Origin of the sequence: Streptomyces sp. DSM 41931 (genome assembly GCF_050271085.1) — a bacterium.
GTDB classification, from domain to species: domain Bacteria; phylum Actinomycetota; class Actinomycetes; order Streptomycetales; family Streptomycetaceae; genus Streptomyces; species Streptomyces albogriseolus.
Window position 1 is genome coordinate 3799123 of record NZ_CP189902.1, and the last position, 55275, is coordinate 3854397.

General features: G+C 73.3%; 55 protein-coding genes and 1 tRNA gene (2 of these 56 cut by a window edge). 37 read left to right on the forward strand and 19 right to left on the reverse strand.

From position 1 onward, the window contains the following. The 4 genes from tmk to ACP7TJ_RS17690 form a co-directional block, all read left to right on the forward strand. Positions 1–221, forward strand: the end of a protein-coding gene (tmk, locus tag ACP7TJ_RS17675) for a dTMP kinase (RefSeq protein WP_367461979.1). The gene continues 2947 nt to the left of window position 1, outside the view; only the last 221 of its 3168 coding nucleotides appear in the window; the start codon falls outside the window, past its left edge; it ends in the stop codon at positions 219–221. A gap of 172 nt (positions 222–393) precedes the next feature. Beyond that, positions 394–1599, forward strand: a complete 1206-nt coding sequence (locus ACP7TJ_RS17680) for a DNA polymerase III subunit delta' (RefSeq protein WP_167741161.1) — start codon at positions 394–396, stop codon at positions 1597–1599. Between the two features lie 91 nt (positions 1600–1690). Further along, entirely contained in the window at positions 1691–3277 is a 1587-nt protein-coding gene (locus ACP7TJ_RS17685; RefSeq protein WP_380864605.1) for an alpha/beta hydrolase, read from the forward strand. A 120-nt stretch (positions 3278–3397) separates the two neighbouring features. Beyond that, positions 3398–3474 (forward strand) — tRNA-Thr (locus tag ACP7TJ_RS17690). A 92-nt stretch (positions 3475–3566) separates the two neighbouring features. On the opposite strand, the gene ACP7TJ_RS17695 is transcribed toward ACP7TJ_RS17690, so the two are convergent. Next, positions 3567–4268 (reverse strand): response regulator transcription factor, encoded by a 702-nt coding sequence (locus ACP7TJ_RS17695; protein WP_167741159.1) that lies wholly within the window; start codon positions 4266–4268, stop codon positions 3567–3569. Positions 4269–4757: 489 nt separating this feature from the next. On the opposite strand from ACP7TJ_RS17695, the gene ACP7TJ_RS17700 reads away from it, so the two are divergent. From ACP7TJ_RS17700 to ACP7TJ_RS17760, 13 genes are all read left to right on the forward strand, one after another. Next, on the forward strand, positions 4758–5891 hold the full coding sequence (locus ACP7TJ_RS17700) for a sensor histidine kinase (RefSeq protein ID WP_093764550.1): 1134 nt from the start codon (positions 4758–4760) through the stop codon (positions 5889–5891). A 146-nt stretch (positions 5892–6037) separates the two neighbouring features. Then, positions 6038–6940, forward strand: coding sequence for an ABC transporter ATP-binding protein (locus tag ACP7TJ_RS17705; RefSeq protein WP_427763802.1), 903 nt, complete (start codon positions 6038–6040; stop codon positions 6938–6940). Continuing rightward, complete coding sequence (locus tag ACP7TJ_RS17710) at positions 6933–7685, forward strand: ABC transporter permease (RefSeq protein WP_367491775.1); 753 nt, start codon at positions 6933–6935, stop codon at positions 7683–7685. Before ACP7TJ_RS17705 ends, ACP7TJ_RS17710 begins: the two co-directional genes overlap by 8 nt. Positions 7686–7801: 116 nt before the next feature. Then, positions 7802–7930, forward strand: a complete 129-nt coding sequence (locus ACP7TJ_RS17715; RefSeq protein ID WP_107308646.1) for an aborycin family tricyclic lasso peptide — start codon at positions 7802–7804, stop codon at positions 7928–7930. A 61-nt stretch (positions 7931–7991) separates the two neighbouring features. Further along, the gene (locus ACP7TJ_RS17720; RefSeq protein WP_427763806.1) at positions 7992–9803 is read left to right on the forward strand and encodes a lasso peptide isopeptide bond-forming cyclase; all 1812 of its coding nucleotides are present in this window, start codon (positions 7992–7994) and stop codon (positions 9801–9803) included. Next, positions 9800–10063, forward strand: a complete 264-nt coding sequence (locus ACP7TJ_RS17725) for a lasso peptide biosynthesis PqqD family chaperone (protein ID WP_093764554.1) — start codon at positions 9800–9802, stop codon at positions 10061–10063. The genes ACP7TJ_RS17720 and ACP7TJ_RS17725 overlap by 4 nt, the downstream gene beginning before the upstream one ends. Then, positions 10060–10485 (forward strand): lasso peptide biosynthesis B2 protein, encoded by a 426-nt coding sequence (locus ACP7TJ_RS17730; protein ID WP_093764555.1) that lies wholly within the window; start codon positions 10060–10062, stop codon positions 10483–10485. The genes ACP7TJ_RS17725 and ACP7TJ_RS17730 overlap by 4 nt, the downstream gene beginning before the upstream one ends. After that, positions 10482–11447: an ATP-binding cassette domain-containing protein gene (locus tag ACP7TJ_RS17735; protein WP_093764556.1), complete on the forward strand. Its 966-nt coding sequence runs from the start codon at positions 10482–10484 to the stop codon at positions 11445–11447. The genes ACP7TJ_RS17730 and ACP7TJ_RS17735 overlap by 4 nt, the downstream gene beginning before the upstream one ends. Beyond that, positions 11444–12313, forward strand: coding sequence for an ABC transporter permease (locus tag ACP7TJ_RS17740; RefSeq protein ID WP_167741153.1), 870 nt, complete (start codon positions 11444–11446; stop codon positions 12311–12313). The genes ACP7TJ_RS17735 and ACP7TJ_RS17740 overlap by 4 nt, the downstream gene beginning before the upstream one ends. Before the next feature lie 13 nt (positions 12314–12326). Then, entirely contained in the window at positions 12327–12800 is a 474-nt protein-coding gene (locus ACP7TJ_RS17745) for a MauE/DoxX family redox-associated membrane protein (RefSeq protein WP_093764558.1), read from the forward strand. A 2-nt stretch (positions 12801–12802) separates the two neighbouring features. Continuing rightward, positions 12803–13528 carry a DsbA family protein gene (locus ACP7TJ_RS17750; protein ID WP_167741152.1) on the forward strand — a complete coding sequence of 242 codons (726 nt, stop codon included), beginning with the start codon at positions 12803–12805 and terminating at the stop codon, positions 13526–13528. Beyond that, positions 13525–14871, forward strand: coding sequence for a lasso peptide C-terminal Trp epimerase (mslH, locus tag ACP7TJ_RS17755; RefSeq protein WP_167741151.1), 1347 nt, complete (start codon positions 13525–13527; stop codon positions 14869–14871). Before ACP7TJ_RS17750 ends, mslH begins: the two co-directional genes overlap by 4 nt. Before the next feature lie 76 nt (positions 14872–14947). Next, on the forward strand, positions 14948–15625 hold the full coding sequence (locus ACP7TJ_RS17760; protein ID WP_093764561.1) for a response regulator: 678 nt from the start codon (positions 14948–14950) through the stop codon (positions 15623–15625). Positions 15626–15647: 22 nt separating this feature from the next. On the opposite strand, the gene ACP7TJ_RS17765 is transcribed toward ACP7TJ_RS17760, so the two are convergent. Further along, positions 15648–17342 (reverse strand): bifunctional 3'-5' exonuclease/DNA polymerase, encoded by a 1695-nt coding sequence (locus tag ACP7TJ_RS17765; protein ID WP_266399396.1) that lies wholly within the window; start codon positions 17340–17342, stop codon positions 15648–15650. Between the two features lie 63 nt (positions 17343–17405). Then, entirely contained in the window at positions 17406–18155 is a 750-nt protein-coding gene (locus ACP7TJ_RS17770; protein ID WP_093764563.1) for a Clp protease N-terminal domain-containing protein, read from the reverse strand. Between the two features lie 87 nt (positions 18156–18242). Between ACP7TJ_RS17770 and ACP7TJ_RS17775 the strand changes: the two genes are divergently transcribed. Next, positions 18243–19379 (forward strand): DUF2786 domain-containing protein, encoded by a 1137-nt coding sequence (locus tag ACP7TJ_RS17775; RefSeq protein ID WP_427763815.1) that lies wholly within the window; start codon positions 18243–18245, stop codon positions 19377–19379. 99 nt (positions 19380–19478) lie between these two features. Here the strand turns inward: ACP7TJ_RS17775 and ACP7TJ_RS17780 are convergent, their stop codons facing one another. After that, the gene (locus ACP7TJ_RS17780; RefSeq protein ID WP_427767390.1) at positions 19479–19994 is read right to left on the reverse strand and encodes a hypothetical protein; all 516 of its coding nucleotides are present in this window, start codon (positions 19992–19994) and stop codon (positions 19479–19481) included. A gap of 405 nt (positions 19995–20399) precedes the next feature. On the opposite strand from ACP7TJ_RS17780, the gene ACP7TJ_RS17785 reads away from it, so the two are divergent. Next, positions 20400–20684 carry a DUF397 domain-containing protein gene (locus ACP7TJ_RS17785; RefSeq protein ID WP_093764565.1) on the forward strand — a complete coding sequence of 95 codons (285 nt, stop codon included), beginning with the start codon at positions 20400–20402 and terminating at the stop codon, positions 20682–20684. A 108-nt stretch (positions 20685–20792) separates the two neighbouring features. Here ACP7TJ_RS17785 and ACP7TJ_RS17790 read toward each other — a convergent pair whose 3' ends face one another. Next, positions 20793–21278 carry an ATP-binding protein gene (locus ACP7TJ_RS17790; RefSeq protein ID WP_427763819.1) on the reverse strand — a complete coding sequence of 162 codons (486 nt, stop codon included), beginning with the start codon at positions 21276–21278 and terminating at the stop codon, positions 20793–20795. Positions 21279–21665: 387 nt separating this feature from the next. Here ACP7TJ_RS17790 and ACP7TJ_RS17795 point away from each other — a divergent pair, with 387 nt between their 5' ends. The 5 genes from ACP7TJ_RS17795 to ACP7TJ_RS17815 all read left to right on the forward strand — a co-directional run bounded on the left by ACP7TJ_RS17795 (position 21666) and on the right by ACP7TJ_RS17815 (position 26593). Then, positions 21666–22490 carry a helix-turn-helix domain-containing protein gene (locus ACP7TJ_RS17795; RefSeq protein WP_093764668.1) on the forward strand — a complete coding sequence of 275 codons (825 nt, stop codon included), beginning with the start codon at positions 21666–21668 and terminating at the stop codon, positions 22488–22490. A gap of 124 nt (positions 22491–22614) precedes the next feature. Continuing rightward, positions 22615–24075: an aldehyde dehydrogenase family protein gene (locus ACP7TJ_RS17800; protein WP_427763822.1), complete on the forward strand. Its 1461-nt coding sequence runs from the start codon at positions 22615–22617 to the stop codon at positions 24073–24075. A 64-nt stretch (positions 24076–24139) separates the two neighbouring features. Beyond that, positions 24140–24781 carry a PadR family transcriptional regulator gene (locus tag ACP7TJ_RS17805; protein ID WP_189911068.1) on the forward strand — a complete coding sequence of 214 codons (642 nt, stop codon included), beginning with the start codon at positions 24140–24142 and terminating at the stop codon, positions 24779–24781. Positions 24782–24857: 76 nt separating this feature from the next. Further along, positions 24858–25829, forward strand: a complete 972-nt coding sequence (locus ACP7TJ_RS17810) for an ATP-binding cassette domain-containing protein (protein ID WP_176710661.1) — start codon at positions 24858–24860, stop codon at positions 25827–25829. After that, positions 25826–26593 carry an ABC transporter permease gene (locus tag ACP7TJ_RS17815; protein WP_093764570.1) on the forward strand — a complete coding sequence of 256 codons (768 nt, stop codon included), beginning with the start codon at positions 25826–25828 and terminating at the stop codon, positions 26591–26593. The genes ACP7TJ_RS17810 and ACP7TJ_RS17815 overlap by 4 nt, the downstream gene beginning before the upstream one ends. A gap of 66 nt (positions 26594–26659) precedes the next feature. Here the strand turns inward: ACP7TJ_RS17815 and ACP7TJ_RS17820 are convergent, their stop codons facing one another. After that, positions 26660–28069 (reverse strand): glutamate decarboxylase, encoded by a 1410-nt coding sequence (locus ACP7TJ_RS17820; RefSeq protein WP_093764571.1) that lies wholly within the window; start codon positions 28067–28069, stop codon positions 26660–26662. 52 nt (positions 28070–28121) lie between these two features. Beyond that, a complete protein-coding gene (locus ACP7TJ_RS17825; RefSeq protein ID WP_093764572.1) occupies positions 28122–29408 on the reverse strand; it encodes an ion channel protein in 1287 nt (428 codons plus the stop codon). Between the two features lie 100 nt (positions 29409–29508). On the opposite strand from ACP7TJ_RS17825, the gene ACP7TJ_RS17830 reads away from it, so the two are divergent. Together ACP7TJ_RS17830 and ACP7TJ_RS17835 are read left to right on the forward strand one after the other, a co-directional pair. Continuing rightward, complete coding sequence (locus tag ACP7TJ_RS17830) at positions 29509–30270, forward strand: MerR family transcriptional regulator (RefSeq protein WP_093764573.1); 762 nt, start codon at positions 29509–29511, stop codon at positions 30268–30270. Positions 30271–30460: 190 nt separating this feature from the next. Further along, positions 30461–31411 carry a DedA family protein gene (locus ACP7TJ_RS17835; protein WP_093764574.1) on the forward strand — a complete coding sequence of 317 codons (951 nt, stop codon included), beginning with the start codon at positions 30461–30463 and terminating at the stop codon, positions 31409–31411. 39 nt (positions 31412–31450) lie between these two features. Here ACP7TJ_RS17835 and ACP7TJ_RS17840 read toward each other — a convergent pair whose 3' ends face one another. Then, a complete protein-coding gene (locus ACP7TJ_RS17840; RefSeq protein ID WP_093764575.1) occupies positions 31451–33145 on the reverse strand; it encodes a threonine/serine ThrE exporter family protein in 1695 nt (564 codons plus the stop codon). A 130-nt stretch (positions 33146–33275) separates the two neighbouring features. Next, entirely contained in the window at positions 33276–33767 is a 492-nt protein-coding gene (locus tag ACP7TJ_RS17845) for an inorganic diphosphatase (protein WP_006132604.1), read from the reverse strand. A gap of 79 nt (positions 33768–33846) precedes the next feature. Between ACP7TJ_RS17845 and dacB the strand changes: the two genes are divergently transcribed. The 6 genes from dacB (at position 33847) to folE (ending at position 41642) form a co-directional block, all read left to right on the forward strand. After that, entirely contained in the window at positions 33847–35445 is a 1599-nt protein-coding gene (gene dacB / locus ACP7TJ_RS17850) for a D-alanyl-D-alanine carboxypeptidase/D-alanyl-D-alanine endopeptidase (RefSeq protein ID WP_427763830.1), read from the forward strand. A 189-nt stretch (positions 35446–35634) separates the two neighbouring features. Continuing rightward, the gene (locus ACP7TJ_RS17855; RefSeq protein WP_093764577.1) at positions 35635–36768 is read left to right on the forward strand and encodes a zinc-dependent metalloprotease; all 1134 of its coding nucleotides are present in this window, start codon (positions 35635–35637) and stop codon (positions 36766–36768) included. 195 nt (positions 36769–36963) lie between these two features. Beyond that, entirely contained in the window at positions 36964–38040 is a 1077-nt protein-coding gene (tilS, locus tag ACP7TJ_RS17860) for a tRNA lysidine(34) synthetase TilS (protein ID WP_367544454.1), read from the forward strand. Between the two features lie 66 nt (positions 38041–38106). After that, positions 38107–38667 carry a hypoxanthine phosphoribosyltransferase gene (gene hpt / locus ACP7TJ_RS17865; RefSeq protein ID WP_037723004.1) on the forward strand — a complete coding sequence of 187 codons (561 nt, stop codon included), beginning with the start codon at positions 38107–38109 and terminating at the stop codon, positions 38665–38667. Positions 38668–38855: 188 nt separating this feature from the next. Next, complete coding sequence (gene ftsH / locus ACP7TJ_RS17870; protein ID WP_093764579.1) at positions 38856–40895, forward strand: ATP-dependent zinc metalloprotease FtsH; 2040 nt, start codon at positions 38856–38858, stop codon at positions 40893–40895. A gap of 141 nt (positions 40896–41036) precedes the next feature. Continuing rightward, entirely contained in the window at positions 41037–41642 is a 606-nt protein-coding gene (folE, locus tag ACP7TJ_RS17875) for a GTP cyclohydrolase I FolE (protein ID WP_048459526.1), read from the forward strand. A gap of 67 nt (positions 41643–41709) precedes the next feature. On the opposite strand, the gene ACP7TJ_RS17880 is transcribed toward folE, so the two are convergent. The 5 genes from ACP7TJ_RS17880 to folP form a co-directional block, all read right to left on the reverse strand. Continuing rightward, positions 41710–42198, reverse strand: a complete 489-nt coding sequence (locus tag ACP7TJ_RS17880; RefSeq protein ID WP_093764580.1) for a DUF3180 domain-containing protein — start codon at positions 42196–42198, stop codon at positions 41710–41712. 61 nt (positions 42199–42259) lie between these two features. Beyond that, the gene (gene folK, locus ACP7TJ_RS17885; RefSeq protein WP_093764581.1) at positions 42260–42871 is read right to left on the reverse strand and encodes a 2-amino-4-hydroxy-6-hydroxymethyldihydropteridine diphosphokinase; all 612 of its coding nucleotides are present in this window, start codon (positions 42869–42871) and stop codon (positions 42260–42262) included. Beyond that, positions 42868–43227, reverse strand: a complete 360-nt coding sequence (gene folB / locus ACP7TJ_RS17890; protein ID WP_093764582.1) for a dihydroneopterin aldolase — start codon at positions 43225–43227, stop codon at positions 42868–42870. The genes folK and folB overlap by 4 nt, the downstream gene beginning before the upstream one ends. Positions 43228–43402: 175 nt before the next feature. Beyond that, positions 43403–43912, reverse strand: a complete 510-nt coding sequence (locus ACP7TJ_RS17895) for a nuclear transport factor 2 family protein (RefSeq protein WP_093764583.1) — start codon at positions 43910–43912, stop codon at positions 43403–43405. Next, complete coding sequence (gene folP / locus ACP7TJ_RS17900; RefSeq protein ID WP_193457692.1) at positions 43909–44817, reverse strand: dihydropteroate synthase; 909 nt, start codon at positions 44815–44817, stop codon at positions 43909–43911. The genes ACP7TJ_RS17895 and folP overlap by 4 nt, the downstream gene beginning before the upstream one ends. 519 nt (positions 44818–45336) lie before the next feature. On the opposite strand from folP, the gene ACP7TJ_RS17905 reads away from it, so the two are divergent. Continuing rightward, positions 45337–46629: a hypothetical protein gene (locus ACP7TJ_RS17905; protein ID WP_189911051.1), complete on the forward strand. Its 1293-nt coding sequence runs from the start codon at positions 45337–45339 to the stop codon at positions 46627–46629. Positions 46630–46693: 64 nt separating this feature from the next. Here ACP7TJ_RS17905 and ACP7TJ_RS17910 read toward each other — a convergent pair whose 3' ends face one another. Together ACP7TJ_RS17910 and ACP7TJ_RS17915 are read right to left on the reverse strand one after the other, a co-directional pair. Then, positions 46694–48028, reverse strand: a complete 1335-nt coding sequence (locus ACP7TJ_RS17910) for a PH domain-containing protein (protein ID WP_401541910.1) — start codon at positions 48026–48028, stop codon at positions 46694–46696. Beyond that, positions 48025–48558, reverse strand: coding sequence for a PH domain-containing protein (locus tag ACP7TJ_RS17915; protein ID WP_093764587.1), 534 nt, complete (start codon positions 48556–48558; stop codon positions 48025–48027). Before ACP7TJ_RS17915 ends, ACP7TJ_RS17910 begins: the two co-directional genes overlap by 4 nt. Before the next feature lie 31 nt (positions 48559–48589). Here ACP7TJ_RS17915 and ACP7TJ_RS17920 point away from each other — a divergent pair, with 31 nt between their 5' ends. Beyond that, positions 48590–49741, forward strand: coding sequence for an NADH-quinone oxidoreductase subunit D (locus tag ACP7TJ_RS17920; protein ID WP_093764588.1), 1152 nt, complete (start codon positions 48590–48592; stop codon positions 49739–49741). A gap of 3 nt (positions 49742–49744) precedes the next feature. Here the strand turns inward: ACP7TJ_RS17920 and ACP7TJ_RS17925 are convergent, their stop codons facing one another. Beyond that, the gene (locus ACP7TJ_RS17925) at positions 49745–50764 is read right to left on the reverse strand and encodes an SAM-dependent methyltransferase (RefSeq protein ID WP_427763842.1); all 1020 of its coding nucleotides are present in this window, start codon (positions 50762–50764) and stop codon (positions 49745–49747) included. Between the two features lie 150 nt (positions 50765–50914). Between ACP7TJ_RS17925 and ACP7TJ_RS17930 the strand changes: the two genes are divergently transcribed. From ACP7TJ_RS17930 to ACP7TJ_RS17940, 3 genes are all read left to right on the forward strand, one after another. Then, positions 50915–52117 carry a sensor histidine kinase gene (locus ACP7TJ_RS17930; protein WP_193457687.1) on the forward strand — a complete coding sequence of 401 codons (1203 nt, stop codon included), beginning with the start codon at positions 50915–50917 and terminating at the stop codon, positions 52115–52117. An 80-nt stretch (positions 52118–52197) separates the two neighbouring features. Next, a complete protein-coding gene (locus ACP7TJ_RS17935; protein WP_093764591.1) occupies positions 52198–52869 on the forward strand; it encodes a response regulator transcription factor in 672 nt (223 codons plus the stop codon). Positions 52870–52901: 32 nt separating this feature from the next. Continuing rightward, the gene (locus ACP7TJ_RS17940; RefSeq protein WP_167741131.1) at positions 52902–53516 is read left to right on the forward strand and encodes an AAA family ATPase; all 615 of its coding nucleotides are present in this window, start codon (positions 52902–52904) and stop codon (positions 53514–53516) included. 42 nt (positions 53517–53558) lie between these two features. Here the strand turns inward: ACP7TJ_RS17940 and ACP7TJ_RS17945 are convergent, their stop codons facing one another. Continuing rightward, a complete protein-coding gene (locus ACP7TJ_RS17945; protein WP_167741130.1) occupies positions 53559–54665 on the reverse strand; it encodes a DUF5937 family protein in 1107 nt (368 codons plus the stop codon). Positions 54666–54737: 72 nt separating this feature from the next. After that, positions 54738–55275, reverse strand: partial view of a threonine aldolase family protein gene (locus ACP7TJ_RS17950; RefSeq protein ID WP_370163990.1) — the 3' end only. Its footprint extends 656 nt past the window's final position; only the last 538 of its 1194 coding nucleotides appear in the window; the start codon falls outside the window, past its right edge; the stop codon is at positions 54738–54740.

Below are 55275 nucleotides of genomic sequence, written 5' to 3' on the forward strand. Positions count from 1 at the left end.
CCGGTCCCGCGGGCAGTCCGGAGGAGCCCGAGGACCGTACGCGTGAGCTGCCGCAGATCGACGCCGAGAGCGCGCCCCGCCGCCGGGAGCGTCCCGACTGGGCGGAGGAGACCCCGCTGGACGACCTGCCGTCGCTGGCCGACGAACTGCTCGGCCCGCACGAGGACGACCACGGCGACGACGACGAGGGCCGCGGCGGCGGACGGTGGCGTCGGCGCTGAGGTGCCGCTGTGCCGTGCCGGGCGTGCCTTCGGGCGCGCCCGGCACTGCTTCTGCCGACGGCCGTGACCGGTCCGTGCCGGGCGGCCGTGCTGGGCGGGGACGGGGATGTCGGTGCGGACCCGCACAATGGACCCGGCACAGCACGAAGGCGACGGAAGGGCGGGCTGACCCATGACCGTGTGGGACGACCTGGTCGGGCAGGAGCGGGTGAGCGAGCAGCTCGCCGCCGCCGCCCGGGACGCCGACGCGTTCGTCACCGCGGCGGCGAGCGACGTGCCCCCGCCCGAGGCGTCCCGCATGACGCACGCGTGGCTGTTCACGGGCCCGCCCGGCGCGGGCCGCAACCAGGCGGCGCGCGCCTTCGCCGCCGCCCTCCAGTGCGTCAGCCCCGACCGGGCCCTCGGCGGCGCCCCCGGCTGCGGCTTCTGCGACGGCTGCCACACCGCGCTCGTCGGCACCCACGCCGACGTCTCCACGGTGGCCGCCGTCGGCTCGCAGATCCTCGTCGAGGCCATGCGCGACACCGTCCGCAAGTCCTTCACCGCGCCGGCGAACGGCCGCTGGCAGGTGATCCTCGTCGAGGACGCCGAGCGGCTCAACGAGAAGTCCGCCAACGCCGTGCTCAAAGCCGTCGAGGAGCCGGCCCCGCGGACGGTGTGGCTGCTGTGCGCCCCGTCCGTCGAGGACGTCCTGCCGACGATCCGCTCCCGCTGCCGCCACCTCGTCCTGAGCACCCCGTCGGTGGAGGCCGTCGCCGACATGCTCGTCCGCCGCGAGGGCATCGAGCCGGACGTGGCCGCCGCCGTCGCCCGCGCCACCCAGGGCCACGTCGACCGGGCGCGCCGCCTCGCCACCGACCCGGCAGCGCGCGCCCGCCGCGCCGCCGTGCTGAAGCTGCCGCTGCGCGTCGAGGACGTCGGCGGCGCGCTGAGGGCCGCTCAGGAGCTGGTCGACGCGGCCGCCGAAGACGCCAAGCAGCTCGCCGAGGAGAGGGACGGCAAGGAGACCGAGGACCTGAAGGCGGCGCTGGGCGCGGCCCAGGGCGGCCGCCTCCCGCGCGGCACGGCGGGTGCGGTCAAGGACCTGGAGGAGATGCAGAAGCGGCGCAGGACGCGCACCCAGCGCGACAGCCTCGACGTCGCCCTGGCCGACCTCACCAGCTTCTACCGCGACGTCCTCGCCCTGCAGCTCGGCTCCCGCATCGCCCTCGCCAACACCGACGCCGAGGACGCGCTGGAGCGTCTGGCCCGCAGCAGCACCCCCGAGTCCACGCTGCGCCGCATCGAGGCGATCGCGGCCTGCGGCGAGGCGCTGGACCGCAACGTGGCGCCGCTGCTGGCGGTGGAGGCGATGACGATGGCGCTCAGGGCGGGCTGAGCGGGGCTCGCCGGCGAGGCGGCCGTAACTCGTCCGGGGCACGGCGTGTGCGCAGAGCGTCCGTCCGGTAGCCCAGCGTTACGCTCGCGGTATGCACACACGGCGCACCCCACGCAGGACCCGTACCGCAGCAGCCCTGTTCACCACGGCCGCGCTGTTGCTGGCGGGCTGCTCCTCCGGGACCTCGACCAGCAGGGCCGGTTCGCCGGTGGCGGAAGCGGCCGCCGCCCTCGCCCCGCTGCCCGGCTCGACCCCCGCGGCCCTCGGTGAGTACTACGAACAGAAGCCGGCGTGGCGCGACTGCGGCGTCCCCGGGTTCCGGTGCGCCACGGTCAAGGCCCCGCTCGACTACGCCGAACCGTCCGCCGGGGACGTCCGCCTCGCCGTCGCCCGCAAGAAGGCCACCGGCCCCGGCAAGCGGCTGGGCTCCCTGCTGGTCAACCCCGGCGGCCCGGGCGGCTCCGCGGTCGCCTACCTCCAGATGTACGCGGGCATCGGCTACCCGGCCGAGGTGCGCGCCCGCTACGACATGGTGGCCGTCGACCCGCGCGGCGTCGCCCGCAGCGAGCCCGTCGAGTGCCTGGACGGGCGCGCGATGGACGCGTACACCCGCACGGACACCACGCCGGACGACAAGAAGGAGACCGAGGCGCTGGTCTCCGCGTACCGCGCGTTCGCCGAGGGGTGCGGGGCGAAGGCGCCGAAGCTGCTGCGCCATGTGTCGACCGTCGAGGCGGCCCGGGACATGGACATCGTGCGCGCGGTGCTCGGCGACGAGAAGCTGAGTTACGTCGGCGCCTCGTACGGCACGCTGCTGGGCGCGACGTACGCGGGGCTGTTCCCGGAGCGGACGGGCCGGCTGGTGCTGGACGGGGCGATGGACCCGTCGCTGGGCGCGCGCCGGCTCAATCTGGAGCAGACGGAGGGCTTCGACACGGCGTTCACGGCGTTCGCGAAGGACTGCGTGCGGCGGAGCGACTGCCCGCTGGGCGGCAAGGGCACGACCCCGGAGAAGATCGGCGAGAACCTGAAGGCGTTCTTCGGGAAGCTCGACGCCCGCCCGCTGCCCGCCGGCGACGCCGAGGGCCGCGAGCTGACCGAGTCGCTGGCGACGATGGGCGTGATCGCCGCGATGTACGACGAGGCGGCCTGGCAGCGGCTGCGCGAGGCGCTGACGTCCGCGATGAAGGAGGGCGACGGCGCGGGGCTGCTCGTCCTCTCCGACAGCTACTACGAGCGGGACGCGGGCGGCGCGTACAGCAATCTGATGTCCGCCAACGCGGCCGTCAACTGCCTCGACCTGCCGCCCGCCTTCGAGACCCCGGAGCAGGTGCGGGAGGCGCTCCCCGACTTCGAGAAGGCGTCCCCGGTGTTCGGCGAGGGCCTCGCCTGGGCCGCCCTGAACTGCGCGTACTGGCCGGTGCGGGCCACCGGCGAGGCGCAGCGCATCGAGGCGGCGGGCGCGGCGCCGATCGTGGTCGTCGGCACCACCCGGGACCCGGCGACCCCGTACCGCTGGGCGAAGGGCCTGGCCGGCCAGCTCTCCTCGGCCCGCCTCCTCACCTACGACGGCGACGGCCACACCGCGTACGGCCGCGGCAGCTCCTGCATCGACTCGGCGATCAACACGTACCTGATCGACGGCACCCCTCCGGCGGACGGAAAACGCTGCTCGTAGCCGGTACGGCCACCCCCGGAGGCGACGGCCCCGCCCCGCCTCCGGGGGCGGTACGAAGCACCCTCGGAAACTGTGTAGACTTACCGACGTCGCTGATCGCACCATAGGTGCACACGGCACGCCGCCTTAGCTCAGATGGCCAGAGCAACGCACTCGTAATGCGTAGGTCTCGGGTTCGAATCCCGAAGGCGGCTCCACTGAAGCCCAGGTCTCGTAGCGTGCGACCTGGGCTTTTCGTATGAAGCCGGGCTGACGCCGGCGCCGTGCGCGTTGTCCGGGACCGGTGTGCTCACGCGGTGTTCGGGACCAGTTCCCCCGCGGGCTCGCCGATGCCCGCGTCGCGGGCCATCACCACCGCCGTCGCCCGGTCGTGCACCTCGAGTTTGGCGAAGATGCGTGAGACGTAGTTGCGGACGGTCTTCTCGGCCAGGAAGAGCCGGCGGGCGATCTGCCGGTTGCCCATGCCGCCGGCGAGGAGTTCCAGTATCTCCAGCTCGCGGCTGGTGAGACCCGGGAACCCGGCGCTGTCGTGCAGGCCCCGCATGGCGGAGAAGTAACGGCTCATGCGGGCCGCGACGCTGGGGCAGAAGGCGGCTCCGCCCTGGGCGACGACCTTGAGGGAACGGAGCAGTTCGTCGGCCGAACCGAGGCGTGAGAGGTAGCCGTTGACGCCGGCGCGGAGGGCCGAGACGATCATCTCGTCGTCGTCGTTCTGCGCCACCACGATCGTGTGCGGCCGGGACGCCTCGTCGGGGAAGGCGGAGGCGATGTGCCGGACGCGTGCGCGGACGGTTCTTCTGGAGGACGGCTCGCTCAGGACGACGACGTCGGGGTGGAGGGCGGTGCCGGCCAGCGCCGACAGACATCGGAGGTCGTCGGAGTCGTCCGTGGCGCGTCCGACGAGAGCGCACTCCTCATCCTGGTCGACAATCGCTTCCAGCCCGGCGAGGGACACCGGGTTGTCGCTGACCACGAACAGGTTGACGGTCATCTCGTACATCCCCCAGAAATGCGTCGGCGTGGTGCGGACGGCGGCGGATGGTCCCCGGGGGCACACCCGACGAAGGGCCGGTCCGTATGCGGCCGACTGCGGGCATGACGTACTCGGTTGTGGTTGTTCCGTGCCCCCGTGGTCCATGGCCTGTCTGCGCAGGCATGGTGGTGTGCCGGAGCGTGCAGGGCGCTCCTGTTGCCGAGTATGTGGACGCGCTTGAGGGGAACGCAAGTTCGTCTCCGAAGTGAACAAAGCTATTCCGTCTGAGGGGTGAGTATCGGCCGGAGCCCGCCGAACGCCGCTTTTCCGGCGTCGCTGGTGGTGGGGGCGGCTCCGGGCGCGCGGCCCGTGGGACGGCACTCCCGTGACGGCCGTGGTGCGCGGCGGACGACCCTGACCGAAACGGTCACCACGCGGCGCGACACACGGACCTTCGGCGCACCGCCCGTTGGACGGGCCGCGGAGCGACCGCCTACGTTCGAGGGCATGGGTGAGGGGTCCCGGAGACGTGCGATCGTGCTGGACGGGGCGGCGGCCTGCGCCTTCACGCTCCTGCCGCAGGTGTCGCTGCTGCGGCCGGTTGTCGACGGAGGGACGGGCGGCGGCACACTGTGGCTGCTGTCCCTGTGCGCCGGACTCCCGCTCGCCGTACGGCGGTTGTGGCCGGTCCCGGTCTTCGTCCTCGTCCTGGCCGCGGCGTGCGGGGCGCTGGCCGCCGGTCTCGGCCCCGCCCCGTTCCTGGCCGCCTCCTACGCCGTCTACACGGTGGCCACCACACGGCGGCGCGACCCCGGGGTGTCGGCCGTCGCCGTCGCCGGGCTGTGCGCCGCGGTCGCCGCCCTGCTCACGCTGTCGGGCGGGCAGTCCTACCAGGGCGGCAGCACCGCCGTGCAGGCCGTGTTCGGCCTCCTCGTGCTCGGCGCGACCTGGGCGGCGGGCTCGGCGGTCAGGGAGCGCGGACTCAGTACCCGGCGCGCCATCGAGCACGCCGCCGAGCAGGCCAAGACCGAGGAACGCCTGCGCATCGCCCGCGACATCCACGACGTCGTCACCCACAGCGTGGGACTCATCGCCGTCAAGGCCTCCATCGCCAACCACGTCGTGGCCACCCGCCCGGAGGAGGCGAAGGAGGCCCTGGCGGTCATCGAGGACGTCAGCCGCCGGGCGCTGCGCGACATGCGCGCGACCCTGACCGTGCTCCGCGGCCAGGACCGGAGCGAGGCCGGGGACCTGCGGCCCGCCCGCGGCCTGGCGGACCTGCCCGCGCTGCTCGGGACCGCCGAGGCGGCAGGCGTCCGGGCCGAACTGCGCACCCGGTACGACCAGGAGCCGCCGGAGGGCGTCGCGCTGGCGGCGTTCCGCATCGTCCAGGAGGCGCTCACCAACGTGGTCAAGCACGCCGCGCCGACCGGCTGCCGGGTGGACGTCACGGCGCGGGACGGCGTGCTGACCGTGGACGTGACCGACGACGGCCCCGGCCCCGGACGCCGGGCCACGCTGCCCGGCGGCGGGATGGGGCTGGTCGGCATGAAGGAGCGGACCGCCGCGCACGGCGGCACCCTCAGCGCGGGCCCCCGGCCCGGCGGCGGCTTCCGGGTGACGGCCACCCTGCCGTTCTAGGGCCTGAGGGCAGCCGCCCTGCCGTTCCAGGGCCTGACAGCCCCGGCTCATCCTCGGGTATGAGGGACGCCCGCGCGGCGCCGCGTCCCGTTCCCGACCGCGGACCGATGCGGCCCCGGGGTGCGCCCCGCGAGACTCGACCCGTGATGCTTGCCGAGAGACTGACCAAGCGGTACGGGCACAACACCGTCGTCGACGACCTCTCCTTCACGGTGCGGCCGGGGGGCGTCACCGGCTTCCTCGGGCCCAACGGCGCCGGGAAGTCCACGACGATGCGGATGATGCTCGGCCTGACCCGCCCCGACAGCGGCGTGGCCACCGTCGGCGGACGCGCCTACCACGACCTGACGTACCCCCTCCGGCACGTCGGCGCGCTCCTGGAGACGTCGGCCCCGCACCGGGGCATGACCGCCGTCGGCCACCTGTCGTGGCTGGCGCGCAGCAACCGGATCCCCCGCCGGCGGGTGGACGAGGTGCTCGACGCGGTCGGTCTCACGGTAGCCGCCCGCAAACGGGTCGGCACATTCTCCCTGGGCATGGGACAGCGGCTCGGCCTGGCGGCCGCCCTGCTCGGCGACCCCCCGGTCCTGGTGCTCGACGAGCCGGTCAACGGGCTCGACGCCGAGGGCATCCGGTGGCTGCGCGAGCTGCTGCGCGCGCAGGCCGCCGAGGGCCGCACCGTCCTCGTCTCCAGCCACCTGATGGCCGAGATGGCGCAGGTCGCCGACGAACTGATCGTGATCAGCCGGGGCCGGCTGCTCGCCGAGACCAGCGTGCGGGAGTTCATCGGACGCCACGGCCGGACGTTCGTGCGGGTCCGGACCCCCGAACCGCTGCGTGCGGCACAGGAGTTCCAGGCGAAGGGTGCCACAGCGGTGCGGCGGGCCGCGGACGGCGGCCTGGAGGTGGACGGCCTGCCCGCGGGCGAGGTGAACCGGATCGCCGCGGCGGCGGGCGTCCCGGTCGAGGAACTGAGCACCCACACGGGCTCGCTGGAGGAGACCTTCCTCAAGCTCGTCGACGACGGAGGAGATCCCACGCATGTCTGAGACCCTCGCGGCCGTGCGGGCGGAGTTCACCAAACTGCGGGCGGTGCGCGCCACGTGCGCCGCGCTGCTGCTCTTCGTCCTCGTCAGCGTGTTCGTCGCCGCGCTCGGCGGCTGGTCCGCCAAGGGCGCGATCGAGTCCGGCAACCCCGGGCTGCGCTCCGACTTCACGCCCGAGCAGGCCGGTCTGGACGGCATCCTCTACGGCCAGCTCGCCCTGATCGTGTTCGGGGTGCTGACGATGTCCGGCGAGTACACCTCGGGCATGATGCGGGTCTCGCTGCTCGCGGTGCCCCGGCGCGGCCGGTTCTACCTGGCCAAGGCGGCCGTCACCGCCGCCGCGGCCCTGGCCGTCGCCCTGCCGGTCACGGTCGTGTCGTACCTGGTCACGCAACTCGCCCTGGGCTCCCACGGGTCGGCGCTCGACGCCGACGGCGTCCCGCGTGCCCTGGCCGGCGCGGTCGCGTACCTGACCCTCATGAGCCTGCTCGCCGTCGGGGTGGCGGCCGCCGCCCGCAGTGCCGTCCTCCCGCTGGCCGTGCTGCTGCCGCTGGTGCTGGTCGGCTCCCAGGTCCTGTCCGTCATCGGGGCGACGAAGGAGGTGGCGCGCTGGTTCCCCGACCGGGCCGGGGCCCAGATGCTCACCGTCGACTCCGGCGACGCCCTCACCGGCCTGGTCGTGCTGCTCGCGTGGACCGCGGCCGCCCTGACCGCCGGCTACCTCCGGCACCGCTCGTGGGACGGGTGACGGGACGCACCTGGGTCCTGTGCCCCATGCCCGTGGGACATGACCGCTCGTAGGTTCCCGGACAGGTCACGGCGCCGAAAAGGTCGGCCCGGGCCGTTCGACCCACGGGAGGAACCATGACCGCGATCTACGAGCCGCCCGCCCTGCAGGAGATCGGCGACTTCGACGAGCTCACCAAGTGCCTCGGCATCGGGAGCTGCAACGACTTCGCCGGCTGCGGTTACGCCATCGTCTGCTTCTGGTGACCGCACCGGTGCCGGTGTGCCCCCGCGGCACACCGGCACCGCCCGGGGGGAGTGAGGCGACATGGAATTCACAGTGCTTCCGGACTGTCCCGCCGGTGCCGCGCTGGCGGACCGGGTGGGGGCGGCGAAGCGGATCGACCACGCGTCGGGACGGCCCTGGATCGTGGGGGACTGGGCCGAGGACGAGGCGACGGTGACCGAGGCCGGCACCCGCCGCATGGCGGTGTTCGGACACACCCGGCCCCACGACACGGGAACGGCGTCCGCGCTCGGCCGGATGCGCTCGCTGCACGACGTCGACCGGGTCGCGTCCCGGCTGCCCGGGGTCTTCCACCTCGCGGCCTCCCTGGACGGCGCGGTCCGCCTCCAGGGCTCCGTGGCCGGGGTACGGCAGGTCTTCACCGCCCGGGTCGGCGGGGTGACGGTCGCCGCGAGCGCCGTGGACCCGTTGCTGCGCCTCACCGGGGCGGGCCTCGACGAGACCCTGCTGGCCGCCCGGCTGCTGGCGCCCGGCGGTGCCCCCTGGCCGCTCTCGCTGCGCCCGGTACGCCGCGGCGTGGACGCGCTGCCCACCGGCCACTGGCTGGAACTCGGCACCGACGGCCGGGCCCGCAGCGTCCGGTGGTGGGAACTGCCCGAGGCGGCCCTTTCGCTGGAGGAGGGGGCCGGGGCCGTCCGCTCCGCCCTCACCGACGCCCTCGCGACCCGCGTGGACCCGCACGGCACGATCAGCGCGGACCTCTCCGGCGGGCTCGACTCCACCACCCTGTGCTTCCTCGCCGACGCGGCCGGCGCCGACCTGGTCACCTATCACGTCATGCCGCTGGACGAGGCCAACGAGGACTCCGCGTGGGCCCGCAAGGCCGCCGCGCATCTTCCGCACGCCCGCCACCACATGCTCGCCGCGGACCGCGCCGCCAACCTGTTCGACATCGGGTACACCGCCGACACCGTCAACGCGGCTCCCGAGGGCCCCTCGACATGGGCCTCCGGCCTCGCACACATCCGGGACCTCGCCGGGCGGGCCACCGCCGAGGGCGCGGCCCTGCACCTGTCCGGGTTCGGCGGGGACGAACTCTTCGGCCGGATGCCCGCCTGTGCCTGGTCCCTCGCCCGGATCCGCCCGGCCGACGGCCTGCGGCTGGTGAACCGCTACCGGCTGGCCAACCGCTGGCCCTGGCGGAGCACCCTGCGGCAGCTCGCGGACCGTTCGTCGTTCGCCCGGAACCTGACCGAGGTCGCCGGGCGGATCACCGACCCGCCCCCGCCGGTCAACGAGCCGGACTTCGGCTGGGTGTTCGCGCCGCGCATGCCCGCCTGGGCCACCCCGGACGCGGTGGCTGCCGTGCGGGACCTGCTGACCACGGCGGCCGAACGGACCCCGGAACCGCTGGACGCCGACCGGGCCCGGCACCAGGCGCTGTCCTCCCTCGTGTTCGAGGGGAACACCGTCCGGCAGGTCAACACCGCCGTGGCCGGCACCGGCCTGGTCTGGGAGGCACCGTTCCTCGACGACCGGGTCCTCGAGGCGGCCCTCGCCACCCGGATCGACGAGCGCCTGGCCGCCGGACGGTTCAAGCCGCTGCTGACCACCGCCGTGCGGGGCGTGGTGCCCGACGACTTCCTCGCCCGCCGCGACAAAGGCGAGTTCAGCGCCGAGACGTTCCGGGGCATCGAACGCAACCGGGACCGGATCTTGGACCTCTGCGAGGACTCGCTCCTGGCCCGGCTCGGCCTCGTCGACCCGGACGCCTTCCGGTCCGCGGTGCTCAACCCCGGGCCGATGTCCCATCACCTCCAGCCGATCCAGACCACGGTGGCGTGCGAGAGCTGGCTGCGGGCGCACCCCCAGGACACCGGAGAGAGCCGATGAAACTGAGTCTTGCCCGCGACGTCACCCTGACGCCCGTCGATTCCGGGGCGGTCCTGCTCGACGGCCGCCGCGGCCGCTACTACCAGCTGAACGCCTCCGGCTCCGCGATCCTGCGCAAGCTGCTCGACGGCGACACCCCCGCCACGGCCGCCGCGAGCCTGTCGGAGTCCGCCCCGGTCAGCGAGGAGCGGGTGCACCAGGACGTGCTGGCCCTCGTCCGCGCGCTGAGCGAGGCCGACCTCGTGGAGGTGGCGCAGTGACCACGCCCGCCGTCGCGGAACAGGCCACACGCCTCCCGCTGCACCGGCAGATCGCCCCGAGGTGCGCGGCCGGCGCCGCCCGCCTGCTGGTCCGGCTGCCCCCGGCCCGGCTGCACCGGGTGCTGCGCGTCCTGAGCAAGGGCTCCCGGCCCGCCGGGTACGCCGAGGTGGCACGGGCCCGGCGGTCCGTCGTCTCGGTCAGCACCCGCTGCGCGGGCCTCGGCTGCCTCCAGCGGTCCGTCGCCACCGTGCTGCTGTGCCGCGTCCGGGGCCGGTGGGCCGACTGGTGCACCGGCTTCCGGGTGCAGCCCTTCGCCGCGCACGCCTGGGTCGAGGCCGACGGCCGCCCGGTCGACGAGCCGGGGGAGGTCGGGGTGTTCCGCACCGTGCTGGCCGTGCGCCGTCCCGGGAGCGGCTCATGACGGCGATCCGGGCCGAGGGCCTCTACGCGTACTACGACACCACGCCGGCCGTGAACGGCCTCCACCTGACCGTCCCCGAGGGCGCCACCTTCGGGTTCCTGGGACCGAACGGCGCCGGCAAGACCACCACCATCAGCATGCTCACCACGCTGCTCAGGCCCACGGCGGGCCGCGCGGAGGTGGCCGGCTTCGACGTCACCACGCACGCCGCCGAGGTACGCCGCCGGATCGGCATCGTCTTCCAGGAGTCGACGCTCGACCTGGAGCTCACGGCCGCGGAGAACCTCCGCTTCCAGGCCGACCTGTGCGGTCTGGGCCGTGCCGGGGCGCGCGCCGCGGTCGCCGCGATGCTCGACATGATGGAGCTGACGGGACGCGACAGGACCCCCGTCCGGCACTTCTCCACCGGCCTGCGCAGACGCCTGGAGATCGCCCGCGGCCTGCTCGGCTCCCCCCGCGTGCTCTTCCTCGACGAGCCGACCACCGGCCTCGACACGCAGACCCGCGCGGCCGTCTGGCACCACCTGGACCGGCTCCGCGAGGAACAGGGCATCACGGTCTTCTTCACCACGCACCAGCTGGAGGAGGCCGAACACTGCGACCGCATCGCGATCTTCGACCGCGGCAAGCTGGTCACGGAGGGCTCCCCCGCGGAGCTGAAGTCCGTCATCGGGGCCGACGTCGTCGACCTGCGCACCGAGGACGACGGGCTGGCCGTCGACCTGCTGTCCGACCGTTTCGGACTGACGGCCGAGACCACCCCCGGCGGGCTGCGGCTGAGGGTGCAGAACGGCGCCTCCATGGTGCCCCGCCTGTGCACCGGACTGGGCCTGACCGTGCGGTCGGTGACCGTCACCCCGCCCACGCTCGACGACGTCTACCTGCACCACACCGGGACCGCGATCAGGGACAGCGGGTCCGACGCCCGCGCGCTCGACAGCCTCGGGGAGGGACTGCGATGACCCGGACCGACATCCCGCCGGACGTCACCGGCACGAAACCGGCGGCGCACCCGTCCGAGGGGCGGACGTGGCACACCGTGCGGCCCTACGCGCTGCTGTGGCGGCGCGAGATGACACGGCTGCGGCACAACCCCCTGCGCCTCGTCATGGGCCTGGTCACGCCGCTGCTGTTCCTGGTCGTGCTGGGCACGGGCCTGGAGGCGGCGTCGTCCACCCTCGGCAAGGCCCAGCTGAACGACTACCGGGCCTACCTGTTCCCGGGCGCCCTGGTGATGTCCGTGCAGGCCCCGGCCATCGCCGTGGGCATCTCGCTCGTCTGGGACCGCCGGCTCGGCATGCTGCGCCAGATGCTCGTCTCCCCGTTCCCGCGGTCGAGCATCGTCCTCGGCCTCGCGCTCGGCGGAGCCACCACGGGTGCCGTCTACGGCCTCGCCCTGCTCGCGGTCGGAGGCATCGCGGGCGTCCGGTACACGCCGATGCTGCTGGTCGTCCTCGTCGAACTGCTGCTGATCTCCCTGCTGTTCACCTCGTTCGGACTGCTCGCCGCGGTCACCATCCGGCAGGTCGACACGTTCCAGATCGTGGTGAACCTCAGCCTCATGCCGCTGATGTTCTTCTCCGGCGCGATGTTCCCGCCCAACGGACTGCCGGGCTGGCTCGACACCGTCGTCAAACTGAACCCGCTGACCTACGGCGTCGACGCCGTGCGCCGGACGCTGCCCGGCCCCGACGTCCTCACCTCGGAGCAGACCCGGCTGATGCTCGGCGACTGGAACCCGCCCGTGTACGCGGAGCTGGGGGTGCTGGCCGCCCTCACCGCCGCCGTACTGGGCCTGGCCACCCACCGGTTCTCCCGGTCGCGGTGAAGGGGGGCCGGCCGTGACGATCGTGCGGGCATGGGCGGGCACCGCGGCCCGGATCGTCCTCGCGGCGGTCCTGGGCTACGCGGGCCTGGTGAAGGTACGGGACCTCACGGAGGCCGGCCGTACGGTCGCCCTCTACCAGCTCGTCCCCGAGGACAGCGCCCGACTCGTCGGCGCCGCGGTGGCGTTCGTCGAGCTGGCGCTCGCCCTGCTGCTCCTCGCCGGGCTCGCCACCCGCGCCGTGGCGGCCGTCACCGCCCTGCTGATGGTCACGTACATCGCGGCCATCGCCTCGGTGTGGGCGCGCGGCCTGTCCATCGACTGCGGCTGCTTCAGCAGCGGCGGCACCCTCACCGGCGGGGCGGAACGGGGCTACGTCATCGACATCGCGCGCGACCTCGCCTTCCTCGGCGCCGCCGCTTTCCTGATCACCCGTCCGCGAACCCGCTACGCCCTGGACCGCTGGGTCCTGGAGACGAAGGAGCGATAGACATGCAGTCGTCGACGGACGCCCAGGTCCGGGAGATGGTGCACCAGCGCCGCCGGCGCCGCCGCACCCTGCTGGTGTCGCTCGCGGCGGTGGTCACGGTGCTCGGCGCCGCGCTCATCGGCGCCGGCCTCGTCCGGGCCACCGACACCGAACCCGGCGAGGCACCCGAGGAGGTCCCCGCCGGGGTGGCCGCCGACCGGGCCGGGCTCGTCACGTCCGAGGGCCCGGTCCGCGTGGACCTCTACCTCGACTACCTCTGCCCCGAGTGCCGCATCACCGAGAAGGCCCTCGCCCCCGAACTGGAGAAGATGCGGGAACGCGGCGAGGTGCGCGTCGTCCATCACCCGGTCGCCTTCCTCGACGACCGGAGCGCCCCCGCCGGCTACTCCACCCGGGCCGCGTCCGCCGCCGCCTGCGCCGCGGACCAGGACACGTTCGAGCCCTACACGGCGGCGCTCTTCGACGAGCAGCCGCCGGAGCAGGGCCCCGGCCTCGACACCGACCGCCTGGTCGCGCTCGGCCGGGACGTCGGCATCACCGGCGCGTCCTTCGAGCGGTGCGTCCGCGACGGCACGTACCGGCCCTGGGTGACGTACGTGTCCGACGTGGCCGCCTCCCGCGGGGTGGCCCTCACCCCGACCGTGAAGGTGGACGGCAAGCGCGTGGAGGTCTCCGGACCCGACCGGGCGGAAGCGTTCGTCCGGGCGGTGGAGGAGAGCCTTTCATGAGCCGCCTGACCGTGGCGCTGACGGGGGACTGCATGGTGACGCGGGGCGCGCCGCTCACCTCCGGCGCCGACGCCGGCCGGCTGGGCGAGGTCCTGCACGCCGCCGACTTCGCCTTCACCAACCTGGAGGTCGCGCCCGCCACCGGACGCGGCCATCCCGCGCCCGACGCGGCCAGCGGCGGATGCCTGATCGCGGACCCCGCCGTCCTCGACGACGTGACGGCGATGGGTCTGACGGTGCTGGGCTGCGCCAACAACCACGCCCTCGACCTGGGCCCGGAGGGCGTCCTCGGCACCGTGGACCTGCTGCGCGCCAAGGGGGTGCCGTTCGCGGGGATCGGCGCCGACCTGACCGCGGCCCGGCGCCCGGTCTACGTGGACCGGCCGGCCGGCAGTCTGGCGCTGATCGCGTGCAGCGCCACCTTCCGGGACGGGCAGGAGGCGGCCGCCGCGTCCCCGGACCTGCCGGGCCGGCCGGGACTCAGCCCGCTGCGGCACGGCGTGACCCTCCGGGTGACGTCCGCGCAGATGGAGGTGTTGCGGGAGATCGACGGCGCGACCGGGCTGCGGTCCCGGCGGGCCGAGGCGCGCACCCTGCTCGGGTTCGACCCCGCCATGCCCGGACCCGGCCGGCTCGCGCTGTTCGGCACCCGCTTCGAGACCGCGGACACCCCGGGCCTGACCACCGCCTGCGACCCGCGGGACGTCCACGACATCGCCCGCTGGGTGGCCGAGGCGCGCCGCCGCGCGGACCTGGTCCTGGTCAGTGTCCACTCCCACGAACCCGGCCCGACGCCCGAGACGCCCGCCGAGTTCCTGCGGGACTTCGCCCGCGCGGTGATCGACGCGGGCGCCGACGCCGTGGTCGGACACGGCCCGCACATCCTGCGCGGTGTGGAACTGCACCGGGGCAGGCCCATCTTCCACAGCCTGGGCAACATCGTCAGCCAGATCGAACTGGCCGACCACGTCCCCGCCGAGGACTACGCGCGGGCCGGGACGGACGAGGCTCTCACGCCCGGCCGGTACTTCGAGCGGATCACCGCCCACGGCCGGCGGATGTTCGTCCCGCACCGCCGGTACTGGCAGTCGCTCGTGCCGGTGCTCACCTTCGACGACGGGGTCTTCACCGGCGCCCGGCTGCACCCGGTCGACCTGGGCTTCGGGCAGCCGGTGCACCGGCGGGGCCGGCCCCGGGCGGCCGGTCCGGTCGAGGCCAAGGAGATCCTCACCGACTTCGCGCGGCTCGCGGAGCCCTACGGCGTCACCGTCACCGTCGGGGACGCCGGGACGGGGGAACTGGTGGCCGCGGAATCCGGCGGCGGCCGCCGCCCCGGCCGGTAGGGTGACCGGGGACACACGCTGACGGGGTGTCGGACCGCCGGGGCACGGCGGCGACCCGAGGTACGAGGGATGCGGAATGGCCGAGGCGGTCCGGGTCCTGATCGCGGACGACCAGGCGCTGCTGCGCGGGAGCTTCCGGGTCCTCATCGACTCGACTCCCGGCATGGAGACGGTGGGGGAGGCGGGTGACGGCGCCGAGGCCGTCGCGCTCGCCCGCGAACTGACGCCGGACGTCGTCCTGATGGACCTGCGGATGCCCGTCATGGACGGGATCGCCGCCACCCGCGAGATCTGCTCCGACGCGTCGACGGCGGGCGTGCGGGTGCTGGCCCTGACGATGTTCGACATGGACGAGTACGTCTACCCGGCCCTTCAGGCGGGTGCGAGCGGCTTCATGCTGAAGGACGCCTCGCCGGACGACCTGGTCGCGGGCATCCGCGTCATCGCCACCGGCGAGGGCGTGCTGGCCCCCTCGGTCACGCGCCGGGTCATTGCGAACTTCTCCCACCGGGACACGGCCGCCCGGCCGGCCCCCCGGCTCGTCGGACTCACCCGGCGCGAGCAGGAGGTGCTCGTGCTGATCGCCAAGGGGCTGTCGAACCAGGAGATCGCCGGCCACCTGGTGATCAGTCTGCCCACGGTGAAGACCCACGTGAGCAGCCTGCTGTCCAAGCTGAACGCCCGCGACCGCGCCCAGCTGGTCATCGTCGCCTACGAGAGCGGCATCGCCGAGCGCGGAACACCGCCGGCCTGACCCGGGCCCGCGTTCCGGGGTGTCACTTCGCGTCGGCGTAGCACTCCACCACCGCCGTGGTGAACGGGAACCGCACCGGCGTCCGGCCGAACGCGATCCGCCCCGCCTGCTCGGCGGCCTCGCGGATAGCCGCCGTCACCGCATCCGTCTCCTCCTCGGGGCAGTGCACGATCACCTCGTCGTGCTGGAAGAAGACCAGCTCCGCCGCCCTGCCCGTCAGCGCCCGGCGGAGTCCCGCGAGCAGCAGCAGCGCCCAGTCGGCCGCGCTGCCCTGCACCACGAAGTTGCGGGCGAAGCGGCCCCGGGCGCGGGCGTCGGTCGAGGCGTAGCCGGGGGTCCATGCGCGGGCCGTCTCGGAGTCCGGCTCGTCCCGCGCCACCGGAATGCCCGCCTCCTCCGTCGCGTCGTCCGTCGTCCGCGCGGCCGGCGGGCAGGTGCGGCCCAGCCAGGTGCGGACGAGCCGGCCCTCCTCGCCCGCGCGCGCCGCCTCGTCGACGTACGCCACGGCCGTGGGGAAGCGGCGGCGCAGCGCGGCGAGGTTCTTCAGGCCGTCGCCGGAGGTCTGCCCGTACACCGCGCCCAGGACGGCGATCTTGGCGCGGTCGCGGTCGCCGGAGAAGGCGCGCTCGGACACCGCCTGGTAGAGGTCGCTCTCCCGGCCGGCCACCTCCATCAGCCCGGGGTCGCGGGAGATGGCCGCCAGCACCCGCGGTTCCATCTGGTCGGCGTCGGCGACGACGAGCCGCCAGCCCGGGTCGGCGACCGCCGCGCGGCGGATCACCTTGGGGATCTGCAGGGCGCCCCCGCCGTGGGTGACCCAGCGGCCGGTCACCGTGCCGCCCGCGAGGAACTCGGGGCGGAAGCGGCCGTCGCGCACCCAGTCCTGGAGCCAGGACCAGCCGTGGGCGACCCAGATCCGGTACAGCTTCTTGTACTCCAGCAGCGGCTCGACCGCCGGGTGGTCCACCGACCGCAGCTCCCAGCGGCGGGTCGAGGTCACCTTGATCCCGGCCTGCGCGAACGCCTTGATCACGTCGGCCGGGAGGTCGGGCCGGACCCGGCGGCCGAAGGCGGCGGACACCTCGTCGGCCAGCTCGGCCAGCCGGCGCGGCTCGCCGCCGCCCGCGTACCGCTCGCCCAGCAGGTCGTGCAGCAGCGCGCGGTGCACGTCGGCCCGCCAGGGCAGCCCGGCGCGGTTCATCTCGGCGGCGATCAGCATGCCCGCCGACTCGGCCGCGGTCAGCAGCCGCATCCGGTCCGGGTGCGCGGTGGCGTCGGTGCGCCGCTGCTGCTCGGCGTAGACCGCGAGCAGGTCGGTCAGCGGCAGCGGGGCCGCCTGCGGGTCGAACAGCGACGACTGGGCGCCCGGCTCCGCGTGCCGCTGCGGCGGGTCGGGCGGCACGGGTCCGCCGCGCAGCCGGGCCAGCGCGGCCGCGGCCGAACGCGGCTCCCCGTACCGCCCCTCGTGGCCGAGGAGCAGGGTCTCGGCGGCCTCGACGTCGTACGCCCGCTCCACTCGCACCCCCGTGGCGAGCAGACGCGGGTAGACCTCGGCCGTGGACCGCCACACCCACCGGGCGACGCCCGGACGGCTCCGTACGGCCTCGGCGAGGTCCGCCTCGCGCCGCACCGGGCCGGAGGGCAGCCCGTCCGGGCCGAGGGGGGCGACGTCCACGCCACCGTCCTCGGCCGGAGCGAGCGCCCACCGGCCGGCCATGTACGCGAGTGTCGCAGGGGGGTGTGACAACGGCCTGGTGGGAGCGGTCGGGCCGGGGCCGGGTCAGCCTTCCCGCGCCGGCTCGTCCCCCGTGTTCGTCTCCACGTACTGCGCGAGCATCTCGACCACGTACCGCTCGGTGGCGGCCTTGGTGACGCCGAGGCCGCTGAGCACGCCGGCGTTGTTCTCGTGCTCGAGGAGGGCGAGCAGGATGTGCTCGGTGCCGATGTAGTTGTGGCCGAGGCGCAGCGCCTCCCGGAAGGTCAGTTCCAGCACCTTCTTGGCCGCCGAGTTGTACGGCACCAGTTCCGGGGCGTCCTCGACGGCGGGCGGCAGCGCCGCGCGCGCGGCCTCGCGGACCGCGTCCACGGTGACGCCCTGCTCGGTGACCGCCTTGACGGCCAGGCCCTGCGGCTCGGCGAGCAGGCCGAGGACCAGGTGCTCGGGGGCCATCTCGGCGTTGCGGGCGGCCTGCGCCTCGTTGTGCCCCGCCATGATCGTGTTGCGGGCGCGCGGTGTGAAGCGGTCGAAGCCCTGGCTCGGGTCGAGGTCGTTGCCGCCCTGGGGGACGAAGCGCTTCTGGGCGGCCTGCCGGGTGACGCCCATGCTCTTGCCGATGTCGGTCCAGGAGGCGCCGGAGCGGCGGGCCTGGTCGACGAAGTGGCCGATCAGGTGGTCGGCGACGTCGCCGAGGTGCTCGCCGGCGAGCACCGCGTCCTGGAGCTGTTCGAGCGGTTCGTCGTGGACGGTCTTGATGGCCGCGATGAGGTCGTCGAGACGGACGGATGACTTGATGGCGGGGTTCGTCGTCATGTGTCAACCGTAAGTTGACAGTGGAGGGGTGTCAACCCGTAGTTGACACTTACGGGTGACGCGGGGCGGCGTGGCACGATCGGCCCTGTGAGTACGTCCGGCACCGTCGACCGCGCCTTCCGTTCCGCCCTCTACGACACGGGCGACGACACCCTCGACATGGGTGCCTCCCTGCTCGCCGCCGACCCCGCGGCGGACGCCGAACTCGCCCGGCGCGGCGAGGACTTCGTCGCGGCCGCCTGGCAGCGGGGCTGGCAGCCCGCGGACGTCGTCCGGGTGGTGCGGCGGGAGCTGGACGAGACGCATGTGCGTCTGGCCGGCGCGCTGATCCGCGCCCAGGCGCGGCGGGACGGGCGGGCGCGTGGGGCGCGGTGGGAGGCGCAGCTGGAGGAGCTGCCCGAGGCGGAGGGTTTCGCTCCGCGCGGTGACCGGTTCTCGCACGTCACCGCCGTCCTGGAGCTGTACCGGCTGCTGCTGAGGCTGCCCCCGCTGGAGCCGCTCGACGAGGCGGCGGCGCCGTCGCCCGCGGGGCGGGAGCGGAGGCCGGAGTCCCGCATGCTCGGCCGCATCCGGGCGCTGCTGGCGAAGGCCGAGGCGACCGGCTTCCCGGAGGAGGCGGAGGCGCTGAGCGCCAAGGCGCAGGAGCTGATGGCGCGGCACAGCGTCGACGAGGCGCTGCTCGCCGCGCGGGCGCCCGCCGCGGAGGGTCCGGACGCCGTCCGGATCGGCGTGGACCCGCCGTACGAGCAGGCCAAGGCGGTCCTGCTGGACGCGGTGGCCTCGGCGAACCACTGCCAGGCGGTGTGGAACGAGCCGTTCGGCTTCTCCACGGTGGTGGGGTTCGCGCCCGACCTGGAGGCGGTCGAGCTGTTGTTCACCTCGCTGCTGGTGCAGGCGACCACCGCGATGACCAAGGCCGAGGCGGCGCAGCGGGCGGGTGGACGGAAGCGGACGAAGACGTTTCGGCAGTCCTTCCTTGCCGCTTACGCGCATCGGGTGGGGGCGCGGTTGGCGGCTGCCGCGGAGGGGCCGGTGAGTGAGGATCTGCTGCCGGTGCTGGCGTCGCGGGAGGTCGCGGTGGGGGCTCGGGTGGAGCGGCTGTTTCCGTCGACGACGACCACGCGGTTGCGTGGGGTGAGCGATGGGGCGGGATGGGAGGAAGGGGTTCGGGCGGCGGAGGAGGCGGTCACCGCGACGCGGGGGCGGTTGGGGCGGCGCCGCTGACGTGGGGTGCGGTGCGTCGCCGTCCGCGCCCACCCGTGCCCCCAAGAGGCACGACTATCCGCGGACGGCGGACGGCGGACGGCGGACGGCGTAGGGCGGTTACGAGCCCAGGCCCGCCGTGGGCAGCCCCGGCGGCAGGGAGCCGCCCTCTGCCTTCGTGTACGTCTCCTCGCCCGCCCCGCCCTCCCAAGTGACCGTGAGGGACGTTCCGTCGACCGACGTCACCTGTCCCTTCGTGCGGTCGCCGTTGCCCGTCGGGCACTTCAGGGTGATCGTCGCCTCGGCGTCGCCCTTCGCCGTGCCGCTGCACACCGTGCCGCCGGTGGCGAACAGGGCCGCCTCCTCCCCGTTGACCATCAGCACCACCGCCTTGCCGTCCGCGGTGGTGAGCCAGCTGCCCTGGAGCGCGCCGGCCGGGGCGCCCTCGGAGCCGCCCGTGCCGCCGCCGGAGTCCGCGGTGCGGGTGACGGACGGGGTGGGTGCGGCCGAGGAGTCGTCCGAGTCGCCGCCGCCGTCGCCGCACGCCGTCAGCGTCAGCGCACCGGCCAGACCCACGGCCGCGGCCGCCCACCGGGCCCGCCGGGAATGCCCTTCCCGCGGGTGTGCCGGACCCATGTGCTCCACCGAAGCCTCCGTAGTCACCGCTGGTCCCCTCCCTGGCGCCGGCCCGGGCGGCCGGACGACGGTGTCAGCTAACAGGAACCGCCCCGTGCCCGGCCAGAGGTGCGTGACGGACCTCGCACCATCGCCGCCGCCCCGCCCGGAACGCCGCACCGCCCGCCCACCGGAAGCGCACACGAGGGAACACGAACGCCCCCGCGTGCGTCTCTAAGGCAGCGGGGGCTCGGTCAAGCGTCCGTCACAGCGGGCGCCGTGCGACCGGTGAGGCTGTAACCGCCTAGGCACCGTTCGTGCACGTGCATCCGCTCATGCATATGCACGTGAACGCAGCTATGATCCGGGTCAGTTGACCACTGCATCAATGGCCACACCAGCCAGTGCACCAGCGGGGAGCGACCTGTGGACCACGACGTGTACGACGGTGACGGGCACGACGGTGCCGGCGCCCCCGGCGTGTACAACGGCATGGCGGCCACCCGGCTGGACGGTGTGGCCTGGCAGAAGAGCAGGCACAGCAACTCGCAGGGTTCCTGCGTGGAGTTCGCCCGGCTGCCGGGCGGGGAGGTCGCGGTGCGCAACTCCCGCTTCCCCGACGGTCCCGCGCTCGTCTACACCCGCGCGGAGATCGAGGCCATGCTGCTGGGTGTGAAGGACGGCGAGTTCGACCACCTGGTCGCGAGCTGAGGGCAGGAGCGCCGGGACCCGCGGTCCGTCCGGTCCGGGAACAGGGGCCGCGGGCGCGACGGGCGCGACGCGCGTAGACGGGCGGCACGCGCAGGCGCCGCGCGGACATCAGGGCTGCGGGAGCCGGAACAGCGCCCACACCACCTTGCCGCCGAACGCTCCCGCCAGCGGGTGCCAGCCCCAGCTGTCGCTGAAGGAGTCGACCAGGAACAGCCCGCGGCCGGACTCGGCGGAGCAGTCGCCGGACAGGTCCTCCGCGTCCCGGGCGACCGGGCCCTCGTCGCTGGGGTCGCGCACCGCGCACACCAGCCGCCCGGTCCACCGCATCAGGTGCAGCCGCACCGGGGGCTCCGGGGCGGCCAGGTGCGGGGCGTTCGCCGGCAGCGCGTGGCGCAGGGCGTTGGTGACGAGTTCGGAGACCACCAGGCAGACGTCGTCGAACCGGTCGCCGAGGTGCCACTGGTCGAGGGTGCCGCGGGTGAACCGCCGTGCCTCGCGGACCGCTTCGTAGCGGGCGTGCAGGGCGCAGGAGGCGGCGTCGGAGGCGGCCGCGAGGTTCAGCGGCGGAAGGCCCTGCCGTAACGGCTCGAGCATGGTCGATCCATTCGTCCCCATGCGAGGCACTCCCGGGAATTCGCGGTCGTAGCGAGGCGGCGGTGGTGCGGGGACCATGGTTTCGGATGCGCACAGCAGATGCAAGGGCAGATGCACGTGCAGCTGACCGAAATCAGTCCCACCGTACTGGTTTGTTGGGCAATTTTTCCGTCATCCCGGCGTTCTCTCCTGGCTGTTCTCTTGCCCCCTCGTTGCGTCGCGGTGCCCGTTCGGTGCCGCTTCCTGACCGGATCGAGCGGCCGGATTCCGTTTGCGTAACCGGGCGAGTACTGCTCGGAGTGTTTTAGTGGCAGACTGCGGGCCCTGAAGACGTTGGGGAGGCTGTCGAACGTGAGCGCGGGAGAGCCGGGATCGGTGGTGCGGCGCATGCTGCTCGGATCACAACTCAGGCGACTGCGTGAGGCGCGGGGGATCACGCGCGAGGCCGCGGGTTACTCGATCCGCGCCTCCGAATCGAAGATCAGCCGGATGGAGCTGGGCCGGGTGAGCTTCAAGACCAGGGACGTGGAAGACCTGCTGACGCTGTACGGCATCACGGACGAGCAGGAGCGGGCCTCGCTGGTCTCCCTCGCCAAGGAGGCCAACGTGGCGGGCTGGTGGCACAGTTACTCGGACGTCCTGCCCAGCTGGTTCCCCACCTACGTCGGCCTGGAGGGCGCCGCCTCGCTGCTGCGCGCCTACGAGGTGCAGTTCGTGCACGGTCTGCTGCAGACCGAGGAGTACGCCCGCGCGGTGGTGCGGCGCGGCATGAAGAGCGCGAGCGACGCCGACGTGGAGCGCCGGGTGGCGCTGCGCCTGGAGCGGCAGAGGTACCTGGTCGCGGAGAACGCCCCCGAGTTCCACGTGGTGCTCGACGAGGCGGCGCTGCGCCGGCCGTACGGCGACCGCGCGGTGATGCGCGCGCAGCTCCAGCATCTGATCGACGTCTCCGAGCGGCCCAACGTGCGGCTCCAGGTGGTGCCGTTCAGCATGGGCGGGCACTCCGGGGAGTCCGGCGCCTTCACCATCCTCAGCTTCCCCGAGTCCGACCTCTCGGACGTGGTGTACCTGGAGCAGCTCACCAGCGCGCTCTACCTGGACAAGCCCGAGGACGTGGCCCAGTACGAGAAGGCGCTCAAGGAGCTGCAGCACGACAGCCCGGGTCCCGCCGAGAGCCGCGACCTGCTCCGGGGGCTGCTCCAGCTGTCCTGAGGACGCCCTCGACTGTCTCAAGGGGCACCTTCAACTCCCTTGAAACACAAGTACGATGACGTGTGATCACACCACGGTGTGCTGATCGGTTTTCTGCTGACGCAGCGAGGGATCGAGGGATCACATGTCGTCGTACTTCACCGACCTGGCTCAGCAGTACATCGACGGTGAGTGGCGCCCGGGCACCGGTTCCTGGGACATCATCGACTTCAACCCGTACGACGACGAGAAGCTCGCGTCGATCACCATCGCCACGGTCGACGAGGTCGACCAGGCGTACCGGGCGGCCGCCCGCGCGCAGAAGGAGTGGGCGGCCACCAACCCGTACGCTCGCCGCGCGGTGTTCGAGAAGGCGCTCCGGCTGGTCGAGGAGCGCGAGGAGGAGATCGCCGAGGCGATCGTCGCCGAGCTGGGCGGCACCCGTCTGAAGGCGGCCTTCGAGCTGCACCTCGCCAAGGAGTTCCTGCGCGAGTCGGTGCACCTGGCGCTGGCGCCCGAGGGCCGGATCATCCCCTCGCCTGTGGACGGCAAGGAGAACCGCGTCTACCGCGAGCCGGTCGGCGTGGTCGGCGTGATCAGCCCGTTCAACTTCCCCTTCCTGCTGTCGCTGAAGTCCGTCGCCCCCGCGCTCGCACTGGGCAACGGCGTGGTGCTCAAGCCGCACCAGAACACGCCGATCGTCGGCGGCTCCCTGGTCGCGAAGATCCTCGAGGACGCGGGGCTGCCCGCCGGGCTGCTCAACGTCGTGATCACCGACATCGCGGAGATAGGCGACGCCTTCATCGAGCACCCGATTCCGAAGGTCATCTCCTTCACCGGCTCCGACCAGGTCGGCCGGCACGTCGCGACCGTCTGCGCCTCCCTCTTCAAGCGCGCGGTCCTGGAACTGGGCGGCAACAGCGCCCTGGTGGTGCTGGACGACGCCGACGTGGACTACGCCGTGGACGCGGCCGTGTTCAGCCGGTACGTCCACCAGGGCCAGGTCTGCATGGCCGCCAACCGCATCCTGGTCGACCGGGCGGTGGCCGACGAGTTCACCGAGAAGTTCGTCGCCAAGGTGCTCACGCTCAAGGCCGGCGACCCGCGCGACCCGGAGACCGTCATCGGCCCGGTGATCAACGCCCGGCAGGCGGACGCCCTCACCGGCGTCGTCGAGCAGGCCCTCGCCGAGGGCGCCACCGCCCTGGTGCACGGCGCGCGCCGCGACAACCTGGTCGAGCCGTCCGTCGTCACCGGGCTGCCCGCAGGCTCCGCCCTGCTGCGGCAGGAGGTCTTCGGTCCCGTCGCCTTCCTCGTCCCGTTCGACGGCGAGGAGGAAGCGGTGCGCCTGGTGAACGACACCCCCTACGGGCTCAGCGGCGCCGTGCACACCGGGGACGTCGAGCGGGGCGTCAGGTTCGCCAAGCGGATCGACACCGGGATGTTCCACGTCAACGACGGCACCGTGCACGACGAGCCGATCGTCCCCTTCGGCGGCGAGAAGCACTCGGGCGTGGGCCGGCTGAACGGCGACACCATGCTGGACGCCTTCACCACCACCAAGTGGATCTCGGTGCAGCACGGCCGCAGCGGCTTCCCGTTCTGAGCCGTCCGGTGCACACCCGCAGGCCGCTCCCGGCGCCGTCCGGGCGCGGCCTACGCTGGTCGGCATGTCAGTGATCCGTCTTCTCGTGCTCGGTGCGGTGCGCCAGCATGGGCGGGCCCACGGTTACCAGGTGCGCAACGACCTGGAGTACTGGGGCGCGCACGAGTGGTCCAACGCCAAGCCCGGCTCGATCTACCACGCGCTGAAGCAGATGGCCAAGCAGGGGCTGCTCGTCGCGCACGAGACCGCCCCCTCCACGGCCGGCGGCCCGCCGCGCACCGAGTACGAGGTCACCGAGCAGGGCACCGAGGAGTACTTCCGGCTGCTGCGCGAGGCGCTGACCTCCTACGACCAGAAGCCGGACGTGTTCTCGGCCGGGCTCGGCCTGATGGTCGACCTGGAGCGCGAGGAGGCCCTGGCCCTGCTGGAGCGGCGGCTGGCGTCGATCGAGGAGTGGCGCAAGGCGGTCACGGAGTACTACGTCCCGGAGGACGGGCCCGGTCAGCTCGGGCACATCGGCGAGATCATGGACTTCTGGGTCCACTCGGCGGACACCGGGGCCGCGTGGACGCGCGGTCTCGTCACGCGCATCCGGGGTGGCGCCTACACCTTCGCCGGCGAGGGCGAGCCGTTCGTCGGCGTGCTCGCCGAGGGTGAGGAGAATCCGTTCGCCACGGGGCAGCGGAATACGCCGGATCTCGAGTAATCAAGTTTGACGAGTGAGCGTCGCGGGTACTACGGTGTCCGGCACTAGTCAAGTTTGACTAATGAAGGGGGCTTCAGTGTCCGACGCGGCGATCACCGTCGAGGAAGCACGTAAGACGTACCGGGGAGCCAAGGGATCGGGCACGGCCGCACTGGACGGACTCGACCTCACGGTCGCCCGCGGCACGGTCCACGCGGTGCTCGGGCCGAACGGCGCGGGCAAGACCACCCTCGTCCGGGTCCTGGCCACCCTGCTCCGCCCCGACTCCGGCCGGGTCGTGGTGGCGGGACACGACGTGGTCCGCGAGGCGTACCAGGTGCGCCTGCGGATCGGCCTGCTCGGCCAGCACGCGGCGCTCGACGAGGAACTCGGCGGCCGGCAGAACCTCGAACTGTTCGGCCGCCTCTACCACCTGGGCGCCCGGCGGGCCCGCGCCCGGGCGGACGAACTCCTGGAGCGCTTCGGGCTCTCCGACACCGGAGCGAAGGCGGTGGGGCAGTACAGCGGCGGCATGCGGCGCCGGCTCGACCTCGCCGCCTCCCTGATCACCGAACCGGAGGTGCTCTTCCTGGACGAACCGACCACCGGACTCGACCCGCGCGGCCGCGCGGAGGTGTGGGACGCGGTGCGCTCCCTGGTCGGCGGCGGGACGACGGTCCTGCTCACCACCCAGTACCTGGAGGAGGCCGACCAACTGGCCGACCGGGTGTCGATGGTGGACTCCGGCCGGGTCGTCGCGGACGGCACGGTGGACGAGCTCAAGACGGCCACCGGCGGCGACCGCATCGACATCGTGCTGCGCGACGCCGGACAGCTGGAGGCGGCAGCGGCCCTGCTGCCCGCAGCGCGGGACACGGTCACCGTGGACGCCGACCGGCGGCTGCTGAGCGCGCCGGTCACCGACCGCATGGCGGCCCTCACGGCCGTGGTGCGCGCCCTGCAGGAGGCCGGCGTCGAGGCCGAGGACGTCGCCCTGCGCAGGCCCACGCTCGACGAGGTGTTCCTGCACCTCACCGGGCGCGACGAGCGAGTGAAGGAGGCAGCATGACCAGCATGGCGTACGCCCTGACCGACGCCTGGACCATGACCCGCAGGGAGCTGGCCCGCTGGGGACGGCAGCCGGCCCCGGTGGTGGTGAACCTGGTCTTCCCGGTGATGCTGCTGCTGATGTTCGGCTACCTCATCGGCGGCGGGCGGGGGGTGAACGGCGACTACCTCGACTACCTGCTGCCGGGGATGCTCGCGCTCAGCATGGCCTTCGGCCTGGAGGGCACGATGATCGCCGTCACCCAGGACATGAACAAGGGGGTCGTCGACCGCTTCCGGTCCATGCCGATGGCCGACGGCGCGGTGCTGGTGGGCCGCGCCGCCGCCGACATGCTCCAGTCGGTGCTCGCCCTCGTGGTGCTGCTCGGTGTGGCCACCGCGCTCGGCTGGCGCACGCACGCAGGACCGGCCGCGTTCCTGGGCGCGGTGGGACTGCTCCTGCTGCTCCGGTTCGCGATGCTGTGGGTCGGCATCCACCTGGCGCTGGTGGCGGGCAAGCCGGAGATGGTGCAGGCGGTGCAGATCCTGGTCTGGCCGTTCGGCTTCCTGTCCACCGTCTTCGCCACCCCTGAGTCCATGCCCGGCTGGCTCGCGACGGTCGTGCAGTGGAACCCGATCTCCCACACGGCCGCGGCCGTACGGGACCTGTTCGGCGCGCCGGGAGCGGAGTCGGGGCACGTGGGGGCCGCGGTCCTCTGGCCCCTCGCCCTGCTCGCGGTGTTCTTCCCGCTGGCGGTGCGGCGGTTCGCCCGGCTGAGCAGGTAGGACGCGCGTGGTCCGGCTCCCGTGCGGACGGGAGCCGGACCACGGGCCGCCGGGCACGCGCCCGGCTCAGTGGTGGAACCCGGTCGCCGCGTCCCGGTCCCGGGTGAGCGGGTGCGACTGGCTCCTCAGCTCGGGCAGCAGCCGGGTCAGGTCCTCGGCGAACAGGTCGGCGAGGTCCTCGGAGAAGCCGTTGCGGCACACCACCCGCAGCACCGCGAGGTCCTGACGGTTCGCCGGGAACGTGTACGCGGGCACCAGCCAGCCGTTCTCCCGCAGCCGCCGCGCCACGTCGAACACGTCGAACGCCGTCACGTCCGGCGCGGTGGTGAAGGCGAACACCGGCAGCTCGTCGCCCCGGGTGAGCAGCCGGAAGTCGCCGAGCGCGCCGATCCGCGCGGACAGTCCCGTGGCCACGTCCCGCGCGGCCTGCTGCACCGCGCGGTAGCCGTCCCGGCCGAGCCGCAGGAAGGAGTAGTACTGCGCCACCACCTGGGCGCCCGGCCGGGAGAAGTTCAGCGCGAAGGTGGGCAGCTCGCCGCCCAGGTAGTTCACCCGGAAGACCAGCTCCTCGGGCAGCGCCGCCGCGTCCCGCCACAGCACCCAGCCCACTCCGGGGTACACCAGCCCGTACTTGTGCCCCGAGGTGTTGACGGACGCCACCCGCTCCAGGCGGAAGTCCCACACCAGGTCCTCGTCGAGGAACGGCGCGATCATCGCCCCGGACGCCCCGTCGACGTGCACCGGGACGTCCAGGCCGGTGCGCTCCTGGAGGTCGTCCAGGGCCGCGCACAGCTCGGCGACCGGCTCGTAGGACCCGTCGAAGGTGGAGCCGAGGATGCCGACGGCCCCGATGGTGTTCTCGTCGCACAGCTCCGCGGCGGCCGCCGGGTCGAGGTGGAACCGGTCCCCCTCCATGGGCACCTGACGGGGCTCCACCTCCCAGAAGGTGCAGAACTTGTCCCAGCAGACCTGGACGTTGACGCCCATCACCAGGTTGGGGCGGGCCTCCCGCGAGGGGTAGCGGCCGGCGTTGCGCAGCGCCCAGCGCCGCTTCAGGGCCAGTCCCGCCAGCATGCACGCCTCGCTGGACCCGGTGGTCGAACAGCCCACGGCCCCGGCCGGGTCGGGCGCGTTCCACAGGTCGGCGAGCATCGCCACGCAGCGGCGCTCCAGTTCGGCGGTGCGCGGGTACTCGTCCTTGTCGATCATGTTCTTGTCGCGGCACTCCGCCATCAGCAGCCCGGCCTCGGGCTCCATCCAGGTGGTGACGAAGGTGGCCAGGTTCAGCCGGGCGTTGCCGTCCAGCATCAGCTCGTCGTGCACCAGCTGGTACGCCGTCGACGGGGCCATGGGTCCGTCCGGCAGCCGGTGCCTGGGCGGCGCCTCGGTCATCCCCCCGACCGGGTTGGCGGGCCCCAGGAAGGGGTTGACGGACATCGGGCGCCCACCGGCCGGCCGGCCAGGGTGCAGAGGCATGGGTCCTCCGTAGGGGTCGGGCGGCCCGGAGCCGGGCCGCCGGGGGAGCGGGTCACCTGACGGCCGTCCCGTCCGGCCGCAGTTGCATCTGCGGGCGGCCGGTGACCAGCAGCCAGGCGGGGAGGGAGGCGAGGCAGAGCAGGGTGAGCATGCCGGGGGAGGCGACCAGGACGGCGGCGACGAACAGGCTCACCCAGCCCTGCCGGGTGACGGCCAGCAGCACGCCAAGCACACCCGCCGACACCCCGACGGCCGGATGCACCCCGGGCACCAGCGCGTGCGCGCACAGGCCGAGCGCGGTCCCCACGAACACCGACGGGAAGATCCGCCCGCCACGGAAGCCGCAGGAGGCGGCGACCAGCATCGCGGCCAGCTTCACCACCGTCATCACGGCGAACTCGCCGGCCGTCCAGCCGTCGGGGTCGGCGGCCAGTTCGGCGATCTCGTCGAGCCCCTTGAACAGGGTGAGCTGCCCGCCCAGGGCCGCGAGGGCGCCCAGGACCACGCCGCCGGCCGGGAGCATCAGCATCGGGTGCCGCAGCCGCCGGAACGCGCCGTGCACGTACGGGAAGGCGTACACGGCGCCCATGCCGAGCAGCGCACCGGCCGAGGCCACCACGAGCGACGCCAGCAGATCGGCCCAGCCGGGCTGCCCGAACGGCGGCAGGTGCAGGTCGAAGCTCGGGTCCGACACCAGCGTGGTGGTCAGCGCCCCCGCCCCGGCGGCGGCCAGCGGCGCGAACAGGCTGTCCCACAGCTTCCCCTTGACGCGCTGCCCGGCCAGCGCCTCGGAGATCACCAGCGCGGCGGCGACCGGCGTGCCGAACAGCGCGCCGATGGTCCCCGCCTCGGCGAGGGCCACCCAGCCCCGCCGGGCCGTCGCCGGGAAGGCGCGGGCGCCGAACCACACCGCCAGCGAGACGTTCACGGCGATGACCGGGTTCTCCGGTCCCAGACTGGGCCCGCCGGCCAGGACCAGCGCGGTCACCAGCAGCAGCCCGGGCAGCACCGCGGGCGGCAGCACCGGCGCCTCCAGACCGGTGGTCGCCGGGTCGGGGCCCGCGTGCCCGGGCACCTTCCACACCACCAGCCCGACCGCGGCACCGGTGGCGGTCAGCATCGCGAACATCCACGCCACGGAGTAACGGCCGACGCCGAGGGCGTCCGGCAGGTCCTGCCAGAGCGCGTGCTGCAGTTCCCCGGCGGCCGCGCTCACCCCCAGCAGGACCAGGCTCGTCACCACGCCGACCAGCAGCGCGGGCACGACGGTCGGCAGGAGGGCGCGGGCCGAGGCGGCGGGGGCGGCGCCGGGCGCCGGCTGCGTGCTGTCCTGGACCACGCGCACACGATAAGCGGACGAAAGGGATAAACCGGGAACCCGCTTGCACCTCACGTGGCGTGAGGACCCAGGCTGGAGCACGCAACGGAAAGGAGCGGACGTGAGCTGGTCCGTGGGACAGGTGGCCGGTTTCGCCGGGGTCACGGTGCGCACCCTGCACCACTACGACGCCATCGGCCTGCTCGTGCCGAGCGCACGCAGCCACGCGGGGCACCGGCGGTACGACGACGCCGACCTCGACAGGCTGCAGCAGATCCTGTTCTACCGCGAGCTCGGCTTTCCGCTCGAGGAGGTCGCCGCGCTGCTCGACGACCCGGACGCGGACCCGCGTGCGCATCTGCGCCGCCAGCACGGACTGCTGACCGCCCGGATCGAGAGGCTGCAGAAGATGGCGGCGGCCGTGGAACAGGCCATGGAGGCACGCACGATGGGGATCAACCTGACACCCGAGGAGAAGTTCGAGGTCTTCGGCGACTTCGATCCGGACCAGTACCAGGAGGAGGTCCAGGAGCGCTGGGGCGACACCGACGCCTACCGCCAGTCGCGGGAGAGGACGGCCTCCTACACCAAGGAGGACTGGCAGCGGATCCAGCGCGAGGCAGACGAGCTGACCCGGCGGTTCGTCGCCCTGATGGAGGCGGGCGAGCCGGCGGACTCGGAGGCGGCGATGGACGTCGCCGAGGACCACCGGCAGGGCATCGCGCGCAACCACTACGACTGCGGCTACGAGATGCACACCTGCCTGGGCGAGATGTACGTCAACGACGAGCGGTTCACGCGCACCATCGACCAGGCCAGGCCGGGGCTGGCCGCGTACATGCGGGACGCGATCCTCGCCAACGCCGTACGGCACACCGCCTGAGCGGTCGTGGCCCGGCCGTTTCCGGGCCACGACCAGCGGTGACTTGCTTCCGGCGCCGGCTCGCGGCTTTCCCCGGGGCGGGGCACAGTGCATCCTGGGTACCCCCGCGGAACCTGGGCTTCGACGGCTGCGTTCATAATTTGGGCAGCCAGCCCCGCCCTTGACCCCCAGCTGCAGGAGCCACATCCCCGTGACCACGCTTGCGCTCGGCCCCGAGTGGCTGAGCCCGGACTACCTCATCGAGACCTTCAGCCTTCCCGGCATCCTGCTGATCGTCTTCGCGGAATCCGGACTCTTCGCGTTCCTGCCCGGCGACTCCCTGCTGTTCACGGCGGGTCTCTTCGTGGCCGAGGGCACCTACATCAGCCAGCCCTTGTGGCTCGTCTGCACGCTGATCGTGCTCGCCGCCGTGATCGGCGACCAGGTCGGCTACATGATCGGCAAGACCCTCGGGCCCCGGCTGTTCAACCGGCCCAACTCCAAGCTCTTCAAACAGGAGAACCTGGAGAAGGCCCACGAGTTCATGGAGAAGTACGGTCCCAAGGCGATCGTCCTGGCCCGCTTCGTGCCCATCGTGCGGACCTTCGCGCCCATCGTGGCCGGCGCCGGCCGGATGAAGTACCGCACGTTCCTCACGTACAACGTCATCGGTGGCATCGCCTGGGGCACGGGCGTCACCCTCGCCGGCTACTGGCTCGGCCAGATCTCCTTCATCAAGGAGAACGTCGAGGCGATCCTCATCCTGATCGTTTTCCTCTCCGTGGTGCCGATCCTCGTCGAGTACCTGCGCGAGCGCGGCAAGAAGAAGCGCGCCGCCGCCGAGGCCCCGGCCGCCCCGCAGTACGCCCAGCCGCCGGTCATGGACGACGCCACCACCCAGCTGCGCCGCGTCACCCCGGCCGCCGCGCCCCAGCAGCCCCGCCCGCAGCACTACGGCGGCCAGGGCGGCCACCCCCAGCAGCAGCCCCGCCCGCCCTACGGCGGCAACCCGAACGGCTACCCGCAGCAGCAGCCCCGTCAGCAGCCGTACGGGAACGACCAGCCCTACGACCCGCGGCAGCAGCCGTACGGGAACGACCAGCAGCAGTACAACCGGCAGCAGTACGACAACCAGCAGCAGCCGTACAACGGCGGCTACTGAGCCGGGGCCGGGCGGCGACCGCGGGCCAGGGGCCAGCCCTCAGAAGCCCCGCGTCCGCTTCGCCGCCCGGCGCTTCTCCGCGGAGCCGATCCGCAGGAACAGCCGGGAGATCTCCGAACCGAGGTTCACCCCGATCGCGATGGCCATCGCCAGCGCCACCGCCTTGGTGAGCGACGTCAGACCCGAGTCGACCTCGTTCTGCGCGATGCCCAGCAGACCGAAGTACGTGGCGGAACCGGGCAGCAGCGGGCCGATCGCGGCCGTGGTGTACGGCAGCGCGGACGCGAACCGATAGCGGGCCAGCAGCTGCCCGAACAGGCCGACCACCCCGGCCGCCACCGCCGTGGACGCCACCGGCGAGATGTCGCCCGTGTAGTGCATCGCCCCGTACACCACCCAGGCGACCCCGCCGTTCAGCGTCACCACCAGCACGGTGGACCGCTCCTGCTGGAGCAGCACGGCGAACGCGAGCGACAGCCCCAGGGACGCGGCGATCTGGAGCACCGGCTGCGGGTCCCCGACGAGGGCCGCGTCCGGGACCAGATTGGCGCCGAGCTGCACGCCGAAGTACAGCACCGTCAGCACGCCGATCACGATGCCGACGAAGAAGTACAGCACCTCCAGCAGACGTGCGGACGCCGTGATGTAGAAGCCGGTCAGACCGTCCTGTACGCCCGCCACCAGCGCCCGTCCGGGCAGCAGGGCGAACAGCCCACCGGTGATCACCGCGGACGCCTTCACGTCCGCGTGCGCCAGGGTCAGCGCCACCCCGATCGCGGCCGGCGGCGTCGCGGCCACCGTGAACTGGTAGAACTCCGGCAGCCCGCGCCCGGCGCACAGCCAGGCCAGCCGGTCGCCGAGCATGGCGCCGACCGCCGCCGCGACGAACACCAGCAGACCACCGCCGACCAGTACCGAGGCGGAGCCGGCGAGCAGCCCGCTCGCGGCCGTCAGCGCCCAGCCCGGATAGGGGTGCCGGTTACGGCGGATCTCCGCCAGCCTCCGGTACGCCTCCTCCAGGGAGACATGGGTCTCGTCGTCGCTGAGGTCGTCCACCAGCTGGTAGACGGCCGCCAGCCGGGTGTAGTCGGGGCTGCGGCGGCGCACCGTGCGGGAGGCGGTCACCGGGTCGTCGACCAGGGACGGCTGGTAGGAGACGGCGAGCAGGGTGAAGGTGACGTTGGGCTCGCAGCGGTCCAGGCCGTAGGCGCGGCACACGGCGAACATCGCCGCCTCCACGTCCTCGGCGCCCTCACCGCCGGCCAGCAGCAGCTCCCCGATACGCAGGCTCAGGTCCAGCACGCGCGGCACCGCCGGGCCGGACTCGTCGTGCCGCTGCACCGGCTCCGGGGCGGGCCGCTCGGTCACCGGCATGCGCAGCATCGTGCGCATCCGGTCCTGCCAGGGCACGTCCTTGGTCAGCCGGACCAGCGGGACACCGGTCGGCGGGGTGAAGGCGGCGGCCTGCCGGGCGCTGTACGTCCGCGGTGTGCTGAACGCCGAGCCCTCCGGCTCGTGCGCCGGGGGCGGGGCGACGTCCAGACCGTCCGGAAGGGCGAATTCCGAGGTGGTCTCGGACTCCGTTCCCGGCTTCGGCACGGCCAGCCCGTCGGGCACCGCGAACTCGGACGTCGTCGACGACTCGCTGTCGGCCGGCGCCATGAGACCGGAAGGATGTACGAAGGCGCTCCTCGCCTCGTCCGACTGCGGCTTGCGGTCCTCCGCGTCCGTCACGTGCCTTGCTCTCCCTGCTGACGACACCGTCCTTCAGTGTGCCCCCTGTCGCGCGGTGTGCGCACGCAGCGCGACGACGGGCCGCACGCCAGTGCGTGCGGCCCGTCGTCACGTCTCGCGGTGCGGGGGCTCAGTGGCCGCCCTGCTCCTTGAAGCGCTTGTAGGACCGCTCGATCTCGGCCTCGGCGTCGACCCGGCCGACCCAGTTGGCGCCCTCGACCGACTTGCCCGGCTCCAGGTCCTTGTAGACCTCGAAGAAGTGCTGGATCTCCAGACGGTCGAACTCCGACACGTGGTGGATGTCGCGCAGGTGCTCCACGCGCGGGTCCGTCGACGGGACGCACAGCAGCTTGTCGTCGCCGCCGGCCTCGTCGGTCATCCGGAACATGCCGATGGCGCGGCAGCGGATGAGGCAGCCCGGGAACGTCGGCTCGTCCAGGATGACCAGCGCGTCCAGCGGGTCGCCGTCCTCGCCGAGGGTGTTCTCGACGAAGCCGTAGTCGGTCGGGTAGGCGGTCGAGGTGAAGAGCCGACGGTCCAGGCGGATCCGACCCGTCTCGTGGTCCACCTCGTACTTGTTCCGCGAACCCTTCGGGATCTCGATCGTGACGTCGAACTCCACCGGACGCTCCTCCATGATCAGCACATCGTTCTGGTGGTTAAGTGTCCCTCACGCAGGTGTGTGATCGCGAAAGGGGCTGGTGGTCGTGCCAGAGCTGAGGCCTTGGCGGGCCGCGGTACCGCACGTCGTGCGGATCGCGGACGCCGTACGACCGCGTCTGGCGCGGGTCGCCGCGGCCGCCGGGCCGTGGTTCACCAGGGGGCGCCGGCCGGGATCACCGCAGGCCCCACGGGTCGCGCGGCCCGGAACCGGCTGGTACACCGCGACCGCCGCCACCGCCGGTCTGGCGCTGGCCGCGGGGGTGGCGACCGCCGCCGGCCCCTGGGACTCCTCGGGTCAGCGTACGGCCGAGCGGCACCGCGCCGTGGCCCTGGAAGCCTCGCGTGGCACAGATCACGACGGCTCCCGGGCGCGCGCCGGCACCCCGCCGCGCGGGCCAGGGGCCGCCCCGCCCGCCCCCTCCGTGCTCACCGGCCTCGGCGGCACCGCCACCGCCGCCCGGTCCGCGCCCGCCGGGAAGGCGCTCGCCGCCGTCCTCGACCCGCTGCTGAAGGACACGGCGCTGGGCCGCCGCTCCGCCGCCGTGGTCGACGCCGCCACCGGCCGCCGCCTCTACGGCGCGGACTCCGCGAACGCGCTCACCCCCGCCTCCACCACGAAGATCGCCACCGCGGTCGCCGCGCTGTCCGCGCTGGGCCCCGACCACCGGCTCACCACCCGCACGGTCTACGAGCCCGACACGAAGGAGGTCGTGCTGGTCGGCGGCGGCGACCCCACGCTCACCGCCCGCAAGAAGGCCAAGGGGCCCGCGAGCCTGCGCGACCTCGCCGCCCGTACCGCGGCGGCCCTCGGGAAGCGGGGCGTGCGCAAGGTGACGCTGTCGTACGACACGACCCTCTACAAGGGCGGCACGGCCCACCCGATCGGGGTCAACCCGAACCTCGCCGCCGTCACCCCCCTGATGGCCGACGAGGGCCGCACCGACGACTCCTCCGGCGGACCCGCCCCGCGCGTCGCCGACCCCGCGGCCGACGCCGCCCGGACGTTCGGCGACCTGCTGAAGAAGCACGGGATCACGGCCACGCCGCCCGGCCCGTCGAAGTCGAGCACGCGCGCGACCACCCTCGCGACGGTCTCCTCGCCGCCGCTCTCCTCACTCGTCGAGCGCATGCTGACCCACAGCGACAACGACCTCGCCGAGGCGCTCGCCCGGCACACCGCGGTGGCCACCGGCAAGCCGGCCGACTTCGCCGGCGCGGGGGCGGCGGTCACCGCGCGTCTCAAGCAGCTCAAGCTGCCCGTGAAGGGCATCGTGATCAAGGACGGCAGCGGCCTGGACCGCGGCGGCCGGCTCACCGCCGACCTGCTCACCGCCCTCCTCGTCAAGGCCGGCGACCCCGCCCACCCGGAACTGCGCTCCGCCCTCACGGGCCTCCCCGTCGCCGGCTTCACCGGCACCCTCTCCGGCCGCTACGCCGACGGCGCGGCGGGCGTGGTCCGCGCCAAGACCGGCACGCTGACCGGCGTCAACACGCTCGCCGGCACGGTCGTGGACCGCGACGGCCGCCTGCTGGCCTTCGCGTTCCTCGCGAACGACACGACGGGACCGGAGGCGGCCCAGACGGCCTTGGACAAGGCCGCGACAGCCTTGGCGACATGCGGCTGCCGCACGCCGTAGGGGGCGTGAGCGACAACGCCCCATAGGGGCGCGGGGAACTGCGCGAAGGGGGTCCGGGGGCGGAGCCCCCGAAAACGGCAGGGCGGGACACGGCACGTTCGCGCAGTTCCCCGCGCCCCCGAGGGGCGTCGCACAGCCGCGGGCTGTGAGGATCTGCCCGTTTCCCCACCCCTCACGTACCGTTGACACATGACGAGCATCGGTGGTGCTGCCTCATCCGGCATGGTCGACTGGAACCTCGCGGTCGCGACCGCGACCAGGCTCGTGCGGCCGGGCCCCGACGTGAGCCGGGACGAGGCCCGCGCCGTCGTCGCGGAGCTCCGCCGCCACGCGCAGTCCGCGGAGGAACACGTCCGCGGCTTCACCGGTCTCGGCACCCCCGAGACCCATGACACGCCCCTCCTCGTGGTGGACCGCCCCGGATGGGTGCGGGCCAACGTCGCCGGCTTCCGCGAGCTGCTCAAACCCCTGCTCGACAAGATGCAGGAACGACGCGGCACGAGCCCCGGCAACGTCATGATGGGCGCCGTCGGCGGCAAGGTCACCGGCGTGGAGCTGGGCCTGCTCCTGTCGTTCCTGGCCTCCCGTGTCCTCGGCCAGTACGAGACCTTCGCCCCCGCCACCCGGGACCTCCCGGCCGGTGCGGGCGGCGGCGGACGGCTGCTCCTGGTCGCCCCCAACATCGTCCACGTCGAACGCGAACTGGACGTCGAGCCGCACGACTTCCGGCTGTGGGTGACGCTGCACGAGGAGACGCACCGCACCCAGTTCACCGCCGTGCCCTGGCTGCGCGACCACCTCGAGGGCGAGATCCAGGCGTTCCTCGCCGAGACCGACGTCGACCCGATGACCGTGCTGGAGCGGGTGCGCGAGGCCGCGCAGTCGCTGGTCGGCGGGCGCCCCGAGGGCGAGGAGGGCGAGGAGGGACGCTCCCTCGTGGAGATCGTGCAGACCCCCGCCCAGCGGGAGATCCTCGGCCGGCTCACCGCCGTGATGTCACTGCTGGAGGGCCACGCCGACTACGTCATGGACGGCGTGGGCCCCGAGGTCGTGCCGAGCGTCGCCGAGATCCGCGAGAAGTTCCAGCAGCGCCGCGCCAAGGGCGCCTCCCGGCTGGACCTGGCGCTGCGCAAGCTGCTCGGCCTGGACGCCAAGCTCCGCCAGTACCGCGACGGCGAGCGCTTCGTCCGCGCGGTCGTCGACGAGGTCGGCATGGAGGGCTTCAACCGGGTGTGGACGTCGCCGAACACCCTCCCCACCAAGGCGGAGATCGGCAAACCGGCGGACTGGATCACACGGGTGCACCGCAAACCGGAGGCATAGGCACCGCGCCCCCGTCGCGCGGGGCGTCCGGGCGAGGCAGACGGACGCCCCGCCAATCACCCGTCCGAGGGACCGTGGGCCCAGGGCAGGCGTGCAATGCTCGGGGAACGGCCCGTTTCTGTCACCATCTACACACTCTGCGTGACCGACCTTCGGGCTCAACCCCCCGGAACATCTTCATGAAGGGAACCGGACATGGGTCCCCATCCTGCGGTCGCGGCGATACGCCTGGCGGTCCGCCGCGTCCTGAACGACATCCTCGCCGAACACGGCCGGACGCCCGGCCGCCTCACGCCCGACGAGCGGTCCTCCTCCCCGCTCGTGCTCGTGGCCTGCTCCGGCGGCGCCGACTCCATGGCGCTCGCCTCCGCCCTCGCCTTCGAAGCCCCCCGCGCCGGTCTGCGCGCCGGCGGCGTCACCGTCGACCACGGCCTCCAGGCGGGCTCCGACCTGCGCGCCGCCGAGGTCGCCTCCCGGCTGCGCGAACTCGGCCTGGACCCCGTCGAGTCGGTCGCCGTCACCGTCGGCCGCGAGACACGGGTGGCGCACAGCGCCGCGTACAGGGGCGGCGGCAGCGGGGCGGGCGGCCCCGAGGCCGCCGCCCGGGACGCCCGCTACGCCGCCCTCGACGCCGCCGCCGAGCGCCATCGCGCCGCCGCCGTCCTGCTCGGCCACACCCGCGACGACCAGGCCGAGACGGTGCTGCTCGGCCTCGCCCGCGGCTCCGGCATCCGTTCCCTGTCCGGCATGGCCGCGGTCTCGGGGGCCGACGGCCGTTACCGGCGCCCCTTCCTCCAGCTCGACCGGCAGACCGCCCGCAAGGCCTGCATGGTCCAGTCCCTGCCCGTCTGGGACGACCCGCACAACACCGACCCCGCCTACACCCGCTCCCGGCTGCGCCACGAGGGCCTGCCCGCCCTGGAGAAGGCCCTCGGCAAGGGCGTCGTCGAGGCCCTCGCCCGTACGGCCCAGCTCTCCCGTGACGACGCCGACGCCCTCGACGCCTGGGCCGGGAAGGCCGCGGCCGGCGTCCGGGACGCCGACGGCCGCCTGGAGTGCGCCGCGCTGCACGACCTGCCGCCCGCCGTGCGCCGACGGGTGCTGCGCCGGGCCGCCATCGAGGCCGGCGCACCGGCCGGTTCGCTGTTCGCCCGCCACATCGAGGAGGTCGACCGGCTGATCACCGGCTGGCGCGGTCAGGGGGCCATCAATCTCCCCGGCCGGGTCGTCGCCCGCCGGCAGGGTGGCAGACTGGTGATTCGGCAGGGCTGAATCCGGACCCCACCGACCGAAAAGCCGCGGGGCGGACCGGACCGGCCGGTGGGACGACCGAAAGTGATGCGGGTGGACGCGAACGACATGGGTGCCGACCTCGAGAAGGTGCTCATCACCAAGGAAGAGATCGACGCCAAGCTGGTGGAGCTGGCGGCGAAGATCGACGCGGAGTACGCGGGCAAGGACCTGCTGATCGTCGGCGTGCTCAAGGGCGCGGTGATGGTGATGGCCGACCTCGCCCGGGCGCTGTCCACCCCCGTCACGATGGACTGGATGGCCGTGTCCTCGTACGGGGCGGGCACGCAGTCCTCGGGCGTGGTGCGGATCCTCAAGGACCTCGACACGGACATCAAGGGCCGGCACGTCCTGATCGTCGAGGACATCATCGACTCCGGCCTGACGCTGTCCTGGCTGATCTCCAACCTCGGCTCGCGCGAGCCCGCCTCCCTCAAGGTGTGCACGCTGCTGCGCAAGCCCGAGGCCGCCAAGGTCGCCATCGACGTCGAATGGGTGGGTTTCGACATCCCCAACGAGTTCGTCGTCGGCTACGGCCTGGACTACGCCGAGAAGTACCGCAACCTGCCGTTCGTCGGGACGCTCGCGCCCCACGTCTACGGCGGGTGAACCGCGGCGGCCCCGGCCGCCGTACGTGATCGGGAACCCCGGCGGGCTCCGCGGCGTTGGAGCATGCGTGGACGCCATTGCCGGCCGTCCCTCGCAGCGTCGGGGGCCGATGCTGGGGTACCGTCCGAAGAACAGCCTTTATCAAACTCACTATGGCAGGAGGGACGGGGCGGCACCGCTCCGTATGGATGGACGTGAAGCGATACTTCCGTGGGCCGGTCATGTGGATCGTGCTGGCCGTCCTTGCCGTGGTCGTGTTGATGCAGGTCGTCGGCTCGTCCGGCGGCTACAAGACGGTGGACACGGGCCAGGTCGTCCAGGCGATCAATGAGAACAAGGTCGAGTCGGCCAAGCTGACCACCGGCGACGAGCAGACCATCAAGGTCCAGCTCAAGGACGGCCAGAAGGTCGAAGACAGCTCGAAGATCCAGGCGAGCTACATCGGCGACCAGGGCGTCACCATCGCCAGCACGCTGCAGGACAAGTTCCAGAACAAGCAGATCCCCGACGGCTACACGGTCTCGCCGTCGAAGCAGAACCCCTTCGTGAGCATTCTGCTGTCCCTGCTTCCCTTCGTCCTCATCGTGGTCGTCTTCCTGTTCCTGATGAACCAGATGCAGGGCGGCGGCTCCCGCGTCATGAACTTCGGGAAGTCCAAGGCGAAGCTCATCACCAAGGACACCCCGAAGACGACGTTCGCCGACGTCGCGGGCTCCGACGAGGCCGTCGAGGAACTCCACGAGATCAAGGAGTTCCTGCAGGAGCCGGCGAAGTTCCAGGCCGTGGGCGCCAAGATCCCCAAGGGCGTGCTGCTCTACGGCCCGCCCGGAACGGGCAAGACCCTGCTCGCGCGCGCCGTCGCGGGCGAGGCGGGCGTCCCGTTCTACTCGATCTCGGGCTCCGACTTCGTCGAGATGTTCGTCGGTGTCGGCGCCTCCCGTGTCCGTGACCTGTTCGAGCAGGCCAAGGCGAACGCCCCGGCGATCGTCTTCGTCGACGAGATCGACGCGGTCGGCCGCCACCGCGGCGCCGGCCTCGGCGGCGGTCACGACGAGCGCGAGCAGACGCTGAACCAGCTGCTCGTCGAGATGGACGGCTTCGACGTCAAGGGCGGCGTGATCCTGATCGCCGCGACCAACCGCCCGGACATCCTCGACCCGGCGCTGCTGCGTCCCGGCCGCTTCGACCGCCAGATCGCGGTGGACCGTCCGGACATGCAGGGCCGCCTCGAGATCCTCAAGGTGCACCAGAAGGGCAAGCCGGTCGCCCCGGACGTCGACCTCGGCGCCGTCGCCCGCCGCACGCCCGGCATGACCGGCGCCGACCTGGCCAACGTGCTGAACGAGGCCGCGCTGCTCACCGCGCGCAGCGACCAGAAGCTGATCGACAACAAGATGCTCGACGAGGCGATCGACCGCGTCGTCGCGGGCCCGCAGAAGCGGACCCGGATCATGTCCGACAAGGAGAAGAAGATCACCGCGTACCACGAGGGCGGACACGCCCTGGTCGCGGCGGCCTCACCGAACTCCGACCCGGTCCACAAGATCACCATCCTGTCGAGAGGCCGCGCCCTCGGCTACACCATGGTCCTGCCGGACGAGGACAAGTACTCCACCACGCGCAACGAGATGCTGGACCAGCTGGCGTACATGCTGGGCGGCCGCGCGGCGGAGGAGCTGGTCTTCCACGACCCGACCACCGGTGCCGCCAACGACATCGAGAAGGCCACGGGACTGGCCCGCGCGATGGTCACCCAGTACGGCATGACCGAGCGGCTCGGCGCCATCAAGTTCGGCGGCGACAACTCGGAGCCGTTCCTCGGCCGTGAGATGGCTCACCAGCGCGACTACTCGGAAGAGGTCGCCGCGCTGGTCGACGAAGAGGTCAAGAAGCTCATCGAGACCGCGCACAACGAGGCGTGGGAGATCCTCGTCGAGAACCGCGACCTCCTCGACAACCTGGTCCTGGCCCTCCTGGAGAAGGAGACGCTGGGCAAGGAGGAGATCGCCGAGATCTTCGCGCCGATCGTGAAGCGCCCGCCCAGGCCCGCCTGGACCGGCTCCTCGCGCCGTACGCCGTCCACCCGTCCGCCGGTCCTCTCCCCCAGGGAGCTGGCCCTGACGAACGGGGCGAACGGCGCCACGCCGGCCATCTCCACCGCGAAGACCACCACGACGGACCCCGCCCCGCAGCCGGAGCGGACCCCGGAGGAGCGCCCCGAGAGCTGACCGAAGGCTCCCGGAGCCCCCACCGGGCCCGGAATGGATGCCGCGTCCCCCTGGTTCTAGCCTGGGGGACGCGGCATTTTGCGTACCCCGCAGTTCGAGACGCGTGCCCGGCACGCGTGCAGGCACAGGAACGAGGCACCCATGACCGACCCCGTGACGCTGGACGGCATAGCCCCCATCGGTGAGTTCGATGAGAAGCGGGCCCGGAACGCCGTGCGCGAGCTGCTGATCGCGGTGGGCGAGGACCCGGACCGTGAGGGCCTGCAGGAGACTCCGGCGCGCGTGGCCCGTGCCTACCGGGAGATCTTCGCGGGGCTGTGGCAGAAGCCGGAGGACGTCCTGACGACGACCTTCGACCTCGGCCACGACGAGATGGTGCTGGTCAAGGACATCGAGGTGTACTCGACCTGTGAGCACCACCTGGTGCCGTTCCGGGGCGTGGCGCACGTCGGGTACATCCCGTCGACCAGCGGGAAGATCACCGGTCTGTCCAAGCTGGCCCGGCTGGTGGACGTCTACGCCCGGCGCCCGCAGGTGCAGGAACGACTCACCACGCAGATCGCGGACTCCCTCATGGAGATCCTGGAGCCGCGCGGGGTCATCGTGGTCGTGGAGTGCGAGCACATGTGCATGTCGATGCGGGGCATCCGCAAGCCCGGCGCCAAGACGATCACCTCGGCGGTGCGGGGCCAGCTGCGGGACGCGGCGACCCGCAACGAGGCGATGAGCCTGATCATGGCGCGCTGACGCCCAACAGACAGATGCGGAAGGGGCACGGTCCGGGCGGACCGTGCCCCTTCCGCATACGGGCGTCTCAGCTCGCCGGGGCCGTGCCCGGGTGGTCGTCGTCCTCGTCGTCCGGGAGCTTGCAGACGTGCTCCAGGAACTTGGCCGCCGCTATCACGCCGATGCCCGCCACCACGGAGAAGCCGGCGTAGATGGCCTGGTCGCGGCGGGCGGGGATGTCCAGGGAGCCGAGCAGCACGACGAACGTGCCGCCGTAGAGGCCGGCGACGAGGGCCGCCACCAGCGCGCTGGCCTGTCCGAAGACCACCGCGCGGGCCGCCTGAAGCGGGTCGACGCCCTTGGCGTCGGGCCGGCGCTCACGCTGGGCCTTGAGGCGGGCGCGCAGGGAGAGCGCGGTGGCCGCGAGGACCGCGGCGATCAGGGCGAGGACGATGGGCGCGGCCACGGGCACGCTCGGGAGGGTCCCCAGCGAGTTCCACAGGCGGGCGCCGGCCCAGGACAGGACTCCGGCGACGACGAAGACGCCGGCCAGCACCCTGATGCGCAGCTCTTTCACGGTGTCCCTTCGCGTTCCCCCGGCCGGTGGCCCCGGCTGTGGCCGTCCTCGACCTTAACGGCTACTCGGGCAGCCGGAGTTCCAGGTCGGCGCGCGGCGTGACACCGTCGCGGGTGACCGTGTCCAGCAGCTCCGCCACCGGGCCGCGTCCGGGGAGTTCGGCGGCGGGCTCGATGTCCAGCCAGGGGGCGAGCACGAAGGCGCGCTCGTGGGCGCGCGGGTGCGGCAGGGTGAGCTGCGGGTCGTCGGAGTGGAGGTCGGCGTAGGCGACGATGTCGACGTCCAGGGTGCGCGGTCCCCAGCGTTCGTCCCGTACCCGGTGGAAGGCGTCCTCGACCGCCTGGGCGCGCTCCAGCAGGGAGGACGGCGGCAGGGTGGTCCTCAGCACGGCGACCGCGTTGAAGTAGGACGGCTGGCTGCCCGGCTCGACGCCCCACGGCTCCGTCTCGTACACGGGGGAGACCGCCTTGACCCGGATGCCCGGGGTGTCCTCCAGGGCGTCCACGGCCGCCTGGAGGGTCTCCAGGCGGTTGCCCAGGTTGGCGCCGAGGGACACGACGGCCCGTTTCGGGTTCTGGAGGGTGGTGTCGGCGGCGTCCACCTGCTCGACCACGGAGGCGGGGACGGGCTGGACGGTCGGGTCGGTGTGGCCCTTGGTGGACGGCCTGGTCATGCGCGGCTCCGGGTGATGGTGACGGTCACGTCGTCGAAGGGCACGGTGATCGGCGCGTCCGGCTTGTGGACGCGTACCTCGACCTCGCGTACGACGTCGTGCTTCAGGCAGACCTGGGCGATGCGCTCGGCGAGGGTCTCGATGAGGTTGACGGGCTCGCCCTCGACGACGGCCACCACCTCTTCCGCCACGATGCCGTAGTGCACGGTCTTCGTCAGGTCGTCGTCGGCGGCGGCCGGGCGGGTGTCCAGGCCGAGGACGAGGTCCACGAGGAAGGTCTGGCCCTCCTCGCGTTCCTTCGGGAACACACCGTGGTGCCCGCGGGCCCTCAGGCCGCTCAGCGCGACACGATCCACGCGAATCACTCCTGCTGTCGTCGGTCCGGCCGGTCGGTGCCCTGTGCGGACGGCACACCGGCGCGCTCTCGAATCTACCCGCGGCGGGCGCCGGCCCCGGTGGTCCGGGGTGGCGGCCGCCGGACCGCCGGGGCCGCCGGCCGTGCCGGCCGTGGTGAGTTGCGCCACGTGCGGGTCAGGGCGGGGTCGGGGTGTCGTCGTCCTCGTCGTCGTCCTCCTCGGCGAGGACGGGGGAGGCGTGGTGGGACCAGAGCTTCCATCCGGACGGGGTGCGCCGGTACACGTTGGTGGCGACGACGAGCTGCCCGACCAGCGGCCCCAGCTCCTCGCCCTCCTCGGGGGCGGGACCGCCGCTGAGGATGTTCTCCGTGCAGGTCACCACGGCCGTGTCCCCGGTGACGGAGACGTGCACGTCGGTGAGGAAGAACTGGATGTAGTCGGTGTTCGCCATGATCAGCGCGTACGAGCGGAGCACCTCGCCGCGTCCGGTGAGCACCGGCCAGCCGGGGTGCACGCAGGAGACGACGCCCGTGTCGGCGGGGTCGTGGTACTCCTCGTCGACGCCGAGGTCGGCGGGGGTGAGCCAGGCCGACGCGACCTCCTCGAAGTCGCCCCTCTCCAGTGCCTCGTAGAAGGCGGTGTTGGCGGCCTCGACCTGCTCGACGTCGGTGTGGGGTGCGGTCACCGGGCTCCTTCCGCACCGTGCTCGGGGGATGTGGGGTCGTCGTCCTGGCGCGCTTCCTGTATCGCGCGGACCACCCGTACGGCGTCGGCGCTGGCCCGGACCTCGTGCACGCGTACCGCCCACGCGCCCGCCTGGGCCGACAGGGCGGAGACGGCGGCGGTGGCCGCGTCGCGTTCGCGGGCGGGCGGGGGCGGGGCGTCGGGGCCCGCCAGCACCCGGCCGAGGAACCGCTTGCGGGACGCGGCGACGAGCAGGGGGTGGCCGAGGCCCAGCAGGCGGTCGAGGCGGGCGAGCAGCGCGAGGTCGTGCCCGGCGTCCTTGGAGAAGCCGAGACCGGGGTCGACGATCACGCGGTCGGCGGCGATGCCGCCCTCCAGGACGGCCTCCACGCGCGCGTGGAGCTCGTCGGCGACCTCGGTGACCACGTCGTCGTACTCGCCCCTGACGTTGCCGCCCTCCAGGAAGCCGCGCCAGTGCATGACGACGAAGGGCGCTCCGGCGGCGGCGACGACGCCGATCATGGCGGGGTCGGCGAGGCCGCCGCTGACGTCGTTGACCAGGGCGGCGCCGGCCGCGAGCGACTGCTCGGCGACGGAGGCGCGCATGGTGTCGACGGAGACGGTGACGCCCTCCGCGGCGAGGCCGCGGACCACCGGGATGACGCGCTTGAGCTCCTCGGCCTCGTCGACGCGGGTGGCGCCGGGGCGGGTGGACTCGCCGCCGACGTCCACCAGGTCGGCGCCCTGTGCGACCAGGTCGAGGCCGTGCTTGACGGCCGTGGTGGTGTCGAACCAGCGTCCTCCGTCGGAGAAGGAGTCGGGGGTGACGTTCACGACTCCCATGACCGCGCACCGGTCCCAGTGGGGGAGGCCCGCGACCTGACGGCGTCCGCTGTGAGTGCTCATACGTTCAGCGTAGGCCCAGGGAGGGTGCGTGGTGCCGCACGGGCCCGGCGCGCGGGAAACGAGGTGGGCGGACATTGGCGGAGCCTTTCGGGCCGCATTGCCGTGAGGGGGCGTGCGGAAGACCGGGGGAGCGGGAAAGGGGCGGAAACGGGGTTCCCGGCCCGGTGGGGAGAAGCGGATCTCCGTCGGGGAGAGGCGCCCTCCGGGGAGGGGCGCGGGAGAGGCGCCGAAAACGGATCCCGGGGGTGGGGCGGACGGGCGCCGGCGGGCGGAATCGGAGGGCGGGGCGGCCGGGGCGCGGGGGCGGGGCGTCGGGCGGGTGCCGGGGAACGGGCTAACCGGAATGCGCGGAGCGCGAGTTGTGCGCCGCACCGGCCGAATAAATGATCTTGACGAAAATTCAATGACCCGCTTTTCACGTGCGGTCCCGTTCGCTGACGGCCTGTGAAACGTCGCGTGTGGCTTTCTTTTTGCGGGGCGGGGCACCATCATTCGCCTACGCGCGGTAAGTTTCTGGCCATGCCACGTGGACGTCACCGTCATTCCCCGCCTCTGCACAGGATGCTGCCCCCGTCGGCGATCGCAGGCGTCTCCGTCGTCTGCGCCCTGGGGCCCTGGGTGTTCACGCAACCGATGGTGCTTCGTCTCCTGGCCGCGGCCGCCGCGGCCACGGCGATCGTGGGCGCCGTCGTGATGCGTCACTGGGACGCCCAGGCGGGCAAACGCGTCGCCGACCTCACGCGCGCGCGGGCGAGCGACGAATGGCGTTTCGAGGAGCGGGTCGCCGAACTCGAGTCGGACCTCGAGGAGTCGCGTGAGCTGCGCATGAAGCTGGAGCAGCGGCTGCGCGCCAAGCGCGCCGAACTGGCGGGGCTGCGCAACGAGCACGCCGCGCTGCTGCGCCGGTACGCGGCGGCCGAGGCGGAGCGCGCGAACGTCCTCGAGGAGCGGCGGGTGCTGGAGATCGAGGCGGCCGTCCCGGCACGCGCCCTGCCCGCGGGCGCGCCCGCGACGCCCGAGCCGCAGCGCGTCGCCGCCGAGCCGGCCGCGGACGCGACGGCGGACGAGGAGCGGACGGAGGACGCCGGGCAGGAGGAGAAGACCGCCGGCGTCTTCTCCCCGGAGGGTTCGAAGCTGTACCTGAAGGCCGACGCGGCGCTGGCGCGGTTCGCGGGGAAGCCGGAGCCGAAGCCCGAGGCACAGGCCGAGGCGGATTCCGACGCGCCCGAGGAGCCCTCCGTGCCGGCCGCGCGCAAGGAGAGCGCCCCCGGAGCCGCGAAGGCCGGGGACGCCCCGAAGGCCGCCGCCTCGAGGACCACCGCCCCCAAGGGCGGCGGCACGCCCGAGGACGACGGGCCCGGGCCGGCGAAGCGGCCCAGGCCCGACCCGGCGCAGGAGGACGAGGCCGGGGGGCAGCCCCGGGCGGCCGGCGACCATGAGCGCGCGGCCGCCCCCACCGCACCCGCGGCCTCCGCCGCCCCGGCCGTGAGGCAGCCTGCCGGGCACTTCACGGTGCCGACCGCGGTGGCGGTCGTCCCGCCGACGCAGCCTGTGCGGCGGCCCGTGCAGGACGACGGGTTCGACTTCTTCGGCACCAAGAAGGACGCCCAGCGCTCCGCCCTGGACGCCGTGCAGAACGAGGACCTCGCCGACGTCGTCGGCCAGGAGGCGCTCGCGCTGCACAAGGCGGAGGCCGAGGCGCAGTACAAGCCGGCCGCCGAGGAGACGCGCGCCGGTCAGGTCATCGACCTGACGGCCCACGACGAGACCGAGCACATCGACCTCCAGGGACTGCGCAGCGCGGTCTCCTGACGCGCGTGGACACGGCAGAGGGGCCCCGCCCAGGCGGGGCCCCTTTCCTGTGCGCGGTCGCCGGTCAGGCCATCCAGCGGTCCGGCAGGGCGTCCCTGCGCCCGGTGCGGGAGCGTTCCGCCTGGGCGCGCAGCAGTTCGGCGGCCTCACCGGCGGGGCGCAGGCGGGCGGTCACGGTGCCGTTGGCGCCGGTGTCCACATGGACGTCGGCGACCCCGTGCGCCCGCTGCCAGGGCCCCTGGGCGAGCCGTACGCTCTGCACCTTCGCGTGCGGCACCAGCGACAGGCTGCGCCGCAGCAGGCCGCGCCGGGCGGCGAACACCGCGTCCGTGACGGCGAGCCCGTAGCCCCGCCACCACACCGGCACGCACCACCGCGCGCCGCGCGGCGGGCGGGAGAACGCCTCGGGCGGGGGCACGGTCACCCCGGGCAGGACGCGTGCGACGACCGACTCGGCCATCGCGCGCGGGGCCACCGGCAGCAGCAGGGAGTTGGACGACCCGGCCACGTCCAGCTCCACGCGCACCCATCCGCGTCTGCGCCACAGCAGCGGCTCGACCAGCCGTACGGTCTGCACCCGGCCGGGCGGCACCGTCTCGTGCGCCCGGTCCAGCAGCCCGTGGTCGATGCGGAGGCCGTCGGGCGACTCGCCCAGCGTCCAGTCGTACTCGGCGACGAAGCGGCCCACGCTGCTCGCGCCCGCCGCGCCGAGCATCGGCACGCCCGCCGCGAGCACCGTCCACAGGCTGTGGGTGGCCGTCCACAGCAGCGGCAGGGCGACGACGGCGACCAGCAGCCAGCCCCAGGTCGCCCCGGTCAGCAGCAGCGAGACGGCCAGCACGCCCGGCGGCACCCGCAGCATCCGCTGGGAGGGCGCCTCGCCCACCTCGTGCGCGGTCTCCGGGGCGAACCCGGCCGCCCGCGCCAGCAGTTCCGCGCGCAGCGCCCGCGCCTCGCCCGCCCCGAGGAACGCCAGCTCGTCCTTCTTGTCGGTGCCTATGACGTCGAGTTTCAGCTTGGCCACGCCCGCGACCCGCGCCAGCAGCGGCTGGGTGACGTCGATCGCCTGGATCCGCTCCAGCCGGATGTGCGCGGTGCGCCGGAACAGCAGCCCGGTGCGCACCCGCAGCTCGCTGTCGGTCACCGCGAAATGGGTGAACCACCAGCTCAGGAAGCCGTAGAGGGCGGCGGCCGGGATGAGCACGCCGAGCCCGACCAATAGCGTGGTCGTGGTCAGCCGGGTGAGCTGGCGCTGCGCGCCGTCGGGGTCGTGCACCGCCCAGCCCATCAGGACGGCCACCGGCGCCCACGCCCGCCGCAGCGGCGTGACGGGGTGCAGCCGCCGCTCGGCCACGGGCGGCCGGCCGGTCACGTCCTCCTGGACGCCGGGCGCGGTCACAGCCCCGCCGACCGGGCCTCGCCCAGCTCGGTGAGCCGGTCGCGCAGCCGCTCCGCCTCGGCCGGGTCGAGCCCGGGGATGGTCGCGTCGGTGGCCGCGGCCGCCGTGTGCAGCTGCACGCTGGCCAGCCCGAAGTGCCGCTCGACGGGCCCGGAGGTGACCTCCACGAGCTGCATCCGCCCGTACGGCACGACCGTCTCCTCGTGCCACAGCACACCGCGGCTGATCAGCAGGTCGTCGGCGCGCTCGGCGTACCGCCAGGAGCGCCAGTTGCGCTCCAGCATCACCCAGCCCCACAGCAGCAGGGCCAGCGGCAGCACCGCGAAGGCGCCCCAGGCGGGCCCGGCCAGCAGGCCCGGGACCAGTGCGGTGGCCAGGGTCAGCAGCCCCAGCCACACCACCAGCAGCAGCCGCCTCATCGTCAGCAGCCCGGGCGGCAGCGCCCGCCAGGCCGGCTCCGCGCCGGCGTCCGGCGTCGGCGTCCCCTGCGCGTCCGCTGTCCCCGTGTCGTGCGGGCTCCCCGTCTCCATGGGGCCAGCGTACGTAGGACAGACTGTGTCCATGACTCCTACGACGGAGACCATGGTCGGAATCGGCGGCGCGGCGGAGAGCACCGACATGGTGCTCAACATCGGCCCGCAGCATCCGTCCACGCACGGTGTGCTGCGGCTGAAGCTGGTGCTGGACGGCGAGCGGATCGTCCACGCGGAGCCCGTGGTCGGCTACATGCACCGGGGCGCGGAGAAGCTGTTCGAGGCCCGTGACTACCGGCAGATCATCATGCTGGCCAACCGGCACGACTGGCTGTCGGCGTTCTCCAACGAGCTGGGCGTGGTCCTCGCCGTGGAGCGGATGCTCGGCATGGAGGTCCCCGAGCGGGCGGTGTGGCTGCGCACGCTGCTCGCCGAGCTGAACCGGGTGCTCAACCACCTGATGTTCCTCGGCTCCTATCCCCTGGAGCTCGGCGGCATCACCCCGATCTTCTACGCCTTCACCGAGCGCGAGAAGCTCCAGCACGTCATGGAGGAGGTCTCCGGCGGGCGCATGCACTACATGTTCAACCGCGTCGGCGGCCTCAAGGAGGACCTCCCGGCCGGCTGGTCCACGCGCGCGCGTGCAGCCGTCGCCGAGGTCCGCTCGCGCATGGACCGCTTCGACGACCTGGTGCTCGGCAACGAGATCTTCCGCGGCCGCACCCGGGGCGTCGGCGTGCTGCCGGCGGAGGCGGTGCACGCGTACGGGGTGAGCGGGCCGATCGGGCGCGCCTCCGGCGTCGACTTCGACCTGCGCCGCGACGAGCCGTACCTGGCCTACGGCGAGCTGGGCGACGTCCTGAGGGTGGTCACCCGTGAGGAGGGCGACTGCCTGGCCCGCTTCGAGTGCCTGCTGGAGCAGACGCACAACTCCCTGGACCTCGCCGACGCCTGCCTCGACCGGCTGGCTCAGCTGCCGCCGGGCCCGGTCAACCAGCGGCTCCCCAAGGTCCTCAAGGCGCCCGAGGGCCATACGTACGCGTGGACCGAGAACCCGCTCGGCATCAACGGCTACTACCTGGTCAGCAAGGGCGAGAAGACGCCGTACCGGCTGAAGCTGCGGTCGGCGTCGTACAACAACATCCAGGCGCTCACCGAGCTGCTGCCGGGCACGCTGGTCGCGGACATGGTGGCGATCCTGGGGTCGATGTTCTTCGTCGTCGGCGACATCGACAAGTAGCCGTCAGCTCTCCAGGACGCCCTCGGCGCCCACCGGCTGCACCAGCCACCCGAAGTCGCCGAGGCCGCCCGGCGCGGTCAGCTCGGCGGCCTCCCCGGCGGCGGCGAGGGCGCGGACGTAGCCGGCCGGGTCGCTGCTCGCCAGGGACAGCGGGGGACGCCCGCCCGTGACGCTCAGGGCGCGCAGGGCGTCCCGCTGCGTCAGCAGGCGCGCGCCCGGCAGGGCGGGGGCGGCGGCGCACGCGTCCAGCGCGACGTGCGCCGTCAGGTCACGGGAGCCGTCCGGCACCGGCGCCGTCTCCCGGCCCTCCCGGAACGCCGTCAGCGTCCCGAACGGCGGGCGCGCGCCGGCGGTGTGCGCGTAGTCCACGGCGACGGCGGCGCCGCGCTCCAGCGTCTCCACGGCCGCCGTCCAGGCCCGGTCCCGGGGCAGCCCGATCTCCGCGCGCAGGCCCTCCTCGGGCGGCAGCGGCCACCACCGGTCCAGCCAGCCGGCGTCGGGACCGGCGACCGGCTCCCCGAGCCGCTCGGCGCCGTCCGCCCGCACCAGCACGTACCGGGGGGTGCCGGAGGCGTCCACCTCGGCGACGTCCACCGGTACGTTGTCCAACCACTCGTTGGCGAACAGCAGGCCCGTGACCCCCTCGGGCGGCTCGTCCCGCCACACGATCCGGCCGTCCAGCCCGTCGGGGCGCGCGGCCAGCTCGACCGCGTACGGGCGCACGCGGTCCGCCACGTCCGCGGGGAGCGCGCCGAGCACGCCGGTGACCAGTTCGCCCCGTCCGGCCGCCATGTCCACGAAGTCCAGCGCCCGCGGGCGGCCCAGCGCCTCGTCGACCCGGCACAGCAGCCGCGCCACGGCGCGGGCGTACAGGGGCGAGGCGTGCACGGACGTCCGGAAGTGGGCGGCCGGGCCCGCGCCGGGACGGCGGTAGAAGCCGTCCGGGCCGTACAGGGCCTCCCGGGCCGCCTCCCGCCAGCCGCGGAAGCCGTCGTCCGCCGTCCCGGTCGTTCCCGCCGTCACCGCTTGCCCGCGTCCGCCGTCGCCGTCGTCACCGGCCCAGGCTACGTGCGCGCGCCGGACGGGCCTCCACCTTGCGGAGTACACGCGACGGGCGGGGATCGACCCTTCGGTTGACCCCTGCACGCATCTCACTTCCCTACGCTGGGTTACGTGCAGCGCCTCTATGACTTTCTCCGCAGGCACCCGACGTGGGTCGACGGCTTCTGGGCCGTGATCCTGTTCGGGCTCTCGGTGCTCGGCGGAGCGACCGTGGAGGAGGCCCAAGGCACCGAGCTGCCGGCCCTCACCGTGCCGGTCGTGCTCCTGCTGTCCCTGGTGGTGGCGCTGCGCCGCCGGATGCCGGAGCGGATGCTGGTCCTCGCCCTGGTGGTGGGCGTCGCCCAGCTGGCCCTCGACGTGGCCACGGTGCCCGCCGACTTCGCCCTGCTGGTGATCGTCTACACGGTCGCGGCCGTCGGCGCCCGCTGGGCCTCCCGTCTCGCGCTGACCGCCGGTCTGTGCGCCGCCCCGCTCGCCCAGCTGCGCTGGCCCAGCCCGCAGGCGGGCACGGTCGAGAACGTCGCCCTGTCGGTCATCCTGGCCGTGCCGTTCGCCCTCGCCTGGGTGCTGGGCGACTCGATACGCACCCGCCGCGCCTACTTCGCGCAGCTGGAGGAGCGGGCCGCCCGGCTGGAGAAGGAGCGCGAGGCGCAGGCCAAGGTGGCGGTCGCCGCCGAACGCGCCCGGATAGCGCGCGAGCTGCACGACGTGGTCGCGCACAACGTGTCGGTGATGGTGGTGCAGGCCGACGGCGCCGCCTACGTCCTCGACGCGGCGCCCGACCAGGCCAAGAAGGCCCTGGAGACCATCTCCACCACCGGCCGCCAGGCCCTCGCCGAGATGCGCCGCCTGCTGGGCGTGCTGCGCACCGGTGAGCACCAGGAGGCGGGGGAGTACGTGCCGCAGCCGGGGCTCCAGCAGATCGAGGACCTCGTCGAGCAGTGCCGGGAGTCCGGACTGCCCGTGGACTTCAAGGTCGAGGGCACCTCGCGCGAGCTGCCCCGCGGGGTCGAGCTGACCGCCTACCGGATCGTGCAGGAGGCGCTGACCAACACCCGCAAGCACGGCGGTCCCCACGCGGGCGCCAGCGTGCGCCTGGTCTACTTCGACGACGGGCTGGGCCTGCTGGTGGAGGACGACGGCAAGGGCGCCCCGCACGAGCTGTACGAGGAGGGCGGGTTCGACGGCCAGGGGCACGGCCTGATCGGCATGCGCGAGCGGGTCGGGATGGTGGGCGGAACGCTGGACGCCGGGCCGCGGCCGGGCGGAGGATTCCGCATCAGCGCGCTGCTGCCGCTCAAACCGGCGCACTGACCCGCACGTACGCCCCTGTTGACACCTGTCACGCCCCCGCGGCGACCCGACGACCGAGACGACCGAACGGAAGAGGCCCCATGACGATCCGCGTGATGCTCGTCGACGACCAGGTGCTGCTGCGCACCGGTTTCCGGATGGTGCTCGCCGCCCAGCCGGACATGGAGGTCGTCGCGGAGGCGGGCAACGGCGTGGAAGCCCTGGAGGTGCTGCGGACCACCTCCGTCGACGTGGTGCTCATGGACGTCCGCATGCCGAAGCTGGACGGCGTGGAGGCCACCCGCCGGATCTGCGCGGACACCGATCCGCCGAAGGTGCTCATCCTGACCACCTTCGACCTCGACGAGTACGCCTTCTCCGGGCTGAAGGCGGGCGCGTCCGGCTTCATGCTCAAGGACGTGCCGCCCGGCGACCTGCTCAGCGCGATCCGCGCCGTGCACAGCGGTGACGCCGTGGTGGCCCCCTCCACCACCCGCCGGCTCCTCGACCGGTTCGCCCCGATGCTGCCCAGCAGCGGCAAACAGCAGGAGCACAAGGAGCTGGAGCGGCTCACCGAACGCGAGCGCGAGGTCATGGTGCTGGTCGCGCAGGGCCTGTCCAACGGGGAGATCGCGTCCCGGCTGGTGCTGTCCGAGGCGACCGTGAAGACGCACGTGGGCCGCATCCTCACCAAGCTGGGGCTGCGCGACCGGGTGCAGGTGGTCGTCCTCGCCTACGAGACGGGTCTGGTGCGGGCCGGCGGACACGGCTGAGGGGCGCCCCCGGCCCCGGTAGGGTGCCGCGCATGCTCCTGTGGATCAACGGCCCCTTCGGGGGCGGCAAGACACAGACCGCACACGAGATACGGCGCCGCCTGCCGGGCAGCGTCGTCTGCGACCCCGAGCAGCCCGGCTTCGGCCTCCACCGCATGCTGCCGCGTGAACTGCGCGGCGACTTCCAGGACCTGAAGGCCTGGCGGCAGGGGGTCGTGGAGGTCCTCGACCTCACCCTGACCCGGCGCGAGGGCGTGGTGATCGCACCGATGACCGTCACCGACCCCGGCCACTTCGCCGAGACCGTGGGACGGCTGCGCGAACTGGGCCACGACGTACGGCACTTCACGCTGCTCGCCGAGCGGGAGACGGTGCTGCGGCGGCTGCGGGAGCGAGGGCTCGGGCATCTGGCCGGCGGCGGCCTGCGGCGGGAGAGCTGGGCGGTCGAGCGGCTCGACCACTGTCTGGAGCGGCTCGCCGGGCCCGAGTTCGCCGAGCATCTGTGGACCGACCACAGCACCGTGCCGAAGACGGCCGACCGGATCGCCGTCCTCGCCGGCCTCACCCTGCGCCCCAACCGCGAGGGCCGGCTGCGCACCCGGCTCCGCCAGGCGGCCGTGGGCGTCCGGCACATCCGCCTGGGCTGACCCGTCCGCCCGGAGCGGCCATCCGTCCGGACCGGGCAGGGCCTACCGGAGGATGCCCTCCAGGAAGTCGCTGCCGAGGCGGGCCACGACCGTCACGTCGAGCTGGTGCAGGACGTACCGGCCGCGGCGGCGGGTGGTGATCAGGCCGGCCTTCTTCAGCACCCCCAGGTGCCGGGATATCTCCGGCGCGGTCATGCCGTGCGCCTGCGCCAGCTCGCTGGTGGTGTACGCGCTGCGGGCGAGGTTGCGGCACATGCGCATCCGCACCGGGTGGGACAGCGCGGTCATCCGCAGGGCGAGCTGCCCGACCGTCGGCGGGGCGGCCAGCTCGGGGGAGCCGGCCGGGTAGTGCAGCACGGGCTGCCAGCCGTGCCGGTGCAGCACCATCAGATGGGGCCAGCCGAGGCTGGTGGGGACCAGCAGCAGCCCGCCGTCACCGGTCGCGGTGCGGCCCTCGCCCAGCTTGTCGACGGTGATCCGGCCCGCCGCCTCGTCCAGCGTCACGGCGGAGGACACCGACGCCAGCGCCTCGCTCAGCCCCTTGTGCCGCAGCAGGTCCGTCTTGAGGCGGGCGTCCGCGGCGAGCTGGTGCCGCAGCCGGGACCACGCCTCCGCGAAGAACGCCTCGTCGCAGTCCTGGAGGAACTGCCGCAGCCACGCCCTGGTGCGCGGCGGGTCGGCCAGCAGCCGCTCGGTGAACAGCAGCTGCCGCGGCCCCCGCGCCGCGGCCAGCTCCAGCGAGCGGCGGCGCAGCCCCTCGTCGGAGAGCGGGCCGCGCCCCGGCACGTCGTAGGGGAGCGCGCAGGTGAACTCCAGGGCGCCGTCCACGAACTGCTCGTCCGAGAGCTTGTCCAGCAGGTCCAGCTCCTCGGCGAGCGTGCCGCCGGGCAGCGCCGTGCGGCCCGGCACCCCGGCGCAGGCCAGGAACAGGTCGGAGAACGTCGTCCGCCACAGGAAGTCCGCCTCGCACATGCGGTCCGCGAGATGCGGGTCCAGCCGTGCGGTCACCGCCGTCACCCAGGCCTGGAGACCGGGGTGGTGGGCCGGCTCGGACAGCGCGTGCAGCGCCATGCCCAGCTCGGCCAGCGGCGAGATCACCACGGCGATCCGCTCCGGCCGCAGCCCGGTGATGTCGATGTGCACGCCCATGCCCCTATGGTGCACCCGGCCACCGACACCGGGTCCCCGATCGACGGCCGTCAACCGGGGCCCCGGTGAGCGCTACGCGCCGGTCAGCCGGCGGGCGAAGTCCGCGGCCGCCCCGCGGACGTCGTCGGCCGTCCACTCCAGGGCGGCGGCGCGGACGTAGACCTCGGTGAAGGCCAGACCGGGCCCCTTCGGGTCCCAGTGGTTCGCGAACAGCATCGTGCCGGTCTCCTCACCGGCCCGGATCGCCGTCTCCGCCGCGAACTCCGCCTCGTACGGCAGCCACACCTGGAAGTCGTGGGTGTGCGGCACCTCGGGGTGCACCCGGAACCAGGGCAGCCCCCCTGCCGCCAGGCCCTCGCGCAGGGCGGCGGCCACCACGCGCGCGTGGCGGACGTACTCCGGCAGCCGGGGCAGCTCCCGGTCGAGCCCGATCAGCGCGGACAGGGCGGTCGGGAACTGCTGGAACACCGCGCCCCCGTACCGGTGCCGCCAGGTCTTCGCCTCCTCGACCAGCGAGGCGGGTCCGGCGAGGGCCGCGCCGCCGAAGGCGTCGAGGGACTTGTAGAACGACACGTAGACGCTGTCCGCGAGGCCCACGATCTCCTCCAGC

What these genes read in the sequence shown, in the direction of transcription:
- ACP7TJ_RS17770 (WP_093764563.1), bottom strand. Translation starts at nt 18,155, where the DNA reads ATGACGACGAACCCCGCCATCAAGTCATCCGTCCGTCTCGACGACCTC.
- ACP7TJ_RS17800 (WP_427763822.1), top strand. Translation starts at nt 22,615, where the DNA reads ATGTCGTCGTACTTCACCGACCTGGCTCAGCAGTACATCGACGGTGAG.
- ACP7TJ_RS17805 (WP_189911068.1), top strand. Translation starts at nt 24,140, where the DNA reads ATGTCAGTGATCCGTCTTCTCGTGCTCGGTGCGGTGCGCCAGCATGGG.
- ACP7TJ_RS17820 (WP_093764571.1), bottom strand. Translation starts at nt 28,069, where the DNA reads ATGCCTCTGCACCCTGGCCGGCCGGCCGGTGGGCGCCCGATGTCCGTC.
- ACP7TJ_RS17710 (WP_367491775.1), top strand. Translation starts at nt 6,933, where the DNA reads ATGTCTGAGACCCTCGCGGCCGTGCGGGCGGAGTTCACCAAACTGCGG.
- ACP7TJ_RS17740 (WP_167741153.1), top strand. Translation starts at nt 11,444, where the DNA reads ATGACCCGGACCGACATCCCGCCGGACGTCACCGGCACGAAACCGGCG.
- ACP7TJ_RS17935 (WP_093764591.1), top strand. Translation starts at nt 52,198, where the DNA reads ATGACGATCCGCGTGATGCTCGTCGACGACCAGGTGCTGCTGCGCACC.
- ACP7TJ_RS17735 (WP_093764556.1), top strand. Translation starts at nt 10,482, where the DNA reads ATGACGGCGATCCGGGCCGAGGGCCTCTACGCGTACTACGACACCACG.
- ACP7TJ_RS17715 (WP_107308646.1), top strand. Translation starts at nt 7,802, where the DNA reads ATGACCGCGATCTACGAGCCGCCCGCCCTGCAGGAGATCGGCGACTTC.
- hpt (WP_037723004.1), top strand. Translation starts at nt 38,107, where the DNA reads ATGCGGGTGGACGCGAACGACATGGGTGCCGACCTCGAGAAGGTGCTC.
- mslH (WP_167741151.1), top strand. Translation starts at nt 13,525, where the DNA reads ATGAGCCGCCTGACCGTGGCGCTGACGGGGGACTGCATGGTGACGCGG.
- ACP7TJ_RS17725 (WP_093764554.1), top strand. Translation starts at nt 9,800, where the DNA reads ATGAAACTGAGTCTTGCCCGCGACGTCACCCTGACGCCCGTCGATTCC.
- ACP7TJ_RS17855 (WP_093764577.1), top strand. Translation starts at nt 35,635, where the DNA reads ATGACGAGCATCGGTGGTGCTGCCTCATCCGGCATGGTCGACTGGAAC.
- ACP7TJ_RS17780 (WP_427767390.1), bottom strand. Translation starts at nt 19,994, where the DNA reads ATGGGTCCGGCACACCCGCGGGAAGGGCATTCCCGGCGGGCCCGGTGG.
- tilS (WP_367544454.1), top strand. Translation starts at nt 36,964, where the DNA reads ATGGGTCCCCATCCTGCGGTCGCGGCGATACGCCTGGCGGTCCGCCGC.
- ACP7TJ_RS17790 (WP_427763819.1), bottom strand. Translation starts at nt 21,278, where the DNA reads ATGCTCGAGCCGTTACGGCAGGGCCTTCCGCCGCTGAACCTCGCGGCC.
- folE (WP_048459526.1), top strand. Translation starts at nt 41,037, where the DNA reads ATGACCGACCCCGTGACGCTGGACGGCATAGCCCCCATCGGTGAGTTC.
- ACP7TJ_RS17765 (WP_266399396.1), bottom strand. Translation starts at nt 17,342, where the DNA reads ATGGCCGGCCGGTGGGCGCTCGCTCCGGCCGAGGACGGTGGCGTGGAC.
- ACP7TJ_RS17795 (WP_093764668.1), top strand. Translation starts at nt 21,666, where the DNA reads ATGCTGCTCGGATCACAACTCAGGCGACTGCGTGAGGCGCGGGGGATC.
- ACP7TJ_RS17815 (WP_093764570.1), top strand. Translation starts at nt 25,826, where the DNA reads ATGACCAGCATGGCGTACGCCCTGACCGACGCCTGGACCATGACCCGC.
- ACP7TJ_RS17700 (WP_093764550.1), top strand. Translation starts at nt 4,758, where the DNA reads ATGGGTGAGGGGTCCCGGAGACGTGCGATCGTGCTGGACGGGGCGGCG.
- ACP7TJ_RS17720 (WP_427763806.1), top strand. Translation starts at nt 7,992, where the DNA reads ATGGAATTCACAGTGCTTCCGGACTGTCCCGCCGGTGCCGCGCTGGCG.
- ACP7TJ_RS17695 (WP_167741159.1), bottom strand. Translation starts at nt 4,268, where the DNA reads ATGACCGTCAACCTGTTCGTGGTCAGCGACAACCCGGTGTCCCTCGCC.
- ACP7TJ_RS17920 (WP_093764588.1), top strand. Translation starts at nt 48,590, where the DNA reads ATGACTCCTACGACGGAGACCATGGTCGGAATCGGCGGCGCGGCGGAG.
- ftsH (WP_093764579.1), top strand. Translation starts at nt 38,856, where the DNA reads ATGGACGTGAAGCGATACTTCCGTGGGCCGGTCATGTGGATCGTGCTG.
- ACP7TJ_RS17760 (WP_093764561.1), top strand. Translation starts at nt 14,948, where the DNA reads ATGGCCGAGGCGGTCCGGGTCCTGATCGCGGACGACCAGGCGCTGCTG.
- ACP7TJ_RS17685 (WP_380864605.1), top strand. Translation starts at nt 1,691, where the DNA reads ATGCACACACGGCGCACCCCACGCAGGACCCGTACCGCAGCAGCCCTG.
- ACP7TJ_RS17905 (WP_189911051.1), top strand. Translation starts at nt 45,337, where the DNA reads ATGCCACGTGGACGTCACCGTCATTCCCCGCCTCTGCACAGGATGCTG.
- ACP7TJ_RS17750 (WP_167741152.1), top strand. Translation starts at nt 12,803, where the DNA reads ATGCAGTCGTCGACGGACGCCCAGGTCCGGGAGATGGTGCACCAGCGC.
- ACP7TJ_RS17705 (WP_427763802.1), top strand. Translation starts at nt 6,038, where the DNA reads ATGCTTGCCGAGAGACTGACCAAGCGGTACGGGCACAACACCGTCGTC.
- ACP7TJ_RS17915 (WP_093764587.1), bottom strand. Translation starts at nt 48,558, where the DNA reads ATGGAGACGGGGAGCCCGCACGACACGGGGACAGCGGACGCGCAGGGG.
- folP (WP_193457692.1), bottom strand. Translation starts at nt 44,817, where the DNA reads ATGAGCACTCACAGCGGACGCCGTCAGGTCGCGGGCCTCCCCCACTGG.
- folK (WP_093764581.1), bottom strand. Translation starts at nt 42,871, where the DNA reads ATGACCAGGCCGTCCACCAAGGGCCACACCGACCCGACCGTCCAGCCC.
- ACP7TJ_RS17680 (WP_167741161.1), top strand. Translation starts at nt 394, where the DNA reads ATGACCGTGTGGGACGACCTGGTCGGGCAGGAGCGGGTGAGCGAGCAG.
- ACP7TJ_RS17945 (WP_167741130.1), bottom strand. Translation starts at nt 54,665, where the DNA reads ATGGGCGTGCACATCGACATCACCGGGCTGCGGCCGGAGCGGATCGCC.
- ACP7TJ_RS17940 (WP_167741131.1), top strand. Translation starts at nt 52,902, where the DNA reads ATGCTCCTGTGGATCAACGGCCCCTTCGGGGGCGGCAAGACACAGACC.